At 68.2% G+C, this 53,524-nt stretch carries 65 protein-coding genes (2 of these 65 running past the window's edge); 32 read left to right on the plus strand and 33 right to left on the minus strand.

Going from position 1 to position 53,524, the window contains the following annotated elements; all coding sequences use genetic code 11:
• A protein-coding gene (locus tag AB0F43_RS21605; protein WP_360479425.1) for a hypothetical protein crosses the window boundary here: on the minus strand, positions 1-502 show its start. 623 nt of this gene lie to the left of the window's left edge; only the first 502 of its 1,125 coding nucleotides appear in the window; its start codon is at positions 500-502; its stop codon lies beyond the left edge, outside the window.
• A gap of 430 nt (positions 503-932) precedes the next feature.
• Here AB0F43_RS21605 and AB0F43_RS21610 point away from each other — a divergent pair, with 430 nt between their 5' ends.
• The 3 genes from AB0F43_RS21610 (at position 933) to AB0F43_RS21620 (ending at position 5,508) form a co-directional block, all read left to right on the plus strand.
• Complete coding sequence (locus AB0F43_RS21610) at positions 933-2,648, plus strand: S8 family serine peptidase (RefSeq protein WP_360479428.1); 1,716 nt, start codon at positions 933-935, stop codon at positions 2,646-2,648.
• Positions 2,649-2,903: 255 nt separating this feature from the next.
• Positions 2,904-3,263 carry a hypothetical protein gene (locus tag AB0F43_RS21615; protein ID WP_360479430.1) on the plus strand — a complete coding sequence of 120 codons (360 nt, stop codon included), beginning with the start codon at positions 2,904-2,906 and terminating at the stop codon, positions 3,261-3,263.
• A gap of 1 nt (position 3,264) precedes the next feature.
• A complete protein-coding gene (locus tag AB0F43_RS21620; protein ID WP_360479433.1) occupies positions 3,265-5,508 on the plus strand; it encodes a hypothetical protein in 2,244 nt (747 codons plus the stop codon).
• Positions 5,509-5,561: 53 nt separating this feature from the next.
• Here the strand turns inward: AB0F43_RS21620 and lhgO are convergent, their stop codons facing one another.
• The 3 genes from lhgO to AB0F43_RS21635 form a co-directional block, all read right to left on the minus strand.
• Entirely contained in the window at positions 5,562-6,755 is a 1,194-nt protein-coding gene (lhgO, locus tag AB0F43_RS21625) for an L-2-hydroxyglutarate oxidase (protein ID WP_360479436.1), read from the minus strand.
• Positions 6,756-6,873: 118 nt separating this feature from the next.
• On the minus strand, positions 6,874-7,911 hold the full coding sequence (locus tag AB0F43_RS21630; protein WP_360479439.1) for a DUF2332 domain-containing protein: 1,038 nt from the start codon (positions 7,909-7,911) through the stop codon (positions 6,874-6,876).
• Positions 7,912-8,012: 101 nt separating this feature from the next.
• Positions 8,013-8,942: a hypothetical protein gene (locus tag AB0F43_RS21635; RefSeq protein ID WP_360479442.1), complete on the minus strand. Its 930-nt coding sequence runs from the start codon at positions 8,940-8,942 to the stop codon at positions 8,013-8,015.
• Positions 8,943-9,122: 180 nt separating this feature from the next.
• Here AB0F43_RS21635 and AB0F43_RS21640 point away from each other — a divergent pair, with 180 nt between their 5' ends.
• Positions 9,123-9,470 carry a DUF6401 family natural product biosynthesis protein gene (locus AB0F43_RS21640; RefSeq protein ID WP_360479445.1) on the plus strand — a complete coding sequence of 116 codons (348 nt, stop codon included), beginning with the start codon at positions 9,123-9,125 and terminating at the stop codon, positions 9,468-9,470.
• Positions 9,471-9,537: 67 nt separating this feature from the next.
• Here the strand turns inward: AB0F43_RS21640 and AB0F43_RS21645 are convergent, their stop codons facing one another.
• Together AB0F43_RS21645 and AB0F43_RS21650 are read right to left on the minus strand one after the other, a co-directional pair.
• The gene (locus AB0F43_RS21645; RefSeq protein ID WP_360479448.1) at positions 9,538-10,383 is read right to left on the minus strand and encodes a hypothetical protein; all 846 of its coding nucleotides are present in this window, start codon (positions 10,381-10,383) and stop codon (positions 9,538-9,540) included.
• Between the two features lie 136 nt (positions 10,384-10,519).
• Entirely contained in the window at positions 10,520-10,732 is a 213-nt protein-coding gene (locus AB0F43_RS21650; RefSeq protein ID WP_360479451.1) for a DUF6458 family protein, read from the minus strand.
• A 186-nt stretch (positions 10,733-10,918) separates the two neighbouring features.
• On the opposite strand from AB0F43_RS21650, the gene AB0F43_RS21655 reads away from it, so the two are divergent.
• Positions 10,919-11,266, plus strand: coding sequence for a VOC family protein (locus AB0F43_RS21655; RefSeq protein WP_360479454.1), 348 nt, complete (start codon positions 10,919-10,921; stop codon positions 11,264-11,266).
• Positions 11,267-11,386: 120 nt separating this feature from the next.
• On the opposite strand, the gene AB0F43_RS21660 is transcribed toward AB0F43_RS21655, so the two are convergent.
• Complete coding sequence (locus AB0F43_RS21660; protein ID WP_360479457.1) at positions 11,387-11,725, minus strand: metalloregulator ArsR/SmtB family transcription factor; 339 nt, start codon at positions 11,723-11,725, stop codon at positions 11,387-11,389.
• A gap of 62 nt (positions 11,726-11,787) precedes the next feature.
• On the opposite strand from AB0F43_RS21660, the gene AB0F43_RS21665 reads away from it, so the two are divergent.
• Positions 11,788-12,837 carry an NAD(P)/FAD-dependent oxidoreductase gene (locus AB0F43_RS21665; protein ID WP_360479460.1) on the plus strand — a complete coding sequence of 350 codons (1,050 nt, stop codon included), beginning with the start codon at positions 11,788-11,790 and terminating at the stop codon, positions 12,835-12,837.
• Between the two features lie 55 nt (positions 12,838-12,892).
• On the opposite strand, the gene AB0F43_RS21670 is transcribed toward AB0F43_RS21665, so the two are convergent.
• A complete protein-coding gene (locus tag AB0F43_RS21670; RefSeq protein ID WP_360479463.1) occupies positions 12,893-13,453 on the minus strand; it encodes a helix-turn-helix domain-containing protein in 561 nt (186 codons plus the stop codon).
• Positions 13,454-13,526: 73 nt separating this feature from the next.
• Between AB0F43_RS21670 and AB0F43_RS21675 the strand changes: the two genes are divergently transcribed.
• The 3 genes from AB0F43_RS21675 to AB0F43_RS21685 are packed head-to-tail and all read left to right on the plus strand — an operon-like array spanning position 13,527 to position 15,402.
• The gene (locus AB0F43_RS21675; RefSeq protein ID WP_360479466.1) at positions 13,527-13,892 is read left to right on the plus strand and encodes a hypothetical protein; all 366 of its coding nucleotides are present in this window, start codon (positions 13,527-13,529) and stop codon (positions 13,890-13,892) included.
• Positions 13,889-14,605: an ATP-binding cassette domain-containing protein gene (locus tag AB0F43_RS21680; RefSeq protein WP_360479469.1), complete on the plus strand. Its 717-nt coding sequence runs from the start codon at positions 13,889-13,891 to the stop codon at positions 14,603-14,605. The genes AB0F43_RS21675 and AB0F43_RS21680 overlap by 4 nt, the downstream gene beginning before the upstream one ends.
• Positions 14,605-15,402: an ABC transporter permease subunit gene (locus tag AB0F43_RS21685; RefSeq protein ID WP_360479472.1), complete on the plus strand. Its 798-nt coding sequence runs from the start codon at positions 14,605-14,607 to the stop codon at positions 15,400-15,402. The genes AB0F43_RS21680 and AB0F43_RS21685 overlap by 1 nt, the downstream gene beginning before the upstream one ends.
• Before the next feature lie 126 nt (positions 15,403-15,528).
• Here AB0F43_RS21685 and AB0F43_RS21690 read toward each other — a convergent pair whose 3' ends face one another.
• Positions 15,529-15,834 carry a hypothetical protein gene (locus AB0F43_RS21690; RefSeq protein WP_360479475.1) on the minus strand — a complete coding sequence of 102 codons (306 nt, stop codon included), beginning with the start codon at positions 15,832-15,834 and terminating at the stop codon, positions 15,529-15,531.
• Positions 15,834-16,127 carry a hypothetical protein gene (locus AB0F43_RS21695; RefSeq protein WP_360479478.1) on the minus strand — a complete coding sequence of 98 codons (294 nt, stop codon included), beginning with the start codon at positions 16,125-16,127 and terminating at the stop codon, positions 15,834-15,836. The genes AB0F43_RS21690 and AB0F43_RS21695 overlap by 1 nt, the downstream gene beginning before the upstream one ends.
• Positions 16,128-16,687: 560 nt before the next feature.
• Here AB0F43_RS21695 and AB0F43_RS21700 point away from each other — a divergent pair.
• The 3 genes from AB0F43_RS21700 to AB0F43_RS21710 all read left to right on the plus strand — a co-directional run bounded on the left by AB0F43_RS21700 (position 16,688) and on the right by AB0F43_RS21710 (position 17,957).
• Entirely contained in the window at positions 16,688-17,050 is a 363-nt protein-coding gene (locus AB0F43_RS21700; RefSeq protein WP_360479481.1) for a hypothetical protein, read from the plus strand.
• A gap of 198 nt (positions 17,051-17,248) precedes the next feature.
• Positions 17,249-17,467 carry a hypothetical protein gene (locus AB0F43_RS21705; RefSeq protein WP_360479484.1) on the plus strand — a complete coding sequence of 73 codons (219 nt, stop codon included), beginning with the start codon at positions 17,249-17,251 and terminating at the stop codon, positions 17,465-17,467.
• A 142-nt stretch (positions 17,468-17,609) separates the two neighbouring features.
• Positions 17,610-17,957 carry an ATP-binding protein gene (locus AB0F43_RS21710; RefSeq protein WP_360479487.1) on the plus strand — a complete coding sequence of 116 codons (348 nt, stop codon included), beginning with the start codon at positions 17,610-17,612 and terminating at the stop codon, positions 17,955-17,957.
• Here AB0F43_RS21710 and AB0F43_RS21715 read toward each other — a convergent pair.
• Positions 17,943-19,421, minus strand: coding sequence for an MFS transporter (locus AB0F43_RS21715; RefSeq protein ID WP_360479490.1), 1,479 nt, complete (start codon positions 19,419-19,421; stop codon positions 17,943-17,945). The genes AB0F43_RS21710 and AB0F43_RS21715 overlap by 15 nt on opposite strands.
• Positions 19,422-19,513: 92 nt before the next feature.
• Here AB0F43_RS21715 and AB0F43_RS21720 point away from each other — a divergent pair, with 92 nt between their 5' ends.
• The 4 genes from AB0F43_RS21720 (at position 19,514) to AB0F43_RS21735 (ending at position 21,913) form a co-directional block, all read left to right on the plus strand.
• Entirely contained in the window at positions 19,514-20,014 is a 501-nt protein-coding gene (locus tag AB0F43_RS21720; RefSeq protein ID WP_360479493.1) for a MarR family transcriptional regulator, read from the plus strand.
• 121 nt (positions 20,015-20,135) lie between these two features.
• The gene (locus AB0F43_RS21725; protein ID WP_360479496.1) at positions 20,136-20,288 is read left to right on the plus strand and encodes a hypothetical protein; all 153 of its coding nucleotides are present in this window, start codon (positions 20,136-20,138) and stop codon (positions 20,286-20,288) included.
• A complete protein-coding gene (locus AB0F43_RS21730; RefSeq protein WP_360479499.1) occupies positions 20,285-21,346 on the plus strand; it encodes a polysaccharide deacetylase family protein in 1,062 nt (353 codons plus the stop codon). Before AB0F43_RS21725 ends, AB0F43_RS21730 begins: the two co-directional genes overlap by 4 nt.
• A gap of 66 nt (positions 21,347-21,412) precedes the next feature.
• Positions 21,413-21,913 carry a DinB family protein gene (locus AB0F43_RS21735; protein ID WP_360480490.1) on the plus strand — a complete coding sequence of 167 codons (501 nt, stop codon included), beginning with the start codon at positions 21,413-21,415 and terminating at the stop codon, positions 21,911-21,913.
• A 67-nt stretch (positions 21,914-21,980) separates the two neighbouring features.
• Here the strand turns inward: AB0F43_RS21735 and AB0F43_RS21740 are convergent, their stop codons facing one another.
• On the minus strand, positions 21,981-23,387 hold the full coding sequence (locus AB0F43_RS21740) for an FAD-dependent oxidoreductase (RefSeq protein WP_360479502.1): 1,407 nt from the start codon (positions 23,385-23,387) through the stop codon (positions 21,981-21,983).
• A gap of 117 nt (positions 23,388-23,504) precedes the next feature.
• On the opposite strand from AB0F43_RS21740, the gene AB0F43_RS21745 reads away from it, so the two are divergent.
• Complete coding sequence (locus tag AB0F43_RS21745; protein ID WP_360479505.1) at positions 23,505-23,864, plus strand: metalloregulator ArsR/SmtB family transcription factor; 360 nt, start codon at positions 23,505-23,507, stop codon at positions 23,862-23,864.
• An 8-nt stretch (positions 23,865-23,872) separates the two neighbouring features.
• Complete coding sequence (locus AB0F43_RS21750) at positions 23,873-24,928, plus strand: ArsO family NAD(P)H-dependent flavin-containing monooxygenase (RefSeq protein ID WP_360479508.1); 1,056 nt, start codon at positions 23,873-23,875, stop codon at positions 24,926-24,928.
• Positions 24,929-24,936: 8 nt separating this feature from the next.
• Here the strand turns inward: AB0F43_RS21750 and AB0F43_RS21755 are convergent, their stop codons facing one another.
• From AB0F43_RS21755 to AB0F43_RS21775, 5 genes are all read right to left on the minus strand, one after another.
• A complete protein-coding gene (locus AB0F43_RS21755; protein ID WP_360479511.1) occupies positions 24,937-25,338 on the minus strand; it encodes an arsenate reductase ArsC in 402 nt (133 codons plus the stop codon).
• On the minus strand, positions 25,335-26,066 hold the full coding sequence (locus AB0F43_RS21760) for an MIP/aquaporin family protein (RefSeq protein WP_360479514.1): 732 nt from the start codon (positions 26,064-26,066) through the stop codon (positions 25,335-25,337). The genes AB0F43_RS21755 and AB0F43_RS21760 overlap by 4 nt, the downstream gene beginning before the upstream one ends.
• Entirely contained in the window at positions 26,063-26,764 is a 702-nt protein-coding gene (locus AB0F43_RS21765; protein ID WP_360479517.1) for an ArsR family transcriptional regulator, read from the minus strand. The genes AB0F43_RS21760 and AB0F43_RS21765 overlap by 4 nt, the downstream gene beginning before the upstream one ends.
• A 63-nt stretch (positions 26,765-26,827) precedes the next feature.
• Complete coding sequence (locus AB0F43_RS21770; protein WP_360479520.1) at positions 26,828-27,487, minus strand: response regulator transcription factor; 660 nt, start codon at positions 27,485-27,487, stop codon at positions 26,828-26,830.
• 2 nt (positions 27,488-27,489) lie between these two features.
• Positions 27,490-28,446: a HAMP domain-containing sensor histidine kinase gene (locus AB0F43_RS21775; protein WP_360479523.1), complete on the minus strand. Its 957-nt coding sequence runs from the start codon at positions 28,444-28,446 to the stop codon at positions 27,490-27,492.
• 223 nt (positions 28,447-28,669) lie between these two features.
• Here AB0F43_RS21775 and AB0F43_RS21780 point away from each other — a divergent pair, with 223 nt between their 5' ends.
• The 3 genes from AB0F43_RS21780 (at position 28,670) to AB0F43_RS21790 (ending at position 30,586) form a co-directional block, all read left to right on the plus strand.
• Positions 28,670-28,984: a TraR/DksA C4-type zinc finger protein gene (locus tag AB0F43_RS21780; protein WP_360479526.1), complete on the plus strand. Its 315-nt coding sequence runs from the start codon at positions 28,670-28,672 to the stop codon at positions 28,982-28,984.
• Positions 28,985-29,042: 58 nt separating this feature from the next.
• Positions 29,043-29,396: a hypothetical protein gene (locus tag AB0F43_RS21785; protein WP_360479529.1), complete on the plus strand. Its 354-nt coding sequence runs from the start codon at positions 29,043-29,045 to the stop codon at positions 29,394-29,396.
• A 323-nt stretch (positions 29,397-29,719) separates the two neighbouring features.
• A complete protein-coding gene (locus AB0F43_RS21790; protein ID WP_360479532.1) occupies positions 29,720-30,586 on the plus strand; it encodes a universal stress protein in 867 nt (288 codons plus the stop codon).
• A gap of 22 nt (positions 30,587-30,608) precedes the next feature.
• On the opposite strand, the gene AB0F43_RS21795 is transcribed toward AB0F43_RS21790, so the two are convergent.
• Positions 30,609-31,598 carry an iron-containing redox enzyme family protein gene (locus AB0F43_RS21795; RefSeq protein WP_360479535.1) on the minus strand — a complete coding sequence of 330 codons (990 nt, stop codon included), beginning with the start codon at positions 31,596-31,598 and terminating at the stop codon, positions 30,609-30,611.
• 81 nt (positions 31,599-31,679) lie between these two features.
• Between AB0F43_RS21795 and AB0F43_RS21800 the strand changes: the two genes are divergently transcribed.
• Entirely contained in the window at positions 31,680-31,889 is a 210-nt protein-coding gene (locus AB0F43_RS21800) for a CDGSH iron-sulfur domain-containing protein (RefSeq protein WP_360479538.1), read from the plus strand.
• Positions 31,890-31,908: 19 nt separating this feature from the next.
• On the opposite strand, the gene AB0F43_RS21805 is transcribed toward AB0F43_RS21800, so the two are convergent.
• The 4 genes from AB0F43_RS21805 to AB0F43_RS21820 form a co-directional block, all read right to left on the minus strand.
• Positions 31,909-32,445 carry a hypothetical protein gene (locus tag AB0F43_RS21805; RefSeq protein ID WP_360479541.1) on the minus strand — a complete coding sequence of 179 codons (537 nt, stop codon included), beginning with the start codon at positions 32,443-32,445 and terminating at the stop codon, positions 31,909-31,911.
• A 115-nt stretch (positions 32,446-32,560) separates the two neighbouring features.
• Positions 32,561-33,214 (minus strand): HemK2/MTQ2 family protein methyltransferase, encoded by a 654-nt coding sequence (locus AB0F43_RS21810; protein ID WP_360479544.1) that lies wholly within the window; start codon positions 33,212-33,214, stop codon positions 32,561-32,563.
• Positions 33,211-34,422 (minus strand): YbdK family carboxylate-amine ligase, encoded by a 1,212-nt coding sequence (locus tag AB0F43_RS21815; protein ID WP_360479547.1) that lies wholly within the window; start codon positions 34,420-34,422, stop codon positions 33,211-33,213. The genes AB0F43_RS21810 and AB0F43_RS21815 overlap by 4 nt, the downstream gene beginning before the upstream one ends.
• 148 nt (positions 34,423-34,570) lie before the next feature.
• Positions 34,571-37,039, minus strand: a complete 2,469-nt coding sequence (locus AB0F43_RS21820; protein ID WP_360479550.1) for a X2-like carbohydrate binding domain-containing protein — start codon at positions 37,037-37,039, stop codon at positions 34,571-34,573.
• Positions 37,040-37,207: 168 nt separating this feature from the next.
• Here AB0F43_RS21820 and AB0F43_RS21825 point away from each other — a divergent pair, with 168 nt between their 5' ends.
• The gene (locus tag AB0F43_RS21825) at positions 37,208-38,173 is read left to right on the plus strand and encodes a phosphotransferase (RefSeq protein ID WP_360479553.1); all 966 of its coding nucleotides are present in this window, start codon (positions 37,208-37,210) and stop codon (positions 38,171-38,173) included.
• 1 nt (position 38,174) lies between these two features.
• Here AB0F43_RS21825 and AB0F43_RS21830 read toward each other — a convergent pair whose 3' ends face one another.
• A complete protein-coding gene (locus AB0F43_RS21830) occupies positions 38,175-39,056 on the minus strand; it encodes a helix-turn-helix transcriptional regulator (RefSeq protein ID WP_360479556.1) in 882 nt (293 codons plus the stop codon).
• A 340-nt stretch (positions 39,057-39,396) separates the two neighbouring features.
• On the opposite strand from AB0F43_RS21830, the gene AB0F43_RS21835 reads away from it, so the two are divergent.
• Complete coding sequence (locus tag AB0F43_RS21835; protein WP_360479559.1) at positions 39,397-40,317, plus strand: hypothetical protein; 921 nt, start codon at positions 39,397-39,399, stop codon at positions 40,315-40,317.
• A 146-nt stretch (positions 40,318-40,463) separates the two neighbouring features.
• On the opposite strand, the gene AB0F43_RS21840 is transcribed toward AB0F43_RS21835, so the two are convergent.
• Positions 40,464-41,798, minus strand: coding sequence for a protein kinase (locus tag AB0F43_RS21840; RefSeq protein ID WP_360479562.1), 1,335 nt, complete (start codon positions 41,796-41,798; stop codon positions 40,464-40,466).
• Positions 41,799-41,854: 56 nt separating this feature from the next.
• Between AB0F43_RS21840 and AB0F43_RS21845 the strand changes: the two genes are divergently transcribed.
• Together AB0F43_RS21845 and AB0F43_RS21850 are read left to right on the plus strand one after the other, a co-directional pair.
• Positions 41,855-42,499, plus strand: a complete 645-nt coding sequence (locus AB0F43_RS21845; RefSeq protein ID WP_360479565.1) for an HAD family hydrolase — start codon at positions 41,855-41,857, stop codon at positions 42,497-42,499.
• A gap of 73 nt (positions 42,500-42,572) precedes the next feature.
• Positions 42,573-42,962: a DUF6766 family protein gene (locus tag AB0F43_RS21850; protein WP_360479568.1), complete on the plus strand. Its 390-nt coding sequence runs from the start codon at positions 42,573-42,575 to the stop codon at positions 42,960-42,962.
• Positions 42,963-42,997: 35 nt separating this feature from the next.
• Here AB0F43_RS21850 and AB0F43_RS21855 read toward each other — a convergent pair whose 3' ends face one another.
• Entirely contained in the window at positions 42,998-43,366 is a 369-nt protein-coding gene (locus AB0F43_RS21855; protein WP_360479571.1) for a hypothetical protein, read from the minus strand.
• Positions 43,367-43,497: 131 nt separating this feature from the next.
• Here AB0F43_RS21855 and AB0F43_RS21860 point away from each other — a divergent pair, with 131 nt between their 5' ends.
• The 3 genes from AB0F43_RS21860 to AB0F43_RS21870 all read left to right on the plus strand — a co-directional run bounded on the left by AB0F43_RS21860 (position 43,498) and on the right by AB0F43_RS21870 (position 45,298).
• Positions 43,498-44,055 (plus strand): hemerythrin domain-containing protein, encoded by a 558-nt coding sequence (locus AB0F43_RS21860; RefSeq protein ID WP_360479574.1) that lies wholly within the window; start codon positions 43,498-43,500, stop codon positions 44,053-44,055.
• Between the two features lie 51 nt (positions 44,056-44,106).
• On the plus strand, positions 44,107-44,364 hold the full coding sequence (locus AB0F43_RS21865) for a hypothetical protein (protein ID WP_360479577.1): 258 nt from the start codon (positions 44,107-44,109) through the stop codon (positions 44,362-44,364).
• 130 nt (positions 44,365-44,494) lie between these two features.
• Complete coding sequence (locus AB0F43_RS21870) at positions 44,495-45,298, plus strand: sigma-70 family RNA polymerase sigma factor (RefSeq protein ID WP_360479580.1); 804 nt, start codon at positions 44,495-44,497, stop codon at positions 45,296-45,298.
• A gap of 64 nt (positions 45,299-45,362) precedes the next feature.
• Here the strand turns inward: AB0F43_RS21870 and AB0F43_RS21875 are convergent, their stop codons facing one another.
• The 5 genes from AB0F43_RS21875 to AB0F43_RS21895 form a co-directional block, all read right to left on the minus strand.
• Positions 45,363-46,313 carry a YihY/virulence factor BrkB family protein gene (locus tag AB0F43_RS21875; RefSeq protein ID WP_360479583.1) on the minus strand — a complete coding sequence of 317 codons (951 nt, stop codon included), beginning with the start codon at positions 46,311-46,313 and terminating at the stop codon, positions 45,363-45,365.
• The gene (locus tag AB0F43_RS21880) at positions 46,313-46,924 is read right to left on the minus strand and encodes a DUF3618 domain-containing protein (RefSeq protein ID WP_360479586.1); all 612 of its coding nucleotides are present in this window, start codon (positions 46,922-46,924) and stop codon (positions 46,313-46,315) included. The genes AB0F43_RS21875 and AB0F43_RS21880 overlap by 1 nt, the downstream gene beginning before the upstream one ends.
• Positions 46,900-47,325, minus strand: coding sequence for a phage holin family protein (locus tag AB0F43_RS21885; protein ID WP_360479589.1), 426 nt, complete (start codon positions 47,323-47,325; stop codon positions 46,900-46,902). Before AB0F43_RS21885 ends, AB0F43_RS21880 begins: the two co-directional genes overlap by 25 nt.
• Position 47,326: 1 nt before the next feature.
• Complete coding sequence (locus tag AB0F43_RS21890) at positions 47,327-48,040, minus strand: hypothetical protein (protein WP_360479592.1); 714 nt, start codon at positions 48,038-48,040, stop codon at positions 47,327-47,329.
• Between the two features lie 298 nt (positions 48,041-48,338).
• The gene (locus AB0F43_RS21895) at positions 48,339-48,851 is read right to left on the minus strand and encodes a DUF1360 domain-containing protein (RefSeq protein WP_360479595.1); all 513 of its coding nucleotides are present in this window, start codon (positions 48,849-48,851) and stop codon (positions 48,339-48,341) included.
• 133 nt (positions 48,852-48,984) lie between these two features.
• Here AB0F43_RS21895 and AB0F43_RS21900 point away from each other — a divergent pair, with 133 nt between their 5' ends.
• Positions 48,985-49,221, plus strand: a complete 237-nt coding sequence (locus tag AB0F43_RS21900; RefSeq protein WP_360479598.1) for a hypothetical protein — start codon at positions 48,985-48,987, stop codon at positions 49,219-49,221.
• Between the two features lie 18 nt (positions 49,222-49,239).
• Here AB0F43_RS21900 and AB0F43_RS21905 read toward each other — a convergent pair whose 3' ends face one another.
• From AB0F43_RS21905 to AB0F43_RS21915, 3 genes are all read right to left on the minus strand, one after another.
• Complete coding sequence (locus tag AB0F43_RS21905) at positions 49,240-50,025, minus strand: SDR family oxidoreductase (RefSeq protein WP_360479601.1); 786 nt, start codon at positions 50,023-50,025, stop codon at positions 49,240-49,242.
• A gap of 35 nt (positions 50,026-50,060) precedes the next feature.
• The gene (locus AB0F43_RS21910; protein ID WP_360479604.1) at positions 50,061-50,918 is read right to left on the minus strand and encodes an SDR family NAD(P)-dependent oxidoreductase; all 858 of its coding nucleotides are present in this window, start codon (positions 50,916-50,918) and stop codon (positions 50,061-50,063) included.
• A 524-nt stretch (positions 50,919-51,442) separates the two neighbouring features.
• Positions 51,443-52,108, minus strand: a complete 666-nt coding sequence (locus AB0F43_RS21915) for a hypothetical protein (protein WP_360479607.1) — start codon at positions 52,106-52,108, stop codon at positions 51,443-51,445.
• Positions 52,109-52,254: 146 nt separating this feature from the next.
• Here AB0F43_RS21915 and AB0F43_RS21920 point away from each other — a divergent pair, with 146 nt between their 5' ends.
• Positions 52,255-52,692 carry an Hsp20/alpha crystallin family protein gene (locus AB0F43_RS21920; RefSeq protein WP_360479610.1) on the plus strand — a complete coding sequence of 146 codons (438 nt, stop codon included), beginning with the start codon at positions 52,255-52,257 and terminating at the stop codon, positions 52,690-52,692.
• A gap of 544 nt (positions 52,693-53,236) precedes the next feature.
• A protein-coding gene (locus tag AB0F43_RS21925) for a J domain-containing protein (protein ID WP_360479613.1) crosses the window boundary here: on the plus strand, positions 53,237-53,524 show its 5' portion. It continues 135 nt past the right edge of the window; 288 of the gene's 423 nt are visible here — the first part of the coding sequence; it begins with the start codon at positions 53,237-53,239; its stop codon lies beyond the right edge, outside the window.

Below are 53,524 nucleotides of genomic sequence, written 5' to 3' on the forward strand. Positions count from 1 at the left end.
AGTAGTCCGACTGGAGTCCGTCTTCGGTCAGTGAAACCCGTTCGGTCCGTCCGGCCTCGAGGTCCCGGACGAAGACATCTCCGGTGCCGTTGGTATCGCCGGCCACCAGGTTCGTCGATCCCGAGGTGAACGCCACCTGGCGGCCATCGGCCGAGATCTCCGGCTGGTGCGCACCGGCGTCCGCCTGACCCTGGCGGCCTCCGGAGACCAGCGTCGTACGCCCGGTCAGCAGATCGCGAAGGAAGACATCCGGGCTGTTGTTGGTGTCACCAGGCAGCAGGTTCGAGGCGTCGGAGGTGAAGACGACGAACCGCCCGTCGGCCGAAATCGACCCTTGCCGGCTCTCCTGATTGCCCTGAGCCCCACCGGTCCCGACTGATACGAGGGTCGTACGGCCGGTAGTGGTGTCCCGGACGAAGACGTCCCGTCGGCCGTTGGTGTCATTGGCCACGAGATCGGTCGCGTAGGAGGAGAAGACGACGTAGCGCCCATCAGCCGACACTCCCACACCCTTCTCGGTTCCAGGGAACAAGCCGGCGTTGCCGCCACCTCCGCCCGCTCCGACCGACACGAGTCCGATCGTGCCCTGGGGTCGATCGCCGCCGGCGGAGGCCGGGCCGGCGATCGCTCCCACCGGTACTGCGGCTACTGCAAGTACTGCGAATGCGGTGCGAATCGGTCTGCGGACGTGGATGGTGTGAAGAAGTTTCACGATGCCCCCCTTAAGGACACCTGTTAGATGCACCCGCACAGCCGGAAGTTTCAGACCCAGCGAGAAGTACCTGGACGGCCCGATCTCGCAACCCGCGGATATTCATCTGTTTGAGCAAGAATCGGCAACGGAAATCGACGGGTCCGGACGGCGACAGCAGGCATTCCAGGTCGTAGCATCACGATGAAGGTGGGCGCGTTTCCAGGGGTGGTCGACGAACATGGATGGAAACCGGAACAACTCGAGATCCGCTGCCGACTATGACGGACCCATCTTCCAGGCGTTCAGCATCAAGACGACCAGGACCCGGGCGCGCCCGAAGGTGGACCGGGCGGTCAGCGACGTCCTCGGCCCCGGATGGCAGGTGGAGAGCTACGGCGGCCGCGCCGACTTCTTCGAGGTGTTCGCCGGCGAAGGCGCGCTGACTGCTCGCGAGGCGTGGGACCGGACCTACCTGCTCCGCGCGCACGCCGGCATCTCCAGCGCCGAGCCGCTCTTCAAGGCGTGGGTGACGGATCGTCCGGACTGGGATGTCAACGTCACAGCGGCAACCGGCGACGAGGTGCGCGGCCCTCAGGCCGCATTCGGGTTCCCTGGCTGGAGTTGCGGCAGTGGCGACGATCTCACCAAGGCGAAAGGGCACGAATGGAGCCTGGAGCTGGCCAACGTGCTGCGGGCCTGGAGCAACCACTTTCCGAGTCCGGGTCCCGGACCGGGTGACGGTGTCATCGTCGGCCATCCGGACACCGGCTACCGGAACCACCCAGAGATCGTGGCGAACCTGCTGGTTGCCAAGGGCTACGACCTCTTCCGTGACGACACGGACCCGCTGGACGAACTGAAGAAGACCTTTCCCTGGCAGAACCCCGGCCACGGCACGGGAACGGCGAGCGTCATCGTCAGCCCCGAAGGTCCACCGCACGGGGTGTCCGGCACAGCGCCGTACGCCAAGCTGATTCCCTTCCGGGTTTCCGACAGTGTGGTCGTCCTCGACACCGTCAACCTCGCCGGCGCGATCGAAAGAGCCACCGACCAAGGGGCCCACGTCATCTCGATCAGCATGGGCGGGCTCGGCAGTGATCGCCTGCATGACGCCGTGATCTATGCGACGAGCAGAGGGGTGATCGTGCTCGCCGCCGCGGGAAACTGCGTTCGGTTCGTGGTGTTCCCCGCCGCGTACGACGAAGTCGTGGCGGTCGCCGCCTGCGATGCCGACAGGGCACCGTGGGCGGGTTCTTCGAACGGACGCGCGGTGGACATCACCGCCCCCGGCGACCGGGTCTGGCGAGCCACAGCGAACGTCGACAACGCCGTCGCCAGCGTCGGTCAGGGATCCGGTACGTCGTACGCCGTTGCCACGGTCGCCGGAATTGCAGCCTTGTGGCTCGCGAAGCACGGGCGGAACACGATCATCCGCGCGTGCGGCGGCAAGGAACGGATCGCTCCGACGTTCCTGCAGCTGCTCCGGGCGACGGCGACCCCCATGCCTGGCTGGCCGCCGGGCCAGTTCGGCGGCGGGCTGGTGGATGCTGACGCGCTCCTGTCCGCGGCCTTGCCCAACGGCAGAACCATCCCCACCCTCGCACCGACAGCGAGCGAGCACGCGGTAGTCGGGCGCGGCGGCGTCGCCACGTTCAACCATCTGTTCGAGGGGTCGGCCGGTACCCGCCCCGGCCACCGATCCTTGAACGCGGACGCAGCACCTCCCGGATCCTCCGAGCTCGAAGACCGGCTGGCCGACCTCCTCAACACCACCGTGGACAAACTGCCGGCCGACCTCGGCCAAGTGGGCCAGGAACTCGCCTTCCATCTTGCCAGCGACCCCGTGCTCTACCGCCGCTTCGCCAGTACCGGACCCGTTCGCGATCTCCTGTTGGGGAAAGGCGTCTCGAACGCACTCGAGGTCAAACTCAGCCGTGATCGCCCAGACAAGTAAAGGCGGTTGTAGTGCGCGGGTCACGCTGCTCGGGCGGTCTTCTGCCCGAGCGCCCAGAACGGCCATTGCGTTCCGGACGAGTGAAGACACGCGAACGCGCCAATGTCAATAGCCGGGCATTTGTCTTCAGCGGGCGTGCAGAAACGTGCGTTTCAACTGGCTTTGAGTTGTGTATTGGCTTGACGTGGCGACGGTGGGTATCAATGCTGACAGCATCGGTTCTCGGATGCGCGCGGTGAATCCTCGGGGGGAATCATGTCGGCATCGGCCGACCGGAGTACCGGTCTGCCGCACCTGCAGGGACAGTGGCGACGACTGTCCACCGCCGAGTGCGCCCAGCGCTACCCGGTCGAGATCACGTTCGTCCTGGCGACGTACCGGGGAGCACGGGGGCCTGATCAGGGGATGATCTGGTGGGACGCCGGAACCTACCGACTGGCCGACGAGCGGACCCTGATCCTGAGTACGGCGACCGACGAGCTGGTGGAGTATCCCGTCCAGCTCACCTCACAGCGCTTCACGTTCACAGATCCGGAAGGGTGTGAGGTCACTTACGAGCGCACGACCTCTCCCCCGCCGTCGCCATCCGGGTCGATTCCCGAGGGGGGAGAATGACATGCCCGATGGTAACGACCCAAGAGATCTGTCCGATGCGGACGCATTCGGGTTGCCGGCCGTCCAGCCCGGTGTTCCGGTAGCCACGCCGATCGCCTTCGACGACCAGCAACCAGACGCCGACACGCCACAGCTTCCCGGCCCGGATCCGGCGCCGCCTGAGCTTCCGTCCTTTCCCGTCCCCCAGGCCCCGTTTCCTCCGCCACCGCCATTCAAGCCATGCAACCTCGGCTTCCGGGACGGTTGCTACGCCGTGACGTTCCGTCCGAAGGGTTCGCTCCGGCCGCTGGTCGGGACCCTCAGGATCGACCGCGGCGCCCCCGACGCCGGGCCGGACGGTGTGATCGTGAGTGGCGACCTCTACCTCGGCGCACCACCTTGGGTCGTGCACCCCGATGCGACCCGCGCCGCTGACACCGGCCAGGAGGGAGCATCCGCCTCCGGATCGGTCGCGGCAACGCTGAGTCGCGGTGGCCCGCCGTTCGAACTGCAACCGATACAGCGAATCCCCATCTACCCCCGGCACCGGTATCACTCCTACCTGAGCGGCACCCGGCTCGTCGTACCTGCGTTCACGATCGGGAATCGTCCGTGCCAGGTCACCATCGACGTCGACCAGTACGACTACACCCAGCCGCCCGCCGGGTCGTACGAAGGCTCCTTTCCGGCATCGCCGAGCCGCAGCCTGCGGTTCGTCCTGCACCGCGCCTCGGGGCCGTTCCCGCTGCCGTTCCTCGGTGGGCCTCGCTTCCAAGGTCGCGTGGTCGAGGGAACCGCGGACCGCGGATCGATCACGCTGACGTGGGTCTCGTCGCACCTGCGCCGTGCCGTCCTGGAGATCGACGTACTCACGGGAGCGGTCGCACCGGCTCCGGTCCCGCACCCTTCGGGGACTGGCACCGAGTACTTCGACACAGTCTTCGCCGGCGCCCGTTGGGACCTCACCGTCGTGACGGACCAGATCGACGTCGGGGCGCCGCCAGGCGTGGACCCGAACATCTGCTGGTCGAGCGCCGACCTGCACAACCTGATGACGACCGTGCGCAAGGCGACGACGGATCTGGACACCGAATGGCGAACCCACCTGGTCGTCGTACCGGCCACGATGGGGTGTTCCCGTGGCGTCATGTACGACCAGATCGACGTACCGCGGGAAGGATCGGCGAGCTTCTCCGACGACGGCTACCCGGCCTCGCACTCGAGCAATTTCGGGAACGCCGAGGACGAGATGCAGCGAGACGTGCCGCGAGCCTTCCTCAGATCGGCGAGCCACGAGGTCACCCACGCGTTCAACCAGATCCACCAGGAGAGCGAGACGACGGCCGACAACTCGATCATGACGACCACGCCGAGCGTGGCCGACGTTCTCGGCGGTCCCGCCACCGGCGCTCCTGGCGTGTTCCCGGATCAGATCAACCTCGGGTTCAACCCCACCGTCCGCAATCACCTGGCGCACATGCCCGATCCGGTGATCAGGCCAGGCGGCTGGCCGTTCGCCAGTTGGTTCCCCTCCGGCGCGCCCCAGGCCGGCGATCGGGAACTGTTCGACCCGTCCGAACTGTCGCTCGAGGTGACCGTCGACACCCCGCGAGCCGCTTTCGGCGCACCGGTCACAGTGACCTGGACGTTGACGAACACCTCGAACGCCGAGCTGATCGTCCCCAACGACGTTCGCTTGGAGGGCCTGTTCGCCACCATGACCGTCTCCGATGATCGCGGCACCGAGCTTCCCGTCCGGCCGTTCGTCATCGAGTGCGAGACCGTTCGGCTCGAACCACTCGCGCCCGGCGAACGACGGACAGCGAGCTATCGAGTGTTCTGGAGCTCAGCCGGGTTCGCGCTCGATCGGCCCGGCCGGCACGTGGTCACCGTGGCGGTGGCCTGGTCAGCCGGTGGCATCCCGGTCGGCGTCGTCGACGACGTCGACCTGTGGGTGGACCACCCGACCAACGACACGGAGAACCGGGACGCCTCGTTGACGATGAATCCAGAGGTAGGCAAATGGGTCGCCCTCGGCGGCGGCGCCTACCACCTCACCGAAGCAGTGGACCGCCTGTCCACGCTGGCCGGCGGAGGCGCGACACCCGGTACCCGAGCAGCCGACGCGCCGGAGCCGTCGCGAGTCGCCGAAGCATTCGCCGGCCTTCTGCCCAACCGCGACGCGGAGTCCATCGACTCGACAGCCAAGCGCACCCGGCGCGCGACAGCCAAGAAGTCAGCCGCGGCCAAGAAGTCCCGTCGATAGGAGCTGGCCGGCCACCGTGCCCAAGTTAACGGGCGCGGTGGCCAGGGTCGGTTCTAGGCGCGGTCGGCGGAGAGTTCCGCGGCGATGTGTTCGCCGATCAGGAGGCAGGCGGTTGCGGCCGGGGACGGGGCGTTGAGGACGTGCAACGTGCGGCCGTCGCGGAGAAACAGGAAGTCGTCGACGAGCTTGCCGTCACGCGTGACCGCCTGCGCGCGCACTCCCGCGCCCGAGCGCCGTACGTCCGACACTCGCAGCTCAGGCAGCATCCGCTGGGCCTCACGGACCAGGGCCCGGCCGGTGAGTGAGCGCAGTACCTCTTTCGCCCCTGTCTTGCCGTACCGCCGGGCGAGACGCCACGAGCCGCGGTAGGCGACGGACTCCCACAGGTCCCGGGCGACGATCTTCGACCAGGAATACCCCTCCCGGGCCAGGGCCGGTACGGCGTTCGGCCCGACGTGCACGCTGCCGTCGATGCCACGGGTGAGGTGGACGCCGAGGAACGGAAACTCGGGATCGGGCACTGGATAGACGAGACCTTTCACCAGATGGTCGCGCTCGGGGACGATCTCGCTGAACTCGCCGCGGAACGGCAGGATGCGGACACCGGGCTCGAGACCCGAGGCCCGCGCGAGCCGGTCACTGTGCAGCCCGGCACAGACCGCGACGCGGTCCGCCTCGATCACGTCCTCCGTCGTCCGTACCCGGACGACCGAGCCCGCGTTCTCGATCGACGTGACCGTCACGCCGGTGCGGATCTCACCTCCGGCCGCGCGAACGTCCTCGGCGAGCGCGCCGGCCACGAGCTTGAAGTCCACCCGCCCGGTGGAATCGACCGCCAGGGCTCCCTTCACGCGCAGGTGCGGCTCGCGCTCCGCGACCTCCTCGAGGGTGAGCCGACGGACCGGGACACCGTTCTCGCGGCCGATGCCGTACAGGCGGTCGAGCTGTGGGAACTCGGCCTCCGTCGTCGCGACGACGAGCTTCCCGGGGACGTCCACCGGGATGCCCTTCTCCTCGCAGTACTCCCTCAGCGCGGCTCCCCCGGCCACGGCCAACCGCGCTTTCAGCGATCCGGGCTTGTAGTACAGCCCGGAATGGATCACTCCCGAGTTGTGTCCGGTCTGGTGCGCTCCGACCGACGGTTCCTTCTCCAGTACGACGACCGGGGTACCGGGATCGAGCCGCTGCAACGCCCTGGCCACGGCCAGACCGACGATGCCGCCGCCCACCACAACCGCAGATGCCATCGACCTCTCCCTGTACTGACTCCAGCTTGTCTCAAAAGAGGCGGAATGGTGGCCAGAAATACAGTCTCGAAAGTCTCCGCGTCGAGCTCGCATGCAGACAGAGCCGGTCCGTCGCGCTCTAGGAGTCCGCTAGCCACGCCAGTAGGCGGCCCTGGGACCAGCAGCGGCCGACGGCTTCGGCGTACAAGGTCGACTGGTTGAGCACGGCCAGGCCGATGATGCTGTGGCCGGAGGCGCGGCGATCGCCGAGGGTCGGTATGGCCGGCGCGACTCCGACTCCCTCCGCTGACACCCATGCGACTGGCCGGCCGGTCGCCGCTCCGTCGAGGCGGTGCAGGAAGCGCAGGCGGCTCTCGAGCGAGAACTGCGACAGTGCCCACGTCGTGGTGACCACGGGCAGGGCGTCGGCGGGCACTCGGGCGAAGGCGTCGGGCAGCACCTCGACGGCGTCACCGTGCAGCAGCAGCGGAGGATCCGTCGCCGCCAACGCCAACTCCGCGTCGAGTCTCGCGATCTGCTCCCGCTGATCCGGCCACAGGCAGGCCCGCAACCATCGAGCCTCCTCAGCGTCGGTCACGTCGACGGGATCGAGGTCGACGCCGATCCGGGTGACGACGTCGGGCATCGCCCGCGTCGGAACGGGCCGGTCCCCCACGATTGAAGCCGACAGCTGCACGGGAGAGGACGGGTCGCCGAGCGATTGTCCGTTGCTGTACGTGATGCCAACACGATCGACATTGAGGTTGAACCCAGCCGAACAGCCCACGTCGATCAGACCCACCGCATTCGCGCCCACCCGGCGCGCCGCCTCGGCGATGGCCGGATACAGCACGGCACAGCGTCCGGCCTCGTTGGTTCGCGTCTGCCGACGTACGGCGATGGCCACGACCGAGTCGGTCATTCGCAGCAGCGTGTCGATCGCCGCTTCCGCGGCAGCGTCGCCGTCCCCAACGGCATAGGCCGCGGCAAGCGCCGGGGCGCGTCCGTCAAGCGCGAGGTCGTGCAGCGCGGCAAGGATCAGCGCGGGGTGCCGCTTGCGCGCCGGCGCCGCCTCGATGGCCCGCAGCGCCTCGTCGGACTCACTCAGAGCAATGGCGATTCGCTCGTACAGCGGCGATGCCTTGGCGGCGTCAACCTCACCGAAGTGTCGGTACACCTGAGCGAGCGTGCGTGCCCTACTCAACGGTTTTGCGCTTTCCTGCGGTGGGCTCCGGCATTCCGCCGATTCTAGCCACTGGGCCCTTGAGCACCGCGGGGTTATTCGTTGAAGGCGGCCAGGCGCTCATGCTGGGTGTCGCGGCGGCGCTTGGCGATTGCGGCGGCTCGTTCGGCGCGCGTGAAGGCGCGTTCCAGTTTCCTGGTGTGGCTTTGGGCTGTGCGCAACTCGCGGCGGGCTTCCTCGAGTTCGTTCGTGAGTCGCTCGATCGCGGTATGCATGTCGGCGATGTGGTGTTCGTTCGCGTCGAGCTCCGCCTCGGCGGCCCGGCGCTGGTTCTCGGCTTCGACGTACTCGGCCTCGACCTCCCGCAGTCGTTCCTGCAGCTCGGCTCGCTGCCGCCGGAGGGCCTCTTTCTGGGCATCCGCTTTCTGGCCACCCGCGCGAGCGTCCGCCGGTTTGGCCGGAGCCGCCTTCTTCGCCGGAGTCTTGGCTCGCGGCGTACGCGGAGCCTTCGCCACCTTCAGTGGGCGGACGGTCACCGGCTCACCGCGCTCGTCCACCACGCCGAAGCCGATGTGGCGCAACCCACTGGTCAACTGCCCGGTGCGGAGCAGTTTGGCCGCTCCGGGGTCGACCAGTGCGGCGTCCAGAGTCTCTGCCAGCCGCTCGGCGACGGTCGGCGTGACGGCCCGGCCCATCGCCGCCGCCTCTGTTCTCGCGGTCGCGACCAAGCGCTGGACCAAGTCGTGCCGGCGAGGAGTGAGTCTCCGCAACCGTGCCCCATCCCCGGCGAGAACGACCGCGCGAAGTTCATCGCCGAACTCCGTCAGTTCGGCGATCTGATCCGGCGCGACCCGGACCAGATGATTGGCCAACCAGGCCGCAATGGTCGGCTTCCGGAGCGCCTTGACCGCGGCGCCGCCGCCGCTGTCACCGGCCTCCTTCAGCGCGATGGCCAGCCGATTGCGCGCCGGAGTGAACTCATCCGGGGGCAACCCGTACAACTCCACCACCGCGTCAACGTCCACGACTCCACCCTGAGGCCGATCAGTTGCCTTAGGCAACTCGATGAGCGGCATCACTCGATGGAGCCCGCCGGCTACAGGCGCGGCGCCGCACTGACCGGATAGCGGGCAACGGGGGGCTCTTGGGGCTCTGTGGCGGACATGGCTTTCGGCCGGTGGGGTGGATCCGTACCCTACTGAGCCATGAGCTGGTTGCGGGCCTTGGACGAGGCGAGGGCAAGGCAGGAGCTAGCCGGCCTGCGGGACCGGATGATGCGGGATCTGCGCAGCTTCGAGCCGGCGCTTCTGGCTGCCGTCGATCAGCACGCCGCAGCCATCCGTGACATCCTCGGTCTCACCGCCGGGCGCTCAGGGCCTGTCGAGCTGGCCGCCTACGCGCGGGGTGTGCGGGATGCCGCCACCGAGTACGGGTGGCCGGGCGGCCGCATCAGCGCCGGTGCGGATTGGGTGACGATCCGACTGCTGGCCGCGGTCAGTCTGGCGTTCCCGACGTACCGAGTCCGTCATGACGTCGACCTGCCAACGCTCTGAGCTGACCCGAACCTGTGAAGGTCCCCGAGCGCTCCGCCCAGCGCTCGAGGACCGTCTTCAGCAGTGATTACATTCCGCGCGACGGCGGAGGCGGTGGTGGGCTCGTGGCCGGGCGGCTTCGTTCTTCCTCGAGTCCGACAGACATTCCAGTCGAAGCCTCGCTCGCTCCGGTCGAAGCCTCGCTCGGCTCCCGCTGCCATTGGCTGCGTTCGGCGTCCTCACGGCCGCGCTGGTAGGCCTCTTCGCGGGCGCGCGCGTTGGGGAAGTCCTCCTCAGCCCGGTTCAGCCAGCGCTCCCAGCGTGGCTGCATGGGACGAATCAGCGCACCGCCCATACCCACGACGATGACGCCACCGACGGTGGCCAGCACCGCGATCAGGACTGGGGTCGTCACGGCGGTGGCCACACCGATCTGGTTGAGGGCCGCAATGACGCCCAGTGCGATGACGAAGACCTGGACGACCTTCGCGATCACTTGCCCGTAGCTCAGTCCGGACAGAGCACTACCGACAAGGTCACGCAGGGCGTTGGCGATCGCGGCCGCGACCACCACGATCACAATCGCGACGACTGCTCTGGGCAGCCACTCGACAATCGATGCCAGGAGATCGCTGACCGGGTTCGGCCCGAAGACGCCGAAGGCGAACTGCAGTGCGATCAGCAGTACGGCGTAGTACACGAGCGCGGCGATCAGGCCGCTGGCGTCGTACTTCGACTGTTCGAGAGCCCTGCCGACGCCACCTCGTTCGACGGCGCGGTCGAAGCCGACGCGGCCGAGCACCACATCGACGACCTTGCGCAATGCCTTGGCCACAAGCCATCCGATCAACAGGATGACGAGGAAAAGCGCGAACTTCGGCAAGAAGTTGATCACCGCGCCGACCGCGTCGTTCCATGATTGGGTCAGATCCATCGTTCCGCTTCCCTTCGATCAACCCGGCATCGCCCCAGCCGACACGGGCAGCGGTACTTTTTCTTTCTGCTAGGAACACGCACCCAGCCAACGGCCCGCCGCGGCGCCGTCAACTGCAGTGCGTTGAGGACCACATTCAGTCATGGAGGTCCCGACGCTCGTGGACCGTTGTGTGACTCGTCCTCCTCGCCTGGTTCGCGAACAGCAGCGTGACCGCGAGGCCGAGTGCGCCTGCGCCCATCAGAATCCAGCCCACGGTGGTCAGGTCGACCCCGCTGAGGCGATCCGCCACGGCGAAGGCCAGTATCCCGCCGACGGCGAGCAGGAAAACGGATACGCCGATTCCCATGGCAACCTCCCTAAGATCCTGCCCCGTTCCGGAAATACGATATTCACGGGGTACCCAAGGAAATATCTGGGAAAACAACGTCAGTGCCGCATACTTTCCGCGAATGGCCGAACGCAGTACGCATCCGTGGGCCCGGACGGCCGAAGATCCTGACGCGCGAGCCGATTGCAAGGGAGAGGCGACAGTATGGCGATCACCGCAGTACTGGCTGTGATACCGGTGGCGGAGTTCGAGGAGACGTGTGACTGGTACGAGTCGTTCTTCGGACGGCCCGCGGATCAGCGCCCGATGGACTCCCTGGCCGAGTGGCACTTCGCCGCGGCGGGGGTCGTCCAGGTCTTCCACGATCCTGGCAAGTCAGGCCGGACGACAGTCAACTTCTTCATCGACGATCTCGACGATCGCGTTGCCGGACTGACCGCACGAGGCATCACGACGACCGATCCCGTCGTCGTGTCGAGCGGACGCCAACGTCTCGTGACCTGCGCCGATCCGGACGGAAACCAACTCGGCCTGATCGAACCCACCGGCTAGACGCGTCGCCACCACGAAGGACGCACGAGCCGGCCACACCGCCACGACCAGCACCATCACGCAGCCCGGAGCCGCGACAACCACATCCGCCCACTCCGGCAGGCTCCCCAGTTTCTGAGCTCAGCAGCAGTTCTGCAGATAGGTCTGGAGGTCGGCCAAGGCTGCCGAGGTCCCTTCTTTGTCGGCTCGGTAGAGGACTGTTTTGCCCTTTCTGCGGGACATGACCACTCCGCCCCGGCGGAGGAGGTCGAGTTGCTGGGAGGCGGTGGACTGGCCGATGCCGGCCTGTTCGGCGACCTCGTTGACGGAGAGTTCGGCGCCACGGGCGAAGAGGAGCATGATGCGCTGCCGGGTCGGGCTCGAGAGGGCCTTGAGGAAATCGTGGGTGGCGGCGCGGAGCTCGACCGGCTCGGCCGGGGCGCAGGTCGGCGATGCCTGCGACTCCGCCTGCTGCGCCATGTCTTCAGGGTAGCCAGTATCGTAGTTTCGTCATATCGCGATATGACGATATGTTAGCCCCCATGACTTCCACCTCTGACTCCGTCGTGATCATCGGGGCCGGCCAATCCGGGCTCGCCGGCGCGTTCGCGGTCCGCGCCGCGGGGATGCATCCGGTGCTGCTGGAGGCCGGCCATCGGACGGTCGGGTCCTGGCCGGACTACTACGACAGCCTCACGCTCTTCTCCCCCGCCCGGTTCAGCGGCTTCCCCGGCGCGCCGTTCCCAGGTGATCCCGATCGCTACCCGAGCAGGGACGAGGTCGTCGCCTACCTCGAGAAACTCGCCCTGGACCTCGACGCCGAGATCCACCTCAACACCCGCGCCACGGCGGTCGAGGCATCCGGTGACGGCTTCGTCGTACACACCGACAGCGGACAGGAGTTCCGATCCACTCGCGTCATCTCTGCCAGTGGATCCTTCACCAACCCGTTCGTTCCACCGATCCCGGGCCGATTCAGTGGCCAACTCCTGCACGTGGCGGACTACCGCAGTCCCAAGCAGTACGCCGGTCAGCGGGTCGTCGTCGTTGGAGCAGGCAACTCCGCGATCCAGGTCGGCTACGAGCTCGCCGAGGTCGCGACGGTCACTCTGGCGGTACGACGTCCGGTCCAATTCGTGCCCCAGGTCCGCGGCGGCCGCGACATGCACTACTGGCTGCACACCCTTCGCCTGGACCTCCTGCCCCCGTCAGTTCTGAGAAGGCTGTTCCGCAGCACACTCGTTTTCGACACTGGCATTTACAGCAACGCACTCACATCCGGCCTGCTCGACCAGCGACCGATGTTCACCGCCTTCGAAGATGACGAGGTCGTCTGGACCGACGGCAGCCACGAACACGTCGACACCGTGATCTTCGCGACCGGCTACCGGCCGAACCTGCCGTACCTGAAACACCTGGGTGCGCTCGACAGCACCGGAATGCCACTCCACCAGCGCGGCATCTCGCGCACCCACCAAGGCCTGGGCTACGTCGGAATCGAGTTCCAGCGATCCTTCTCGTCCAACACGCTGCGTGGCGTCTCACGCGACGCCCAGTACGTCGTCCGAGCGCTGAGCATCGCGAGAAAGTAGGGGCGCAAACTCCGACCGCTGAAGCCTGCGAGGGCCTCCAGCCCTGCGTCGAGCGCTATTCGAGGCTGCTGGCGGGCGGATCGGGTGACGATGGGTCCGGGATCAAGGCGGTTGCCAGGGATACACGCTGGCGCCCGTCGCCCTGGTCGGTCTGGTACGGCGCCAGCAGCTCCATGAGGGCGGCCTGGATTCGGGCGAGGTCTTCGCCGTTGACGTACAGGTTTGTCTGGCCGAAGCCGAGCAGGTCCCGCAGCGCGGGTTCACCCGCCGCGATGAACCGGTCGAAGTCGTCAGCGACATGGCCGAGGAACGTCAGGAAGGATCCCTGCAGCTGCGCGTCGCTCATGGCCTGCAACTCCTGCCGATCGACGTGCGCCACGCGCTCGCCGAGTGCGAACGTCCGCTCCACTGTCCCCCGGACGCGTCGCTCCGCCACGACGGTCAGGATGTCCGCCTCGACCAGAGCGGCCACATGCCGGTAGAGCGTCGCCTGGGTCACGTCAGGCAGTGCGTCTCGCAGCGCCGCGGTGGTCAGCTCCCGCCCACCGAGTTGCTGGATGATCCGCAACCGCACCGGGTGCATCACGACATCGGCAACTGACGACTTCTTGGGCATCTCACTCCGCTATTATTATCAGTCTGATAATGTTCTCACTGTCGAGTTCAAGACTACCTGGAGGAGGCGGCCCATGACCGCGGTGCGCGACAACGACAACGGGCTCCAACTGGACTTCGGCCGGTGGGAGCGCCGGCTGGTACGACGGTCGTCGCTGGAGGTCCCGTTCGCGACCATCGAACGGATCGAGGTGCTCCCGGGCTGGACGGCAGAGCCGCTGGGGTTGCGGTCGGGGCTCGTCATCTCCGGCTACTGGAAACTCGGCACCTTCCGCTACCCCGCCGGCCCGCGACGACTGGTGTCGATGCGGCGCGGGACACCCGTGCTGCGGATCACGCTCCGCGGTCGCCAGGCCGGCGACGTATTCGACGAGCTGCTGATCAGCAGTCAGGCGGCAGAAGAGATCGCCCACGTGGTCCGCGCGGGGAGTGCCCGATGACGGGTGTGGCGATCCAGGCGTGCGGTCTGACCAAGAGGTTCGGGCAGGTCGAGGCCGTCACCGACGTCACCTTCACCGCCGAGGCGGGACGCGTGACCGGACTGCTCGGTCCGAACGGCGCGGGGAAGTCGACCACGTTGCGGATGCTGCTCGGGCTGATTCGCCCCGACAGCGGCGTCGCAACGTTCGGCGGGTCTCCCTATCGTGAACTGCCCTCGCCGACGACGACGGTGGGCGCCGTCCTGGATATCGCCTCGGCGCATCCTGCCTCGACCGCTCGGGATCACCTGACGACGTTCTGCGAGCTGGGCGGCCAGCCGCGCGGCCGGGTCGACACGGTGATCGACGCGGCGGGACTCGACGGCTTCGCCGACCGACGGGTCAAAGGCTTCTCCACCGGCATGCGGCAGCGACTGGCCCTGGCCACCGCGCTGCTCGGCGACCCCGCCGTACTCGTCCTCGACGAACCGTCCAACGGATTGGACCCCGCCGGCATCCTCTGGCTGCGAACCTTCGTCCGCGAGTACGCCGCGTCCGGGAGAACCGTGCTGATCTCCAGCCATGTCCTCACCGACCTCCAGCACAGCATCGACGACATCGTCCTGCTCGACCGCGGCCGGACCGCGTGGACCGGAACACTGGCCGCCTTCACCGAACACGGATCGACGCTCGAGCAGGCGTTTCTCGCCCTGACCACCAAGGAACTCACCTGATGAACCACCTGATCCGCGGCGAGTTCACCCGGCTCGTCGCCACGCGCCTGCACCGCTGGGGAATCCTCGCGGCACTGATCTGTGGCGGCGGACCGACCGGCATGCTCGCCCTGGTCGGCCCTGAGAACGCCACCCCACCGATGCCGGGTATCGACACACCGGAAGGTGTCGGGATCGTGGTCGGCATCAGTGGTGTGCTGCTGTTCGTGCCGGCCCTGATCGGCACCATCGCCATCACCGGTGAGTACCGGCATCGAACCATCGCAGCGACGTTCCTGGCCGAACCCCGGCGAGGCCGGGTGCTCGCGGCGAAACTCGTCGTCTTCAGCGCCTTCGGGCTCGCGTACGGCGTCGTCGCGTCGCTCGCGTCGGCCACAGCGCTCGGCCTCTCCGCCCTGATCCGCGGCGTCGACCTCGGCGTCCCCGCCACCGAACTGGCCACTCTCCTCGCCCAGCTGTCCGTCGCCGCAGCTGTCTACATGGTCCTCGGCGTCGGCATCGGAGCGATCGCCAGGCACCAACTGGTTGCCGTCGGCATCGTCCTCGGCTACTTCTACTTCCTTGAATACGTCCTGCTGATCGTCCCAGGCATCAACACCATCTACCCCTTCCTGCCCGGCGGAGCGACCGCGGGCCTGACCAGCTTCACCTTCGTCACCAGCGCCGTCTCGGAACAGACAGCAAGCGACGGTCCAGCACTCCTGTCCGCACCCGCCGGCGCACTGGTCCTCATCGGGTACGCCTTGATCGCCGCCGGATTCGCGACCCTCGCCCCGCTGCGCCGCGACCTCACCTGACAGACACGATGTCGCTCCAGGACCCGGCGCGCGCCCGGCAAGTCCGCTCTTGTCGCCGTACGGCGGTTCAGGCCGCGGGGGCGAGCAGCTATCGGCCGGCTTCGGTCGTATCCAGTCGGGGCGTCGTCAGTGTCCGGTCGCCTCGAGATCGATGACGACTTTTACGTCGTCTGGCTGCCGAGTGAACGCTTCCGGATAACGATGCAGTGGAACAGTGCGGGTGATCAGCCGGCTCAACCAGTCGCGGTCGGCAGCGGCCAGTGCGCGGGTGGCCTGCTCGTAGTGGCGGCGGTTGGCGTTCACGCTCCCGAAGATGACCTCGTTGCCGAGCACCGCCTCACGGTTGAGGGCCCCGACATCGAGCGGCAACTGCGTGCCGACTCCGGAGACGCCGGTCAGACAGACGATTGCGTCCGGCGCGCCGTTCCTCATCACATCGACGACGACCTGCGGCAGGGCTGCCAGAAAGCTCGCTTCCCGATCCGCTCGACCTGCTCCCAGGCCTTCGCCACGATGGTCGTCGGTTCGAGCAGAACCCCGAGTCGTCCCAGGGAGGGGCTCAGCCGCACAACGGCGTCCGGCTCAGTCCGCCAGCGCTCACGGGCGAATCCGTGCAGCCCACGGATGCCGTGCTCGGTGTAGCGGCCATTACGGCACATGTCCCATTCACCGGCGGCGCAGGCCGGGCACGGCTCGGGATCGGGACGACGCACGATCCCGACCACGAGGTCACCGACCGACAAGCCGCTGCCCGACGGGGCATGAGGACGCGGCCCAGGTTCTCGTGACCGAGCACCAGGAAATCCTCGCCCGGAGGCGCCTCGCCGTACTCGCCGTTGATGATCTCGGAGTCGGTGCCGCACAGGCCGACCACCAGCGACTGGACCAACAACGAGCCTTCGCCGAGGTCCGGCTCAGCCAGCTCCCTCAGAGTCGACGAACGCCGATCACCAGGCCTCACCGTCAGAGCTCGCACACCGGGTACTCCTTGTCCGCATTGGCGGGTCGCGTACTCATCCAGTTTCGGGCACGCCGGATGAGAACGAGATGAGAGCGACCCGACGCTTGAACGACGCCCACAATCCCGTTGGAAAAGGGGTTGTAGTGTCATGACGTGCGCAGAATCGTGGTGATTCTTCTTCTGGCCGGTCTTGCTCTGGCGGCCTTCGGCGCCGCCGTCCATACGCTCCGGTTGCCACGTGCGCAGGCGGCCCACCGGTCTCGAGCGTCCGGAGCGCCAGCTCAGCCGAAGCCAGCGCCATCGACGAGTGCAACGAACCTCGTGATGACGAACGGTGTGCGGAGGCAGTTGATCGCGGCAGCGGCCAGCCTCAATGGAAATGTCCCGGTCTCGGAGTTCAAAGGGCTTGAGTCGGGCGAGATCCACTATGCGTACGACCCGGCGACCGACACGTACTGGGCAGCCGCTTCCCTTCTTCCCCGCGACGATTCCTCCGCCGCGGCGGTCGCGGTCCAAGACAACGGCTCCTACAACCTCTTCCGGCGAAGCTCCGGAGGAGCCTGGACGGCGTACGACGTGGGCCTGGCCGGTGTCGGTGGAACGAAATGCCCCACGACCGTGCCGCCAACGGTGTTGCGGCTGTGGGGCTGGCCAAGCAACAGCTGCAGGCCCGGCCCGCCATCCTGAGCACGACCGCTCCCGCCACGTCCTGGCGCTGCCTCCAGATTGCGAGACGGCGTACCGGCCAGCGGGTACGGCGGATTCCTGCTCGCCGGGCCGCAAGAAGGTCGCTGGCAGGGGCGTAGACCAGTCGGCCTGCACGGCAGCATGAGGTAACGGACCGTCGAACGAATGTGGGCTGATCGCCAGGAGGGCAGGGCCGGCATGGAGCGTGCAGACTGGCTGGACGGCGCCTTTGATTCAGCCCAGGCTCGATTCCTCATGATGACGGCGATCACGCACCACCGGGTCAGCTCGCCGATCTGGGGTGCGCAAGAGGTTCGCAAGCTCAGCGCCGAGCTCGCCGAGATCGAGCTCGCTTCGATGCGGCTGGTCGCGGGGCTCCGCTCCAGCGAGGAGCAGAGCGCACCGCCAGGAAGGTAGGCGCCCAGCGGGGTGGCGCCGCGAGCGGTCTGGTTCGCTCGTCGTACGCCGGGAGCCGGTCGACCTGCTCGACCTCGCCGCAGCCGAGTCGCGCCGCTTGGCGGCCGTCCTGCGACTCCGTGTCGAGGTCCTCGGAGATCCCGTGATCGTGCACGGAGACGCGGATCGGCTCCGGCAAGCACTGACGAACCTGCTGCAGAACTGCGCTGCCGCCGGAGCCCGGACCGCACGCGTGCGGGTGACCGGCCACGCGGCGACCGCGATGCTGGAAATCGCCGACGACGGCCCCGGCCTGCCAGCCACCATCGTCGACTCAGCCTTCGAACGCTTCGTCCGCGGCGACAACGCCCGCACCTCGGGATCGTCGGGTGCCGGACTGGGGCTGGCGATCGTCCGCGCCGTGGTCGCGGCGCACGGCGGGACAGTCGAAGCACGCAACGGCGAGCCCCTTGGCGGCGCAGTGATCACCGCCCGCCTACCGCTCGGCTGACCCCAACCGCCTGGTGCGGCAGCTCCGAGATGCCTTGGTGAACCGCGGTAGTGCGGCAGCGCCGAGGGCGAGCAGGGCGATGATGACCATCTGGACGGATTCGACGGTGGCGAAGGCGTTCGGCGTGTTGTGTTCGGCGCGTGCGAGGTAGAGCGTGCCGAGGGTCGCGACACCGAGAGCAAGACCGCTTTGCTGCAAAGTGATCAGTACGCCGCTGCCCACGCCGCCGAGGTGTGGCGGTACGTCGGCGAGCACGCTGCGGAACAGGCCCGCGAACAGCGCCGACTGTCCGGCCCCGGCCACCGCGAGCGGAACGGCGAGGTCCCAGAGCGCCACGTGCGGCCAGCGGTCGATGACGACGGCAACGAGTGCGGCCAGGCCGGCCAGCTGGACGACGGCTCCGGCTGACAGGGCGGCCCGGCCGAAGCGGGCGATCAGGCGGGGCGCGACGAGTGAACCGAGGAAGAACATCAACGCCATCGGCAGGATCGCCAGGCCACCGTGCAGCGCATCTTGATGCAGGCCGTCCTGGACGGTCAGGGCGAAGACGAACATGAACGCGCCGAAGCCGATGCTGAAGGCAAACACCATCACCAGACCGCGCGACATCGACGGCAGCCGCAACAACGACGGCGGCAGGAGTGGAATCTGACCACGTCGCTCAGCGCGCCGCTCCACCATGGCGGTGATGACTGCGAGAACGCCCGCGAGCCCGACCATCGCCCAGGTCCACCACGGCCAACCCAGTGAATGTCCCTCGGTGAGCGGGACCAGTACCGCGGTCAACGTGCCCGCGAACAACACGGTGCCTGGCAAGTCGACGCCGACTGGCCGCTCGGATCGCGTGTTGGGCACGATCCGGGCGGCCACACCGAAGACGATCAAGCCGATCGGCACGTTGACGAGGAAGATCGGCCGCCACGACATGCCGGCGATGTCCGCACTGACCAGCAAGCCGCCGACCAGCTGCCCGACCACTGCGGCGATACCGGACGTAGCGCCGTACAAGGCCAGAGCTCGGGCCTTCCGTTCGTGCTCGAGCGTGTGATGGAAGGTCGCCAGCACCTGCGGGACGAGCAGTGCGGCGGTCGCGCCCTGCACGATGCGAGCAGCGATCAGTACGCCGACGGTCGGAGCGAAGCCACAGACTGCCGAGGCCGCGATGAAACCGACGAGCGCGCCGAGGAAGACGCGGTGGCGGCCGAAGCGGTCGCCCAACCGGCCACCTAGTACTAGCAGAGCCGCATAGGCGACGCCGTAGCCGGCGATCACCAGCTCGAGCTCGGAGGCGGAGGCGTGCAGCGATGCGTCGATGCTGGGCAGAGCCACGTTGGTGATGAAGAAGTCCATGATCGGCAGGAACGCGCCCGCGAGCAGGAAGAACACGCCTGCAGGGTGCAGCCCGCCGGACCGCGCCACCGCCCGCGGCGAGGTACGTCCAGAGGCCGAAAGAGTGATGGCCATTGCGTCTCCGAACTGACTATGAGGAGATAACTATGTAGACAGAATCAGTATGCCGCCATAACTATGACTGGACAATCACCTATGCTGGCGGTGTGACGAAGAACCCATCAGCGCGGCGCAGGACAGCTTCCGCCGAAGAGGGCTGGGCCGAGCTCGCCGACCTGGCGTTGGTGATCAGCCGTGAACTCCAGTACCGCGGCTACACCGACACGCAGGCCGTCGGCCTGACCCAGTCCGAGGGCATGGTGATGCGCTACCTGCTCCGGGAGAACGCAGCCGCCGCCCCCAGCCAGATCGCCGCTGCCACCGGGCTCCAACGCACCAACCTGTCCACGACGCTGCGCGGCCTGGAGAACAAAAGCCTGATCAGCCGCCAGGCGAACCCGAACGACGGCCGCGGAGTCACCGTCAGCCCCACCGAACGCGGCCGCGCGAACTATGCCGAGGCCAGGCACGAGTGGGCGACCGCGGTCGGTGGGGCTGCCGGCGGCGACACCACCCACCTCGACGCGGCCCTCACCCTGCTCGCGGCGATCAAGAACGGCCTCGAGGAGGCCCGCCCACAGACTCCCTCCCGCCACCCACCGGCGTAGCTGGCCGACGCGCCGGGCTCCCCCCACCACCTTTCGTCACGCCGCCACTACACTATGTGTTTGCCTGGGTACAGGGACGTTGCCCTTGGACAACGCTCCACTCGGAAGCGAGGACCCTGGTATGCCGAAACGCCTTGCCTGCCTGGCCCTGGCGAAGGGGATCCGGACCGGCTTCAAGCTCTTCTACTCCGAGGACGCCCGCCACGGCACCCTGATGACGCGCGCCCAGGTCCTTGCGCTGCGGCCCCGGCCAGGGCTGGTGAGCTACGAATGAGGCGGCGCGACTTCCTCGGGCTCGCCGCGGCGATCGGCGTCGGTGCCGCGGTGACCGGCTGCACCGACACTGGCGCGGACGCCGAACCCGTCGTACTCGAACCGACAGCTACTCCTCATGACGAGCCTCCGGCTCAGCAGCAGACCGCCCCAGGCAAGCCCGACCCGGCCGCGATCCGCGCCAACGAGCTCGGCCTCATTCCCGTTCTGCTGCACCATCGCATCGTCGCGGACGCCACCGGTGAGTACGACATGACCCCGGCCTTCTTCCGCGCCGAACTCCAGCGGCTGCATCGCGAGAAGTACCACCCGATCCGCACGATCGACCTTGTCCGTCGCGATCTGAGCGCCGTACCCGCGGGCAAGACGCCCGTCGTACTCACGTTCGACGAGGGCTCGCCTGACCAGTTCGCGATCGACTCCGAGGGCCGGGTCATGCCGGACTGTGCGCTCGGCATCATGCTGGACTATCACGCCGAGCACCGCGACTTCCCGCCCGTGGGGTCCTTCTACGTCACCAGGAATCCGTTCGGCTACACCGGACGGCTCGCGGATCGCGCGCTGACCCGGCTGCATGAGCTCGGCTGTGAGATCGGCAATCACACGCTGGACCATCCGAACCTGAGCAGCTTGAGCGATGCGCAGGTGCGGGCGCAGATCGGCGGCCTCGCAGCCATGGTCGGCCGTGTCGCCCCGCCGCCGCGAACTCTCGCGCTGCCCCTGGGTGCTCACCCGCGCAACCGTTCCACAGTAGTAGCCGGAGGCAACGGCACGGCGACGTACCGCAACGAAGGAGTGCTCCTTGCCGGCGCCAACCCGTGCGTCTCACCCTTCCACCGGGAGTTCGATCCGATGGCCGTGCCCAGGATCAGGTGCAGCTCACACAACGGCGGACGAGGACCTCTCGGGCTCCACCACTGGCTCGATCGGCTCACCCGATCCGGTGTCCGTTATGTAGCCGCCGGCAACCCCGGCCACGTCACCGCACCCCGCACAGAGGCCGCCAATCTCAACCCCAAGTTCAGCGCCACAGCCAACTGGTACGACGCCGTGCGGTGAGAGTGAGCCTCGAGTGGTTGGCGTGAGGACCCTCGCGACTGACCATGAGATATGGATCGGGGTTTGGTGCATGAGGAGTGGGAGCGGGCTCGGCGGGAGTTTCACCAACTCGTGGAGCAGGCTGACGACGCCGCCTTGCGGAGGCCGTCGAACGGCACACGATGGAACAACCGGCAGTTGCTGTTCCACATGCTGCTCGGGTACCTGATCCTGCGGGCATTGCTCCGGCTGGTGCGGATGTTCGGGCACCTACCGCGCGGAGCCAGCCGGACGTACGCCCGGCTGCTGAACGCGGGGACCAAACCCTTCGACGTGGTGAACTTCCTGGGTTCGTACGCCGGCGGCAGCACGCTGAGCCCGGCTCGGATGGCGGTGATGTTCGACCACGTCATCGACAAACTGCACCGGCGGCTGGACGCCGAGGGTGAAGCGGAGCTCGCGCGCGGGATGTACTACCCCACGCGGTGGGATCCGTTCTTCGAGGAGTACATGACGCTCGCCGACGTGTACCGCTTCCCGACGCGACATTTCGACTTCCACCGTCGTCAGCTCACCCTGGACGAGTGACCTTCAGCCGCGACCATCCAGCCGTCGGAGCTGGTCGCCGTGGGACGGGCGACCAGCTCCTGGATCATCAGCCGCAGCAGCTGGACTGGCTGGTCGGCTTGCCCTCGACGACGGTCAGGAGACCGCCGCTGATGCCGGTGGCCAGGCCTCGGCCGGCCGGCGCCTCAATGGTGACCGACTGTGGCGCCGGGCCGCAGCAGCCGCCTGCGGTCTCGTCGGCCGAGTCGCCGTACGCGAGGTTCGACGAGCAGACGCCCGTTTCCGGCAGGTTCAACTGGACGTCACGCGCGGCCTCCCAGTCGCCGGCGAGTGCGGCGACCACCGAACGGGCCTGCTCATAGCCGGTGGCCAGCAGGAAGGTCGGTGCCCGGCCGTACGACTTCGCGCCGACAGCGTAGTAGCCGGGCTCCGGGTGCTGCAGCTCGTCGACGCCATGCGGTGGGACGGTCCCACAAGAGTGCTTGTTGGGGTCGATCAGCGGCGCCAAGGCGCGCGTCGATCCCAAAATCGGGTCGAGGTCCAGCCGCAGCTCCCCCACGATGTCGTGGTCGGGCCGGAAACCGGTCGAGTTGACCACCGTGTCCACGACAACCGTCCGGTCGCCCGCCGTGAGCTCAACGCGGCCGTCCGCCGTACGGGCCAAAGACTCGATGCGGAAGCTGCTCACCAGCTCGACCTGGCCGGACTGCACCAGCTTCTTCAGCCGCAGACCGAGGGCACCGCGCGCCGGGAGTTCGTCGTCGGCGCCACCACCGTAGGTGCGCGCCTGGTCGGCGCCGCGGACCACCCAGAGCACCTCGGTGCCGGGTTCCTGCGCGGCCAGCTCGCCGAGCTCGAGCAGGGTCGTCGCCGCCGAGTGACCTGCGCCGACTACCGCCGTACGACGACCTGCGAAGCGCTCACGGTCGCGCACCAGCACATCCGGCAGAGCAGGTGAGATCGCGTCGGCCACGTCGGCCTCACCCCGAGCGGGGATGCCGGAACCGCCGAGCACGTTCGGCCGGCGCCACGTCCCCGCCGCGTCGATCACGGCGCCGGCGAGCACCTCTTCGCCATCGGCGAGGCGCACCAGGAAGGGCGCGTCCTCACGACCCGCGGTGCGGACGCGGTCGAACCCGACCCGGGTCACCGCCACCACTTGAGCGCCGTACTTGATCCGGTCCCCGAGGTGGGGCGTCTTCGCCAACGGCGCCAGGTAGGCATCGATGAGGTCGCCACCCGTGGGCAGTTGGTCCAAGTCGGGCGCGATCCAGTCGGTCTGTTCCAGCAGGCGACGGGCCGCAGCGTCGATGTCGTAGCGCCACGGGCTGAACAGCTTCACGTGCCGCCACTCGTCGATTGCCGCGGCCACGCTCGGGCCTGCTTCGAGTACGACGAACTCCAGGCCGCGCTCGGCCAGTTGCGCGGCGGCGGCCAGGCCGACCGGTCCGGCGCCGATGACCACGACCGGCAGGTCCTTCGGTGAAACGCTCATGGGTCTGTCTCCAAGACTGTCAGATCAGCACGCCAGCACCCGGCCTGCTGAATTGATGATCATCTAATCAACGAGTCCCACCTTGCCTCCTGATTAGACGTAAGTCAAGATAGACGCATGTCAAAACAGCAGCTCCCCATCGAGCCCGTCGGCGGGTGCTGTGTCCCGATCATGGACGCGGCCCTCGACAACGCCGCGGCGGCCGAGGGTGCGACCGTGTTCAAGGCGCTCGCCGATCCGGTCCGCCTGCGACTGATGTCGATCATCGCCTCGGCGGGCGGCGAGATCTGCGTCTGTGACGTCACCCCGCAGTTCGATGTTTCCGGTCCGACGATCTCGCACCACCTGAAGGTTCTTCGCGAGGCGGGTCTGGTCGACTGCGAGCGCAGGGGCACCTGGGTCTACTACTGGCCGCTGCCCGAGCGCCTGACCTGGCTCTCGACGCTGCTGTCCGTGCCGACCCCGAGCGCGGTCTGACGTCCACGATGAAGCCCGCCGTGATGGTGATCGGCGGAGGGCAGGCTGGTTTGGCCACCGGGTTCTACCTGCGCCGCGCCGGGCTCGTTCCGGGCGAAGACTTCGTGATCCTCGACGCTGCCGATCGTCCCGGAGGCGCCTGGGCGCGGATGTGGCCGACGTTGCGCACCTTCTCACCCACCCAGTACTCGTCGCTTCCGGGTTGGATGATGCCACCGTGGACCCAGGACAGCGGCTACCCGTTGGCGGCTCATGTGGTCGACTACCTCACTCGCTACGAGCAGCGATACGAGCTCGCCGTACGACGCAATGTCTCAGTGCGATCGGTGACGCGAGGAGACCACGGCCTGCTCCGGGTCACCAGCGACCGTGGTGAGTGGCTGGCCGAGCAGGTGGTATCGGCGACCGGCACGTGGTCGAGGCCGTTCGTCCCGGCGTACCCGGGAACGTTCGGCGGACGTCAGTTGCACACGGCGCAGTACCGTCAGGCCTCCGATTTCACTGGCGAGCGAGTGCTGATCGTCGGCGGCGGGAACTCGGCCGCGCAGATCCTCGCCGAGGTGTCACGCGTCGCCGAGACGACCTGGGCGACGCTTCGTCCGCCGCGCTTTCTCCCTGATGACGTCGACGGTCGGGCGCTGTTCGAGATCGCGACCAGACGCCACCGCGCCCGGCAGCTCGGCGAGCCGGATAAGGGCGGCGTGTCCGGTCTCGGCGACATCGTGATGGTCGACAGCGTCCGCGAGGCCCGCGACCGCGACGTACTGCATGCCCGTAAGCCATTCGCGCAGCTGGTCGAGCGCGGAGTCCGTTGGGACGACGGCAGCGAGTCATCCTTCGACACGATCATCTGGTGCACCGGATTCCGCCCCGCACTCGGCCACCTGACGGCTCTCGGCCTGCGCGGACCAGAGGGCCGCATCCCGACCAACGGAACCCAGGCCGTCAAGGAATCCCGCCTGCACCTGATCGGGTACGGCGACTGGACCGGACCGGCCTCCGCCACCCTCATCGGCGCCGGACGTACCGCCCGCGAGCTGATCCGGAGCCTCAGCATCGAGTGACCGGACGGTCAGGCGACGCCGAGCTCGCCGACGAGTTTCTCCACCCGGCGGCGAATCTCGTCGCGGACCTGGCGGACGACCTCGATCGGCCGGCCGGCCGGGTCGGTGAGCTCCCAGTCCTCGTACCGCTTGCCGGGGAACACCGGGCAGGCGTCGCCGCAGCCCATCGTGATGATCACGTCGCTGCTCTTCGCGGTCTCGTACTCGAGCCGCTGCGGCACCGCCCCGCTGATGTCGATGCCGACCTCGCGCATCGCCTCCACCGCGACCGGGTTGATCTGATCGCGCGGCTCCGAACCCGCCGACCGGACCTCGACCGCGTCGCCGGCCAGCTGTCGCAGCCACCCCGCGGCCATCTGCGACCGGCCGGCGTTGTGCACACAGACGAACAGCACACTTGGCTTGCTCATTTGGATACTCCCGTTGCTCTCTTCACCACGTCATCGGCGGCCTGACCGGCCGCCGGGTACAGCACGGCCAACAGCGCGACGCCGACCGCGGCGCCGGCAACCTGCGCGAGCACGAAGCCAGGCAACGAGGCCGGCGCGATCCCCGCGAAGGTGTCGCTGAACGCCCGCCCGATCGTGACGGCCGGGTTCGCGAACGAGGTCGACGAGGTGAACCAGTACGCCGACCCGATGTACGCACCAACAGCGGCCGGCGCCATCGCGGCCCGCCCGGAGGAGGCGAGCGCGAAGATCAGCACGATCAGGCCGGCTGTCGCGACGACCTCGCCGAGCCACTGGTGCCCGGCGCCGCGTTCCGTCGTTGACCACGACACCGCGGCTTCGCCGTACATCAGATTCGCCAGTACGGCGCCCAGCACCGCACCCGAGACCTGCGCCGGAACGTAGGCACCAAGCTCGCGTGACGTCAGGCCGTTGCCCGTCTTACGCCCGAGCCACCAGTCGACGCCCGAGACCACCGGGTTGAAATGGGCGCCGGACACCGGCCCGAGCATCAGGATCAGTACGGCGAGACCTAGAGCTGTCGCGAACGCGTTCTCCAGCAGTTGCAGCCCCACGTCGTTCGGCGACAACCTCGACGCGGCGATCCCGGACCCGATCACGACGGTGACCAGCAACCCGGTCCCGATGCCCTCAGCAACTATCCGCCGCCACAGTGGGATCGTGTTCACCGGCCGCTCACCACAGGCACGGCGGTCTCGTCGAGCAAGGGCGCCAGGCGGTCGATGCGGGAGGCGATCTCGTCGTACGCGGCTTCGAAGGCTGCATCCGTGTTGATCGGCGCCGGATCCGGTACTGACCAGTGGACCCGGGGCCGCGCGTCGGGAGGCAGTTGCTCATACGCGATGTCGCACACCGCGATCACCAGGTCGTCCGGCTTCACCACGTCGCTCACCTGAGAAGTGCGCCACCGGTCCGGATCCAGCCCGCGCCGCCTGGCTACTTTCACCGCCCGCGGATGCACTCGCTGCGCAGGCCGAGTCCCGGCCGATGCCGCCGGCACCTGACTACGCCGCGACCAGATAGCCGCCGCCAACTGCGACCGAGCCGAGTTGTGCGTACACACGAACACCACCCGCGGCACCTCACCCAACGAAGGACCGCCGGCCATCGCCACCGTCTCGGGCACCAGACGCACGTACGTCCGGCGGTGATCGCCCTCAGACCTCCCGCGCACCACCAGCCCGGCCTCGTGCAGAACCTTCAGATGATGCGCCACCAAGTTCGTCGGCATCTCCAGCAACGCCCCCAACTCCCCCGGCGCCGCATCTCCCACCGCGAGAGCATCCACAATCGCCAGCCGCGCCGGATCCCCGAGCGCCGCATGCACCCGAGCCCGCTCCACCAGAGAATTCCGCTCAACGTTCATTGCCTCAATGCTTGCTGAGGCATCTTACCCTGTCAACAAGAGGCGCCCGGGTGACGAGCCCTCTCAAGGCTCGATCAGGCCGGCCCGGATGGCGTAGCGGGCGAGCTCCAGGCGGTCGCGGAGCCCGAGCTTCTGAAGCATGTTCGCCCGGTGTCGCTCGACCGTCTTGATGCTGATGAACAGCGTCTCGGCGATCTCCTTGGAGGAGTGCCCCTCGGCAACGAGTTTGAGCACCTCCTCCTCGCGGGCGGTGAGGATCTGCTCCGGGATGGCCTGGCCGAGCCGGACGCGATTCAGGTAGTTGCGGATCAATGCGTTGACCGCTCCCGGGTACAGGAACGGCTCGCCGCGCATCGCGGCGTGGCAGGCCTCCACCAGGTCACGGTCGGCCACGGACTTCAGCACGTATCCCGCCGCACCGGCCTTGAGTGCCTGGAAGAAGTACTGCTCGTTGTCGTACATCGTCAACATCAGGATCCGCAGGCCGGGATGGCGCGACGACAGCTCACGCGCGGCCTGCAGACCGGTCATCCGCGGCATCGCGATATCGAGAATGGCCAGGTCGACCTCGGTGGATCGCGCCAGGTCGACGGCCTCCTTTCCGTCCCCGGCCTCGGCGACCACCTCGAGACCCGGTGTGCCGTCCAGGATCAGCCGGATGCCTCGTCGTACCAGCGCATGGTCGTCGGCAAGCAGGATGCGGATCGCTCCTGATGCGGCCATTCTCAGCCTCCGTCCCGGTTGAGGGGCACCACGAGGTTCACCTCGGCACCACCTGTCGGCGCGGCACCGAGCTCGAGGGATGCGCCGACAAGCAGGGCACGCTCCCGCATGCCACGGATACCGGCTCCTTCGTGCGCCAGTCCGAGGCCCCGCCCGTCGTCACGGATCCGGAGGCTTACCACTGTGTCGTTGTGACGCAGTGAGATTTCGACGCGGGTGGCCTCGGCGTGGCGGGCGACGTTGGTCAGTCCTTCCTGGGCGACCCGGTAGATGACCAGCTCGGTCTGCTCGTCCAACGCGGGAAGACCGGGCTGGAATTGGTGAAGGATCGCGAGGCCGGTGTGCGTGGACAGGTCGGTGGCCAGCGCGGTCAGCGCAGGGATCAGCCCGAGATCCTCGAGCACACCCGGCCGCAGCCTGCGCGCCAGGCGGCGTACCTCGTCGAGGCTCTCCCGGGTCGTCTCCTGAGCATGGTGCAGGTCTGCACGAAGCTCGGGGTCGTCCACCCGGTCGGCCGCGCGGATGAGCTCCAGCAGGACGGCGGTGAGACTCTGGCCGACCTCATCGTGAAGCTCCTGCGCGATCCGGCGACGTTCCGCCTCCTGGGCGGACAGCGCTCGGGTGCTGCTGGCCGCACGTTCAGCCTCCAACCGCGCCAGCATGTCGTTGAAGGCGCTGATCAACTGCGAAACACCACCCTGCCCGGCGACCGGCAGGCGCTGCCCGGGCCGCAACAGGTCGACCGTCGCCATCCGGCGGCTCAACCGGTCCAACGGAGCCAGCCCCACATGCAGCAGTACGGCGTTCGCGACCAGCATCACCGCCAACCCACCCAGCAGCACCAAAGCCTCGGTGAACAGCACCGGAACGGACACCGTCACAGGCGCCCACAGCAACAACGCCGTCGCGGCCCCGAGCACAACCGCGTTCAGCGCGAAGATGCGCCAGAACAAAGGCACCGAAAGCACCCCTTCCTTCACCGGCTGCCCACCGCTGGCTACAGCTCTCATCGCCGCCGAAATGGGTGTCAGGCCCGATGGTCCACGATCGCAGCATCGCCGATGGTGGAGACAGAACCAAATCACGATCCTCACGACGGGCGACGCAGACCGCCGGCGTGCGCAATGCCTCCACGCGTACGTCGGCCACCCGTTGCCGTCCCCTGGAAAGGACCCGATGCAAGTGACCACCGACCTGGGTCGCACCCAGCAGCTCGCAGCGCACGAAGCCCGCCGGCGCCTGGAACATGAGCGCAACTCCCGCCTCGCCCAGCTCAGGGCGATCGAGGAGTCCGCTCCACATCCGGACCGAGACCTGCAGGAGGCGCAAACCGCCGCGATCCAGCGCGTGCTCGAAGAGATCGACGCTGCCGGAGTACGACTGGCGGACGGCACTTATGGCACGTGTGGACGCTGCCGAACGCCTATCCCCGTCGAGCGCCTCGAGATCCTGCCCTACGTGCGCTTCTGTGTTGGCTGCCAGCAACGCGCCAGTTGACCGCTCCTCGTCCTGCCTCACTCGAGCACTGCGTCCGACCAGCCGAGGAGTTGCCGTCGTGACCCATCAGATCTCTGCAGACAACCACCATCGCCTTGCCGCCGAAGAACTCATCGTTCTGCGGGCGCGTCTGCACGAAGATCGTCTGTTCCGACGTGAACAACTGCGAGAGATCGCCGCCGACGTCGTCGGAGGCGCTTGCTCTTCGGACCTCGCGGCGCACCGCGAGGTCCGCGAGAAACTCGCTGCCGCCGCCCGAACCGCACTGGCCGAAACCGAAGCCGCCCTGGCCCGAATGGACGCAGGGCGGTACGGCAACTGCGGCCGGTGTGGTCGCACGATCAGCCTCGACTGCCTGTCCGCCCATCCCCAGGCGCGCTACTGCCCGCAGTGCCTCGCGGGACAAGAATGAACCTGGAGGGCGCGGCGAAGCCTCGTTTGCAGCCGCGAGGACGTCGTACGTCGTCCTGATACCGCGGAAGACCGCCTGGCGGTGCGGCGCCGATGCTACGCACCGTGACGGGAGTACTCTGGCCCCAACCGTGCGTAGTTTGCCGCGATCGCCTCGGCACCGAAGCCGGACACCTCAATTCCATCGCTCCCAGGGCCGATAGTCCTCTTGCGTACAGCCGGCGACGGCGCGACAGGCCGTTGGTCCAGGATAGCGATGGCCTTCGGGTCTGCTGGATGCCAAGTCCGCCGGGGTTTACTGAGAGCACGACGGGAGGTGGCTTGATGTCCACACGGGTTCGCCCGACGATCGTGGTCGGGATCGACGGCTCGCGCGGCGGCTTGCTCGCTCTGGGCTGGGCGACGGACCTCGCCGCCCGGAGGCACTGGGCGATCCGCGCGGTGCATGTCGTCGACCACGACCGCCCGGCCCGCCCTCTGACCGCCGTACCGGACCTCGACGACGGCGACAAGGTCCTGGCGGACGCCGCGGACGAACTGGGCCGGCTCGGCTGCACCGAGGCGAGCCTCGAGGTCCAGCATGGTCATCCCGCTCAGGTCCTGCTCGACCTCTCCCGCACGGCCGCGCTGCTGGTGATCGGCCGTCGCGGCGGTGGCGGCTTCGCGGAACTGACGCTCGGTTCGACGTCGCAGCTGTGTACGGCGCTCGCCGGGACGTCGCTGGTCGTCGTACCGGACGACTGGGACCGTGACGAGGGCGAGCTCGGCATGATCGTCGTCGGCGTCGACGGGTCGCACGCCGGCCAGGCCGCGCTCGGGTTCGCCTTCGAGGCGGCCGCGGAGCGCGGCGCCGAACTCGTGATCGTGCACGTGCCCCGGCAACGCGAGGGCTTTCCACCGCCCGGTGTCTGGGTCAATTCGGCGGATCTGCCCTGGCAGGAGGCCGCTCGTGAGCTGGTCAGCGACGCGGTGGCGGGCTGGCCGGAAAAGTACCCCGACGTGGTTTTCCGCACCCACTACCGGCCCGGTCACCCCGTCCAGGTCTTGGCGCAGCATTCCAAGGCAGCCGACTTGGTCGTCGTCGGCGGCGTCGGTCGCTCGGAGTTCACTCCGCTGCGGCTGGGCTCGGTATCCCGCGGACTGCTCCACCACACCCAGTGCCCGGTCGCGATCATCCACACCGGATCGTGAATGACTCGCCCCTGGGACAGACTCAGCATGCGGCCGAGTCGGCCCTGCGCAGGTAGCGCGCGGATACCTTCCATTCGGTGAGCAGTTGCTCGGCGAAAAGGTTGTCCACGGCAAGCGAGCAGCGCGCACCGAACAGTACGTCGCCGATCGCGTCGGGGTGTTGTCGCACATAGCTCCCGCACAGGTCGTGCGCCGCGACCTGCTCATGGACCGCGTCCGCTTCGACATGCTCCGTGAAGTAGCGGGCCTGTGCTTGCGAGGCGCCCAGTCGGGTGGCTCCGGCAGCGTACTGACGATTGGGGAGAGTCGACGTCATCTCGAGTGCTGCCAGGTGACCGAGAAGGGCGGCAGTCCAGCGACGGTGGACCGCGAACAGCGACATCACGTTCGACACGGCCAAGGTGACAGCCGGTACCACCGGGACGTAAGAGCCGTAGCTGTCGTCGAGCCCGAGCCAGCGCATCGTCGTACGGAACAGCTCGGAGTGCATCCGCTCGGGGCGGCCGCCGCCGTACTCGTCGGCTTCGATCTCGACCAACGCCGCCTTGGCGGCGCCGTCCAGGCGCGGGATGCCGAAGCTGTGCGGGTCGGCCTCCTTGAGCTGGTAGACAGACCGGTTCAGAACGAACTGGCGGAACTGCTCGGTTGTGGCGTGCCGACGCAGGTACGGCGCGAGTCGTGGGCCGTCATCGGCGTCGACCAAGGCGCGCAACTGCGCCGCGACCGGTTGATCGGTGGGACGGACTCGGCAGGTGGCCTCCAGCCAGTCGATCCAGGGCCGCTCCAACTCGGCGCGAAAGGCAATGATGTCCGGATCCCATTGGTAGTCGGGATCCACCTCGTCGAAGCCGCGGTACTGCAGCTCGTAGGCCACCCAGAGGGCAAGCTGCAGGTCATCGTCGGCGAACGGCGGCCCGGAGGCCGCGACCTCGATGGTTCGCTCCCCGTCGCCGCCCGATAGCCGGTCGTTCAACCAGGCGCTGAGCGGCCCACGTGGCGGTGGTAGGTGCATGCAGGTCTCCTCGGGCATCGGGCGACGACCCGGTACCCGGCCGGAAAACCGTCGTGAATCATGGGTGGGTACTACCCGTTCATGACCACGCAGGATGACGACGCGACCCAGCTCCGCGCCTACCCGGACGGTCCGATCCTGGTCCGCGGAGACTTCGTGCTGCTGGACGAGGACGGCGATGCGATTCCGGCCCCGCGCCGTACCGTCGCGCTGTGCCGCTGCGGCCGGACCGCAATTCCTCCCTTCTGCGACGGCACGCACGTCCTGCCCCGCCACGGCACGGCCAGCTGAGCTCCCAGGCGCACCGCCTTCAGGCGGCGGACTGAGATTCCGCAGACGTGTTCACCACTGCCGGCGCCTCCACCAACGTGGGGCTGATCAGATCGACCAGCGTCGGCAACGGACGGTCGACACCCGTCGGGCCTACAGCGTGCTCCGCAGGAGTTACGGTCGGTCGCGCAGGCCCCCGTACGACGGACTCCGCGCCAACACCGACAAGCGCGGTGAGTACGACGGCCGCGAGGCTGACGCCGCAGCCGGCAAGCGCAATCTCGGGAAAGGAACGGCCAGCCCGAGCCAGCGCATCCGCAGTCATCACCAATGCCGTGTTCGCGATCACTACCGAGACGGCCAAGGTCAGGACGGATGCGGCACGCGGCAACTGCCGAACCAGATGGGTGCTCATGGCAAGCGCCGCGGCCACAACGATCACACCGGCGGTGTAGACGGTCGGCGGCAACCAGTCGTGGAAGAACAGGGCCCACACCACGTCGACCGCGGTCGCCGTGACCATCAACGGATACACCAAGAGCATCGCCATCCACCGCCGCGCTGCCCTGCCCTCCATGCGCCAGATCCCCTCCATCTCGTCCCGATGCGCTCCAGGCGTTGGCACTCGACCAGGGAGAGTGCCAAACGAGACTATGGATTACCGGCTACCCAGTTGCGAGTCAAGTCAGCGATCAACGTGGGCCCGGTGGGGCGCTCGCGCGGATGACCACCACGTCCTCCTCGTCGATGTCGGCGGGAATCGTCCCTGCGGCCTGCTGGGCTCGCATCAACGGGCCCAGCGGACCCCGCTCGCAGGCTCGCACCTCGACGTCCACCAGCCCGGCCCGTCGCAGTCGCTCGAAGCTGGCCTCGATCCCGATGAGTGACGACTGCACGAAAAGCAGCACCCCACCGGGGTGCAGGTGGGCAGGGGCCCCGTCGCACAGCGCGTCCAGGATGATCCGTCCGTCGCGGCCCGCTTCCCACGCCCGGCTCGCGCCACGGCGGGGCAGATCGGGCCTGGGTGACGGCACGTACGGCGGGTTGCTCACGATCAGGTCGAACCGCTCGCCGGCCACGGGTCCGAAGTTCTGGCCCCGAAGCGTCCGGACCCGCAGGCCGGCCCGGAGCGCGTTGAGCCGGACAGTGAGCAGCGCTCGGCGGGAGACGTCGATCGCGGTCGTGGTCGCGCCGCACTCCGCCGCGGTGAGGGCGAGGAGACCACTCCCGGTGCAGACGTCGAGCGCCTGCGAGCCCGGACCGATGGTCTCCTGGCGGATGGCGTCGGCCAGCATCCACGAGTCGGAGATCGGGGCGAAGACGCCTGGAAGCGTCAGCAGCTTCATGTGGTGAACACCTCCGCAAGCCATGGGACGACGCGCTCAGGACCGAGCGCTCGAAGGTGATCCACCGGTGGGTCCTCCACCATCGCTCGTACGTCGTCCAGGCCGCCCGGCGCGTAGGGCTCGGCGGCGTCGATGAGGTCGTGAAGGCAGCGGCGGGTGGATCGGGGCTCGCCGGTGCGGAGGTCGAGGAGCTCGCCCCTAACGCCGTCCCGGAGCGCGGCCCACCGGTTCTCCGCGATCCTCCACGTCGGAGCCGGCGGTAGGAGCTCGTTGAGGTGGTGCAGATCGGCAAGCCTGGCAGCGACCGCGTGGACGAGTCGGGCGATCGCGCTGGTCTGATCCACGGTCGCCTGTACGTCGAGGACCCGAAGCTCGAGCGTGCCGTAGCGGACATGCGGCCGGAGCTCCCACCACCACTCCGAAGCGTCGGTCACGGCACCCCCTCGGACCAGCCAGGCGAGGTCCTCGGCGAACTGCTCCCAAGAGGCGATGATCGGGGGCACCCCCTGGCGGGGCAGCTCGGAGGCGATCACCGGACGCACAGAACACAGGCCGGTGTCCCGTCCGGCAGCGAAGGGGGCCGACCCGGCCAGCGCGGCCAGCTCCGGGAGAAGGTCGCGCAACGCGTGGTAGACGCCCAGCGTGCAGTCCGCATCGCCAAAGGCCAGGTGCACCTGCAACGAGGAGACGAGCTGCCGGCCGATCACCTCGCGGTAACGCGCCCCGAGCCCGGCGGCCCGCTCAGTGCGCGACAGGGCGGTCGGTCCCTCGAGGAGGGGGTGAACGGGCGCCGCGATCGCGGCCAGGTCAGGGCCACAGGCGGCGGCTATCAGTGCTCGGCACGAGCGCAGCTCCTCGACGGCGTCCGCCACGTCCTCGTGAACGGAGGTCGCGATCTCGACCTGGCAGGCCGGCAGCTCCGGCTTCACCCGCGGGTCGCCGATGCCCGCCAGCACGGCGGCGGCGTCCGCGGGCAGCCAACTCCCCCGGTGCACCAGGAGTAGCTCCTCCTCGAACCCCACACTTCCGGCGACGGTGCCGGCAAACAGCGACCGCAGCTGCGCAGCGTCGAGCGTCGCGCCGGCCCACCCGCCGGGCGGCGGACCGCCTGGCGGCCAATGGGACCCGCTCCCATCAAGCACGGACGCACTCAGCGGATCACTCAGCCCCACTCCCACTCCGGGTTGGACGGACTCGGCCTTGGCCACACAAGCCTCCTGCCCGCGCCGGCGCACCGCGCACCGGCTTTCCCTGAGGCTCCCCTCTGAACCCCGCAGTCCTCCGGTACCCCCGGCGGACACGTCAACCCTCGCCAGTGGAGCCGACGGTCGGCCCCACTGGACGGCGTTGTCAGGGCTAGGGCTGCTTGGCGATCGTGTAGCGGATGGTGTCGTTGCGTAGTACTCCGCCTGAGACCTTGACGATGCGCAGAGTGTGTTGCCCGTTCTTCAGGCCGGAAGCGTTGAACACCTGCTGTGCCGTGACTCGTACCTCGTTGCTGAGGTTCACGCGACGTACGAGCTTGCCGTCGAGGTAGACGTCGGCTTCGCCCTGGTCCGGACCGAGCGCTGTCCACCACTCCATGCCGTTGCCCTGGAAGGTGAAGTCGATCGCGGCGCCGTCCGCTGTCGCGTAGTGCACGTCGTCGCGGTAGTCACCACGGAACCGTACGTCGAGCACCGCGTTGCCGACCGGCTGAGCCGCGAGGTACTCCTTCTTGATCGTCACGACGCGGCCGTCGACGGTGTAGTCGGTGCCCTGGACGAGGTCCCGGCCGCCCTTCGAGATCGCTACCAGCTCGCCCGGGTCGCGCCCGATCTGGACACTGACATCCGCCTGAGCGGACGGGTTCTTGTCGAAGGTCGCCGTGTCCGGGTTCAGCAGGCTCTCCTGCCGCACGTTCAACTTGTCGAGCAGCATGAACTGTCCCGATTTCTTCACCCCGCGGATCGTGTGGGTTCCGTTCGGGAGATCGGAGATGCTGTAGACCACCTGTTGGGCGCCACGTCCGTCCTCGCGGTAGGTGCTCACGGTCTGCTTGAGCTGTCCGTCGATGTAGATGTCGACATCACCTTGCGAGTTGTGTGTCTCCGTGACGTAGTCGACGCCGGTACCGACGAAGCTGTACGAGAAGGAGTCGCCGTTGGTCTCCGTGTACTGCACGTCGTCCTGGTAGTCACCGAGCCCGCGACCCGTGCTCCGGCTCCACGAACCCGTGTAGACGATCTGGCCGTTGTCGTTGTTGACCTCGATCGTCCGTACGGCGGCATCGGCCAGCTTCCCCGCCGTACCGGTCCTCGCTGCCGACGAATCCGACACCGTGACGGTCAGCGGCTCCGACACCGCCGGGACCTCGAAGTTGCCGTTGCGCTGCCACTCGCCGTCGTACGACACCCGCAGATCATCGTCGTTGACGCGGATCGCCGAGTTCTTCTGCGGCGTGACCTTGAGCAGCCGAACTCCATGGATCGGCACATTCTGCGCGGTGAAGCCGGACGCGAACTGCCCCAGGTCCTTGTGCGCCCACAGGTCACGTACCGTCGCGGCGCCATCCAGTCCGAGGTCAGCCCAGTTCACCGTCAGGTCGGCGTCGGTCTGGCCGAGGTTGAAAAGGGCAACGGTGTAGGTGCTGTCGGGGTTGAGCGAGAACCACACTTGCCGGTTCGTCTTCGTCGACACCGGCTGAGCGGGACGCCCGGCCTGGTTCACCGCGATCACCTCGCGGTTCGTGAGCAACTCCAGGCCGTACGAGTCCAGCCTGGTCATGTCGTTCCCGATGTACATCGGAGCGGCCGAGATCGCCCACAGCGTCGCCGCCGTACGTCGTTCGTCGCGAGTGAGCCCGTCCATCAGGCCGTTGCCCACATTCAGCGAGTCGAGATCGTTCCACCCACCCGGTCCGGCATGGCGCCACCAGTCGGCGAGCTTGGGGAACAGCCGCGCGACGTTCTGCCAGGTCGTGAGCGCCTGACCCGGGCAGTAGCACTCGACGTCCCAGTCGATACGCCAGCCGTTGGCGTACTGCTTCCAGTACTCGGCGTAGTTGATGTCGAGCGCCCAGGAGAGCTCGAGCCAGATGCCGTGGCGGGCCAGAGCGTGCGACCACGCCTTGACGTCGTCGCGGGCGTCGAGTGAAAGATCACTGATGCCCGACCCGGGAGTCACGCTGTCGAACTTCAGGAAGTCGACACCCCAGGAACCGTAGAGATCGGCGATCGAGTCGATGTACTTCTGCGCGCATGGCTTCGAGAAGTCGACCCGGTAGCCGAGACCCCAGTAGTCCGCCTTCTGCAGCGGTTGCACAGCCAGGTCACCGGTCCGGCACTCGGGGGCGCCATACACGGGAAGGTTGGCATCGATCAGCGACTTGCCGATGCCCGGGATGCCGTACAGGCCGACCTTCTGGCCGTTGCCGTGGATGTGGTCGATCACCGCCTGCAGACCGTCGGGGTACAACGTCGCGCTCGGCACCGGCCGGCCGTAGTCGTCGACGCCGCCGTTCCAGCCGGCGTCGATGTTGATGTACTCGTACCCGTACGGCTGAAGTTTCTCGTGCATCGCATCCGACTGGGCCTTTAGCCGGTCCGCCGAGATCCAGCTGCTGCCGTCCGACGAGTACACCTGCATGCTGTAACTGCTCCAGCCCATGTAGGGCTTCAGTGCCTTCTCCCCCGCCGGTCCGCCGGTGACGCTGGCCGTGGCGGTAGTCCCGCGTGGTGCCGGTACGGCGGAAGACGGAACAGTCAAGCCGGCCGGAAGCAGCGCGGCGACGGCGAGACCCACGAGCAGGCCTCGTAGTGCCTTGTTCCGTACGGATCTGGTCATGAGCGGTGACCTCTCTGATGATCTGACAACCGAGACCCCGGGTGTCCGCGGTCCTCGACGCACGTCTCCCAAAACCCGGATCCGATAGGATATTGGAGGCTTTACTTAACTCTGTCAAGATTTCGTGCATGAACCAGGCCCCGTGGTTCCATCTACGATGTGGATGGCGTGAGCGGTGCGCAGCGGGCGATTCTCGGCGTCCAGACGGCCCGGGAGGTCCGCGCTTGGCTGGCCCGGCACGTCCGCGATCACCTCGGTGCGGGTGTCGATTCGGTTCTGTTCACCGCCGGCGACATCGGCGCGGTCTTCGGGCTGCGCCTCACCGATGAACGCGAGGTTGTCCTCAAGGCGCTGCGTCCCGGCGCGAAGGCCGAACGACTGCGAACTGTCGTGCGGGCGCAGAACATCCTCGCGTCGGCTGGCTTCGGTTGCGCCCGCGTGATTGACGGCCCGTCGGAGACCGGCGGCGTACTCGCTGTCATCGAGGAACGATTGACGTGCACCTCGACCGGATCCCCTCACGACCCGGCGGCGCGGGCTGCGATGGCAACAGGGCTCGCGGCGCAGATCGACGTACTGCGCGGTTTTGACGGCACTGAGCTCGGGACAAGTCCGCCGGCCTGGTCGGTCTGGAATGCCGGCGCGTGGCCGACGCCGCACGACCCGATCTTCGACTTCTCCAGCCCTGTTCCGGGCTTCGAGTGGGTGGACGAGACCGCCGACGCCGCCGCCACGATCCTGCGCGCGACCGACCACGCGCCCGGGGTTGTCGGGCACAGCGACTGGGTCTGGCAGAACGTCTGCATTCAGTCCGGACGTTTCGTGGCCGGCTACGACTGGGACAGCCTCATCCACGCGCCGGAGCCGGTGGTTGTCGGCCTCTGCGCCGGCGCGTTCACGCAGGGCTCTCCGATCCCTCCGGATGCGCCCACGGCCCAGGAGGTGGCCGCGTTCCTCGACGACTACGAGCGGGTACGGGCGTTCTCCCCGGCCGAGCGGCGTACGGCCGAGGCCGCGGTCACCTGGGTGCGCTGCTACAACGCCCGGTGCCAGCTGGACAACCTGTACCGTCGCGAGATGGAACCACCGACCGGATCGTTCATCGAGGCCTTGACCGCCACCCGCGCCTCCTGACTCAGTGGCCGGCGACCTCGGTGGGGATGTTGGTGGCCGCCCAGGAGGCCAGGAGTTTGAGCGCGTCGGCGGTGGATGAGGCGGGATCGGCGGCGTAGATGGTGAGGGTGAGGCCGGGTTCGGAGATCAGGTCGACGCTCTCGTAGGCGAGCTCCAGGTCGCCGACGGCGTCGTGGTGGAAGTGTTTGGTGCCGGCGCCGTGCAGCCGGACGTTGTGCGCGCTCCAGCGCTGCCGGAACTGCGGGCTGCGGGTGGACAGTTCGCCGACGAGGTCGTGGAGCGCTTTGTCGTGGGGGTCCCGCCCGGCCTCGGTGCGCAGGATCGACACGCAGGTGTCGGCCGCGGTGTCCCAGTCGGGGTAGAACCGGTGCGAGTCGTCGTCGAGGAACGTGTAGCGGGCAAAGTTGGGGGGCTCGCCGGGCTCACGGTCGTACAACGACGAGTGCATTGCGCGGCCGAGGTGGTTGGCGGCGAGCAGGTCCATCCGGCCGTTCCGGACGATCGCCGGCCCTCCGGTGATGGTGTCGAGCGCCCATTGCAGGCTCGGCCTGGGTGTCCAGCGTTTCGCCGAACGGCGCCGGGGCTGAGCCAGGCGGCTGCTGCCGTTGGCTGCCTGGGCGAGATGGAACAGGTGGATCCGTTCCGCGTCGTCCAGCTGCAGGGCGCGGGCGACCGCGTCGAGGACCGAGGCGGAAACTCCGGCCAAAGAGCCGCGTTCGAGCTTGGCGTAGTACTCGATGCTCACCCCGGCCAGGGTGGCCACCTCGCCACGGCGCAGGCCCGGCACCCGGCGCCTTCCCACCGTGGGCAGGCCGACGTCCTGCGGCGTGACCTTGGCCCTCCGGGTGGTCAGGAACTCTCGCACCTCGGCACGGTTGTCCATGCCGCCCACGGTACGGGCACCAGCCTCCCGGTGGGATGCACTACCGGTACACCTCTCAACAGAAACTCCCCCGCCCCCGCTCCAAGCGGTTGTCTGGACGCGTCCCCACCAGTCATCAGCGGACCTGTCTCCGACCAGCGCGGCCGGCGCCGATTGTTGCTGCTGGCCACTGTCCTGATGACCGCCGCGTCGATCGTCTGCGCGGTGGCGCCCTCGATCACCGTCATGATGGCCGCCCGGCCATCGCCGGCCTCGAACGGAATTCGAACTTTTCTGGGGCTGCCGCTATCCAACCCGTCGACGAAGGCAGGGGCCTTCGCCCAAGGGGAGGAAGATCCAGATGATTCGTAAGGCCGCAGGTTTGGCGTCGGCCGGGGTGCTTGCGCTGACCCTCGGGGTGGCAGTGGGCTCGCCCGCGCAGGCCGAGACGTCGGCGACGAGCGCACCGTGTGCGCTCCGGCTCGGCTCGGTCACCGCCACCGGCGCACACACCAGCCGCATGGTCACCGCGACGTCGCCGATCACCATCGGCGGGGTGCGCGGGACGGCCGGAGTGTTCCAGCCGAACCAGGTCCAGCACACCACCACCTTCGTCGGGACGCCGCTGCTGAGCGGGGAGTCGCGGGCCGGCCTGACCGTGATCGGTGGCGCGTTGCACTCCAGCTCGTACGTCGTCGACGGGCAGAGCCAGATCGACCCGCACTACCCGCACAACAACCTCCGCATCGGCGGCGGCTGGGGCAACTACCGCTGGGTCGAGCAGTCGATCCACCGGCCGGCGAACGCCGGCGAACCGAGCCGGACCATGCTCTACGGCCAGCAGATCGACGGCACCATGCACCGCTGGGTCGCGGACGGCACCGGCTGGCGCAAGACCGGCGGCGTCGGTGGGCTCAGCACGGTGAAGTCGATGACGCTGATCAGCCGCACCGCGACGTACGAGACCTTCCTCACCAACACCCGGGCCGGCAAGCTGATGACGGTCCGGTGGCCCACCAGCTACCTGAGCGTGCCGACCGCCACGCCGGTTCGGGACACCACCTGGCAGGGATTCGAGCAGCTGATCGCGACGAAGTGCGGCGCGACCGGAACACTGCTGCTGGCCATCGACCGGGACACCAAGTCCGGGTACCTGTACGCGGTCGGGCACGCCAGCGGCAAGAGCACCGCGATCCGCAGCCTGGGCAAGGTCCCGATGACCTTCTCCGACCCGCAGTACTTCCGCTGGGCACCCAAGTACGACACGCTCAGCGGCGACTGATCGATCCTTTCCTGCGAACGGCGGCACAGACTGTGCCGCCGTTCGTTTGTCTGGCGCCTGAAGCCGTGCCCGCCGGTGCGGCGGGCACGCGCCGGCGTCAGAGACCTTCGAGCCAGGCGTGATCAGGCCGACCCGGACCTTCTCGCCTAGTCAGAGTCCGGTGTTCCGGTGACTTGCGCGGCTGGGGACGGCGTACCTGATGCCGGCGTGCTCGTCGTCGGGGTGGCGGATGGTGGCGTGCTCGATGGAGAGGTTCCCGTCGACGGCGTGCTCTGGGTGGGGACAGTGGGCGTGGGGGTGCTCCGGGTAGGCGTGGCCGACGGCGTCGTACTGGTGGGGGTGGGGGTGGCCGACGGCGTGGGCGACGCTGTTGGCTGAGAGGTGCTTTGCGACGGCTGGGCCGACGTGGTCCGACTCGTGGTGCCGGCCTGGGTCGGGCGGGTCGAGGTCTCCGTCGCGGCGGGCGTCGTACTCGAGCTCACGCTGGGCTGCGGACCGACGTCGGTCGTTGGAGGCACTCTGGTCTCGTTGCCGTTGAGCAGGATTGCGGTCATCACAGCCACTGCCGCCGCGAGGAGGGCGATCCCACCGGCCAGCAGGGTTGTCCTTCGCCCCTGATGAACCGGCACGAGCGGGGTGGTCGCAGCGATGATCCGCTCGGCACGCAAGGAACCGGCCGCGACCTCGGCGGCGGACGGACGGTAGGCAGGATCTTTGGCGAGCATCTGCAGCAGAACAGCCTCGAACGGTCCGCCGAGTTCGGGCCGGATCAGACTCGGCGGCGCCGGCTCGGCGTCGACGTGCTGATAGAGAATCGCCGTCGGGTGTTCTGCCGTGAACGGCGGCACGCCGGTGACCAGCTGGTAGAGCACACACCCCAGCGAGTACACATCCGCTGCCTTGCCGGCCTGCCCACCCGCCGCTCGCTCGGGCGCGAGGTACAGGGTGCTGCCGATGATCTCGCCGGCCGCCGTCAGCGTCGTCGTGCCTTCTCCCGGCAGGTGAGCGATACCGAAGTCCGCGACCTTGACGGTCCCGTCCGGCGTCAGCAGCAGGTTGCCCGGCTTCACGTCACGATGGACGACGTCCTCCCGATGCGCCGCGGCAAGGCCGGCAGCAGCCTGTTCGACGATGTCGATTGCCCGCTCTTTGGGCATGGGGCCGTGCTCGGCGAGCTCGTCGGCAACCGTCCGTCCTTCGACCAGCTCCATCACCAGGAAGAACCCGTCCCCGTGGTGCCCGAAGTCGTACACGGAAACCACGTGGGGATCGTTCAACCTCGCCGCGGCCCGCGCCTCGCGGTGAAATCGCTCCGCAGCTCTCGGATCACGATCCGGCGCCAGCAGCAACTTGACCGCCACCGGCCGCCCCAACTGCTCATCGGTGGCGCGGAACACTTCCCCCATCCCGCCCCGCCCGATCAACGGACCCAACCTGTATCGCTCAGCTACCAGCACTCTCACACCCGTACCCAACCCCACCCCGACCCAACCTGTTCCACGGGCCCTGCCCGAACGGCGGCGGCTAGAGTTGCCGGGTGATTTCGCATGTGGTGTGGGACTGGAACGGGACCCTGCTGAACGACAACGACGCCGTACTGGCCGCGGTCAACGCGGTGTGCGCCGACTTCGGGCGGCCGGGCCTCACCTGGGCGGAGTGGCAGGCGGTCTACGCGCGACCGATGCGGGGCTCGTACGAGCAGATTCTGCATCGCGTGCTCGACGACGAGGAGTGGGCCCGCGTCGACAAGCTCTACCACGAGCGGTACGACGCCATCCTGCACACCTGCGAGTTGGCGACCGGAGTGCCGGACGAGCTCCGGCGACTGGCCGAGACCGGCCGGACCCAGTCCCTGCTGTCGATGTGGTTCCACGCACGACTCGTACCGACGATCGAACAGTTCGGGCTCACCGAGTACTTCAGCCGCGTCGACGGACTGCCCGGTGACGTCGGGGGCGGTTCCAAGACGGAGAGCATGCGGCTGCACCTCGAGGCCCAGGCTCTGGACCCGGCCGACGTCGTACTGATCGGCGACGTGGTCGACGACGCGGTCGCCGCCCAGGCCGTCGGCACCGGCTGCATCCTGGTCACCACGGGTGCCATGACCCGCACCGCCCTGGAGACCACCGGCGTACCGGTCACCAACTCCGTCCAGGAAGCCCTCCGCCTCCTTGACAGCTGAACGGCCGTGATCACAGGTCGTGACCAGACCACACGGTCAGGATGATGAGCGCTACTCGGGGTACCGGTTCGTCATGGACCAAGAGAACGGCCTGGAGCCGGATCCGCGGCACAACTCCCGTCGCGACACGCACGTCCGACGCTGGGGAGCGGTGTACGTACTTCTTGTGTTGTTCATCGGTTCGTGGCTGGGACAGTTCTTCAGCCAGCTGAGCGAATTCCGCAGTGAGCAGGAGGAGCACAACCAGGCGTTCGCCTGGCCGGACTTCTTCACCGCCTTCTTCTCCAGCACGTTCGAGAACTGGCAGAGCGAGTGGCTGCAGCTCGTCTTCCAGGCCATCCTGCTGCTCGGCGCCAAGCACCTGATCTTCCGGGTCGACGCCGAGGACATGGAACGCATCGAGGCCAAGGTCGACAAGATCAACCGCCACCTCGAAGACCAGGCCCGGATTGCCAAGGGCTGAGCCGAAGGCAGGCCTGACCGGCCGCCTGTGAGGTTTCAGTCGCCGCCGGTTGGGCGCCCCGGAGGGGTGTCGGGGGCGACCGTGGGGTCGGCGGCCGCAACGGGATCCGTCTCTCCCGCCGCCACCGGGTGGACCAGTCGGTCGTCGCCCGTCCTGCGCACCCCGTCCGCGCGCTCGTTCGCCGTCATCCGCTCCTCGGCAGGCGCCGCTTCCGCGTCGCCCTCACTCTCCACCACGCTGCCCGGCACCTGGCCCTGCGCAAACATCTCGCCGGCGGCTCCGGCCGCCTTCCTGCGCAACACCCGATATCCGACCGCGCCGGCACCCGCTGCGCCCGCGCCCACCAGAACCCAGCCGGTCCGCCGCATGCCGCTCGCACGCGCTTTCTTCTTCGCCCGCATCATCAGAGCCCTCCTCCATCGCTAGCCGCTTCGGTAACCCGCCGCCACGGCATCCAAACCGCAACCGACGGACGTGCTTTCAAGCCTCTCGCCGGGGTACTGCGCCGGGATCATCACGACGTCAGGAGGAACTCATGGCTGCCACCGACCCCGATGTGATCGACGTCCTCACCGCGGACCACCGGGAAGTGGAGGATCTGACCGACCAGATCGCCGCAACCCTCGACCCCGAACAGCGCCGGGACCTGGCCGACCAGCTGATCGCCGAACTGGTGCGGCACTCGGTTGCCGAGGAGATGTACGTCTATCCCGCGATGCGCGACCACCTGCCGAACGGCGAGGAGGCCGTCGAGCACGACATCCAGGAGCACAAGGAACTCGAGAGGCTGATGAAACAACTCGAGGGCGCCGATGCCGGCAGCACCGAGTTCGACGATGCCCTGAGCAACCTGCGGCAGGTCCTCCTCGACCACGCGCAGGACGAGGAGACCGAGCAGTTCCCGCAACTGCGGGCGCAGGTCCCTGCCGCCACGCTGGTCGAGCTGAAGGACAAGGTCGAGACGGCGAAGAAGCTCGCGCCGACCCGGCCGCACCCGGCCGCGCCGAACGCCGAGCTCTTCCACAAGCTGGCCGGTCCCGGCGTGGGACTGGTCGACCGGCTCCGGGACCGGCTCACCGGCCGCTCGACGTAGCCCGAATCCGCCGCAGGGTATGGGGTTTCCGCCAGTCCCGCCGGGGCCCTGATGCCGTTCGCCGACGTCGGGCCGAGTCCGATCCCGGACTGGATGGACGACGAGGACGGCGTACTGCTGACGGATGCGGTCGCCACCGGCTACTTCGGCGCACAGCTCGGCGACATCGCCGAGGGTGACGTCGTGGTCGTGCCCCTGGACCCGGTGATCGTCGCCGGCCCCTGGATCAGCGCGAGCATCCTGGCCTACCGCACCGCCCGCCGCCTCCGCCGCTCCCTCCGCGTCAGTCGTCGGGCTGAGGCCGGCTGAGCCCGATCTCGCCCGCCGAAATCCCGTCGGCGAAGCGATTCAAGCCGCTGGACGTGGGTACGTGGGGGTGGTTCCGGCCCTGGTTCAACCCTAGCCACCTCCGCCGGACGTTGGCACTCAGGCGGCACCCATGTCGTTCGACAGCCGGCGGTCCCAGCCGACCGCAACCGTGACAGACACGGACATCCGCAACGATCAGGCGGCACTGGTGGAGCGGCTCCTTCGGGAGGCCGCGGCAGCCACAGGCCGGCAGCGCGAGGATCTTCTGGATCAAGCGATCGTTGCATCCGTTCCGCTCGCCCGCACACTGGCGAGCCGCTATTACCGGCGTGGCGTCGACGCCGAAGATCTGGACCAGGTGGCTTACGAGCACCTGGTGAAAGCAGCCCGCAGCTACCGGCCGGCCGACGGCTCCGACTTCCGGTCGTTCGCGATTCCCACCGTCCGCGGCGGGATCCGGCACCACTTCCGCGATCACGCCTGGGCCGTCAGGTTGCCTCGGCGCCTGCAGGAGATCCAGACCCGGATCAACGCGACCGAAGCGACCCTGGCCGCTGACCTCCAGCGCTGGCCCAGCTACCACGAACTGGCCGAAGCCCTCGGCCTCGACGTCGACGAGGTCATCGAGGCGCAACGAGCGCAGGGATGCTTCAACCCTTCCTCGCTCGACGTTCCCCTGCACGACGGTTCCTCGATAACGCGCGGTCAGCAGGTCGCCGATCCCGCCGACACGTACCAGCTCGTCGACCAGATCGAGTCGCTCCGCCCGGTCATCGACACCCTGTCGGACCGCGACCGGCTGATCTTCAAGAGACGCTTTCTGGACCACCAGACCCAGGCCGAGATCGGTCACGAGATCGGTGTGAGTCAGATGCAGGTCTCGCGACTCCTGGGACGGATCATGCTTCAGCTGCGCCTCGCGCTGTCGGTGTGACAGCACACCGTTCGTGGCGCACACCCCTCCCGAGTGCGCCACGAACGGCGGCTGGGCCTCTTCCCTACTGCGGGACCGAGTCGGCTTTGACTGCGTCGCGGCGGCCGAGGGGACGGGGGTCTCCCTTGGTGGTGTCGCGTGCTGTCTGCTGCTCGGCCTCGGCATTGATCTCGGCTCCCAGCAGTACGGCGTACGCCGTCAGCCACAGCCAGAGCATCAGGACCACGACCGCGGCCAGGCTCCCGTAGGTCTTGGCATAGTTGCCGAAGGTCTGGACGTAGACGGAGAAGCCGATCGACGCGAGCAGCCAGATGATCGTGGCGACGACGGCGCCCATCGACACCCAGCGGATCCGGGCCGCGTCGCGAGCGGGCGCCAGCCGGTAGACGACCCCCAGCGCGACCGTGATCAGCACTACGGCGACGACCAGCCGGAGCACTTCCAGCCCGATCCGGACCGGCGTCGCGAGATCGTCACCGATCGCAGCGCCGGCCGCGAAGAGACCGATCGCGAGCAGCACGAAGAGGATCGCCCCCAGCGTCATGCCCAACGCGAGCAGCTTGCGGCGGATGAACCCGCGCGTCTCGTCCTCGTCGTAGGCCAGATTCACAGCGGAGATGAGATACCCGACTCCCCCGGAGGCACTCCACAGCGCGATGACCAGGGCCACCGCGACGCCGATCCCCAAGCTCTGCCGCGGAGCCGACGTCAGGGTGTCGAGCTGCTCGAGCAGCAGCTCACGTCCCGACGCCGGCATCGCGGCCGTCAGTTCTCCAACCTGGTCGCGGATCTGTCCCGGGTCCGCAACCAGTCCGTACGTCAGCACCGCGGCGGCGATGGCGGGGAAGACGGAGAGGAAGCCGAAGAAGGCGACCCCCGCCGCGAGCAGGGGCACCTGATCGGCCTTGGCCTCGGTCCAGGATCGCTTGATCACCTGCCACCAGCCCGCGGCCGGAATCTCCGTCGGCTTGTCCGCATCCACTCCGGGAACGTCCGGGCGTCGTCCGTCGCTCATCAGCTGGCGGAACCCGCCTGCCGGACGTTGTCCGCCGAGCCCTTCGCGTCTCCGGCAACCTGCTGAGCCGCTGACCGGCCCTCGTCCGCCACCTCGCCGGCAGCCTGTGACGCGGATTGCCTGACCTGCTGAACGGCTTCCTGCGCCGGTTCCTGCAGGTTCTCCTTGACCTCTTGGGCCATCTGGGCCGCCTGCTCCTTCACCGGGCCGGCGGCGTCCATCGCGGTGTCCTTGGCACCCTGCGCCAGCTCACGTTCCTTGGTCGACGCGGGGAGTACGGCGGCCGCGACCCAGCCAGCCGCAAAGGCGATCACGCCGGCGGCCAACGGCGTACCGCGAGTCCTGGCCCGAGCCATGTCCGGTGCGGAACCGACAGTGTCACCGACCTTGCTTCCCGCGTCCTGCACTGATGACATCGCGGAACCGGCGGTGTCGCCGACCGAGCCCATCACTTGCTCCCTGAACCGGTGGACGCCGGAGCGGGCGCGATCCACCCGCCGGCCGACCACGCGGCTGGGACTGACTTTCTCCGTCAGGGCGTCGACGTCGCGGCCCACGTTGCGCCTGGTCTGCTCGATGTCCCGCTTCAGCTGTTCCGGGTCTTCAGCCATTTCGCGTCCTCCTTGAGTGATTCGACCGTCTGGTCGGGTTTCGGATTGACCTCCCGCAGTTCCTTGCGTCCCGTCATCGCCAGTACCGCGGCAACGACCGCCCAGACGGCGGCGACGATCAGCGCTGCCCAGACGAGATCCATGGCTTTGTCCAGCGCCCACATCACCGTCAAGGAAACGAACAGCGCGGCCATCCAGCCCGCGAAGGCCGCGCCGCCGAGCATGCCCGCCCCCTTGCCGGCCTTCTTCGCCTCGGCCTGGAACTCCGCCTTCGCGAGCTCCAGTTCCTGGCGCGTCAGCTGCCCCAGATCGGTGGTCAGCTGGGAGACCATCGCTCCGATCGACTCGTCCATCGACAGCCGGTTCGGCCCGCTGTCGGGTGGTGATCCGCTGACGGTCATGTCACATCCCCGATCCGGGCCCGAACCTGGGTGTCACGGGAGCTCCGGGGTCCGGGTTGGGCGCTATCGGGGTGGGGGCGGGAGGTGGCGCCGAGGTGGCGGCGACCGGCGGAGCACTCATCGGTGCGGACAGAGGCGGGGCGAGATAGTCGTCGGAGACCTCGACGGGATCCATCGACGCGCGCGGTTCGGTTGTGGTGCTGTCCGGCGTACCGGTACCTCCGCCGGCCAAGGCTCGCGTGAGACGACCGGCTACGACTCCGGCTGCCACGGCCGCCACCAGGAACATGCCGGGTTTGCGCCGAGCGAAGCCGCGCACCTCTTCGAGTAGGTCGCCAGGCTCGTGTTTCTGCAGGAAGTCCGCGGCCTGATCCGTGAACTCGGCGCCGCGCTGGGCCAGCTGAGTGCCCAGACCCGACCGGCCGTGCTCGGCCATCCCCCGCAGCTCCTCACCGACGGAACGAAGACTGTTCGCGGCGCGCTCCTGCTGGCGGCTCGCCTGCTGGGTCAGTTCGTCCCGGGTCTGCCCGGCCAGCCGCCTGGTCTGCTGGCCGAGATCCGACGACACGTCCGACGCCTTGTCCTTGACGGTCCCCGCGACCTGACGAGCGGCCTCGGCCGACGTCTCTTTCAGCTGCCCGGCTTCCTCCCGGGCCGCCCCGGCCATACCTTCGGTGGACGGGCCGTCGAGGTCCGTCCGATGATTCGTCGTCATGTGACGACTCCTTCCACAAAAGCACGATGGAGTGTTGCGAAACTCGTTCAGGCACGCGTCTGACCCCGCCGCGATGGCGGCGATGTGTGTTGGAGAGAATGACCCCAGGTTGGAGTCGGCACGGCATTCCGTACCTCGAACACGACGTCGCAAATGGCACTCTGTCGTACCACCCCTGAACTGCGGGGCTCAGTACCCACCGGCGAAGCCAACAACCCCCGGAACACTCGTCAATTCGAGGGATTCCCCTGCAATTCCTGGGGTTTGGCGGTGGTTGCGGCGGACAACCACACGTCGGCTACTCCTCGGCGGCCTGCTGGAGCCGGCCATAGATCAGCTGGAGGAAATCGGCTCCGGTGACGGCGGTGAGCATCGCGGCCACGGTCCGGGTGAAGCGGGGTGCGAACAGCAGGCCCACGGTGAAGCCACTCGCGACCCACAGCGCCAGGCAGAACGGGCAGGTCAGCAGCTCGCCGACAGCGTGACGCAGCGAACTGTCTCGCCGTACCTCTTCCATCACCTCACCGGGACCTCCGGAGCCGCGGTAACGCGTGAACGGAACCCGCAGCGGACTCGTCACAGAATCCTTCGTCAGCAGGCGAGCCAGCTTCTGAGTGCCGGCGATGACCAGGATCAGGTCGTACGGCGAGATCCTTCGTGCGCGAGTGCCCCGCAGGGCGGCGACCGCACCGGCGGCACCTGCCAGCAGCGAGAAGATCGCCATCAGCACCACGTAACCCCCGAGCGGGCGGTCGGCGCCCTGCCGATACTCGTCCGCCTCGGTCTCGACGGCATCCGCGATCTTGCTCACCGATCTCACCTCGCCTGGTGCACAGCAACTCCGACACACCAGCGGTACCCACCTGCCTGCCATCGACTCTCATGAGCCCGGTGAGAGCGGGTACCGGGGCACCCTGAGGTACCCGGCTGATCGAGGAGGAACGATGGCAGCGTGTGAGGTTTGTGGCAACTACTACGACGCGGCGTTCACCGTGATCACCGCCGACCAGCGCAAGCACGTCTTCGACAGCATCGAGTGTGCGGCGCACGCGCTCGCCCCGACGTGCGCCCATTGCGGCTGCCGGGTGCTCGGCCACGGAATTCAGCAGGACACCACGATCTACTGCTGCGCGAGCTGCGCCCAGATGTCGGGTGCCGCCGCGGCGCGCGACCGGCTGTAACCCGCCACGGCGCGGCGGTCAGGGACGGCGCCACGCGTCGTCGGACAGGTGGCTGCCCGCCATCGGGCCCATCTGCAGCATGCCGCCGTCCGCGACGATGCTCGTGCCGGTGACGTACGACGCCCTGGGCGAGGCGAGGAACGCGATCACGGCAGCGATCTCGCGGGCGTCGCCCGGCCGGCCGAGCGGTACGCCGGGACGGTCCTTGCCCTGTGGGTCCTCGTCGGTCTGGCCCGTCATCGGGGTGGCGATCTCGCCTGGCGCCACCGCGTTGGCGGTGATCCCGTACTCGCCCAACTCGAGCGCCAGCGTCTTCATCAGCAGTCCCAGTCCGCCCTTCGCGGCGTCGTACGGCGCGGACCCCACTCGCGGCTGATGCTCATGCACGCTGGTGACGGCGATCAGCCGCCCGCCCCGACCTTGGTCGATCATCCGCCGCGCCGCCAGTTGCAGGCACAGGAACGCGCCATCCAGGTCGACACTCAGCACCCGCCGCCACTCCTGGTAGTCGAGATCCACCGCGAGCTGGCTGCTACCAGTCCCGCTGTTGGCGACCAGAACGTCCACACCGCCCAGCTGATCGGCCAGTCGATCGATCGCCGCGACCGCATCAGGGAGCAGCTCGAGATCCAGTTGTTCGACCTCGGCCCGCCGGCCCAGGCCGCGGACCTCCTCGGCAGTCTTCTCGGCGCCCTCCTGGTCGCTGTGCCAGGTGATGCCGACATCGAAGCCGTCCTGGGCCAGCGCGACCGCGGTCGCCCGCCCGATCCCGCTGTCCGATCCCGTCACGATCGCTTGTGGCATGGGCCTGCGGTACCCGGCCCGCTGCCGGGAAAACCCTAGCTGGACTCGAAGACATTGCCGGAGGTCGGTGGCACCTGCTGGTTCCGCTGGACGCCGAAGCGACGTGTCACCGGGCCGGCCAGCCGGTCGAAGAGGCCGGGCAGGAGCCGGAACGTCCCGACGACCAAGTGATTGAGCCGGCCGACCGACCTCTCGCGGCGCGGACGAGCCACTGTCCGGACGACCTCCGCGGCAACCCGGTCCGGCTGATCCACCGGTGGAATCGGCCGCCCGTGCCAGCCCAGGTAGGTGGCGGCGCGGGCATAGATCGGAGTGTCGACGGACCCGGGCGACACCACCGAGACCTCGATTCCCGGGGAGGTTCGCAGTTCCTGCCGGAGGACCGCGGCCAGCCCGTGCACCGCCCACTTGCTGGTCACGTACGGGCTGAGGTACGGCAGCGCGACCTTGCCGAGCAGTGAGCTGACGAGCACCAGCCTCCCGCCGCCTTGCGTCCGGAACTGCCGCAGTCCCGCTCGCGCGACATTCGCCGTACCGCCGACATTCGTCCTGATCACCTGATCGAAGACCTCCGCTGGAATGTCGTCGAAACGGCCATAAGCCAGTACGGCGGCACAATGCACGATCGCGTCGATCCGGCCGTACGCCGCCACGATCTCACTCACCAGGTGGTCGACCGCGGCCGCATCCGTCACGTTCGCAGGGACGACCAGGACTTGCGTCGCTCCCGATTCCAGGCATTCGTGTTCGACCTGCGCCAAGTCGGCCGCGGACCGGGCCGCGAGTGCCAACCGGGCATGGCGAGCGGACAGTAGCCGAGCTGTCGCACGGCCGATCCCACTCGACGCACCGACAACGAGCACGATGGGTTCATCCATACGTTCGCTCGTCACGTCCCTCACCTCTCCGGTCGAGGCGCCGGTACCCACCGGGGGCCGCAACACTCGGATACGGCCGGTAACAGTCATGAGCGTGCGAATGGCGGGCGGCGGCCGGGGGTACTTGAAGAGTCGCTGGTCCCACCGGTTAGACAGCAGCCGGACACCGGTCCGGCGCTTGTGAGAAACCAGAGCGATCCATGATCCCGTCAGATTTCGTCAAGCCGGCTGCTCGATCGTGTTCGGAGCAGGCCACCCAACTGCTGATCGAGTGGTTCGGAGTGACAGCCCAGCAGGCCGATGCCCTGATTGCCACTTGGGCTCGTGACTGCCACAGATCACCCCAAGCCGTCGCCGAGGTGTTGGTGCATCAGGTCTGGCACGGTGACCACAGCTATTTCGACCCCGCTGTGGCCCGCACCCTCGAACACGCACTGCGCAACCTCCCTGAACTCGTTGCCGCCAGCCTGGATTCGGAGCCCGGCAGGTCAACCGGCTAGGGCGGCGTTCTCACCGCCACGATCGGGCGGACCGGGTGATCATTGCGCCCTGGTCGTCTGCTCGGTTCGCAGCTGATCCGTGGTCATGGTGATGTCGGCGATCTGTCCGGCCAGGGTGGGATGGCTGTTCTCGAGTCTCGCCCCTGCCTCGGCCAGTGGGGTCAGCAAGGCGGCGGTGTCGCTGTCACCGAGCGCGTGAAGGACCCGGTCGACGCTCTCCTGGGTGGCGGAGTCGAGGTCGTCGAGCGCGGTGATCTGGGCAGCGAGCCGGCGGAGCCCGGCCGCGTTCTCGCGGGCCCATTGGGCGACGGCGCGCTCACCGGCCCGCCGGTCACGTGCCGCCTGGACTCGCTGTTCGCCGGTCATGCCTTCCTGGTCTGTCGTGTGCGGGTTGAGGCGCAGGTAGCGGCGTTCGGCGGCCTGCCGGCTGGCCACGCCGATCGCGGGGGCGATCGCGGCCCAGCTCACCCCACGGTCGCGGGCCGCGCCGATGAGCAGCGGCTCCCAGGCCGCGAGCTGGTCCTGCACGTCCCGCAGCTCGGCCAGCGCGGCGAGGACGTCCAGCGAGCTGACCATGCCTGGCGCGACACGGCCGCCTGCCCGGAGCGTGAGCTGCCGGACGGTTTCCTCCACGGCCGCGATCGCGGCCGAGGCCGTGGTCTGCACCTCACCTGTCGCGGGGTCTGTGGTGTCGCTGGCCGGCACTGGTCACCTCCCTGGCGGTCATGTCCATGATGTCAGCGATTGGATGACGTGGAACTCTTGTCATCGATCCGTTGACATGATATATCGGAAGTGCGTATTGACACCAACCGTGGATAGACGCCTGAGGGGGTGCAACGACGATGTTGATGCGCACTGATCCGTTCCGGGAGTTCGACCGGCTCGCCCAGCAGGTCTTCGGCAGCCAGGCCCCGGGCACGTGGTCACGTCCGACCGCGATGCCGATGGACGCCTACCGGCAGGGCGACCAGTACGTCGTTTCGTTCGATCTGCCCGGTGTCTCGCCGGACGCGATCGACCTGGACGTGGAACGCAACGTGCTCACGGTGAAGGCCGAGCGTCGCCCGCTCGAGCTCGGTGAGGACGTGGAGATGCAGGTCGCCGAGCGTCCGCTCGGGGCGTTCTCCCGTCAGCTGTTCCTGGGTGAGACCCTGGACGCCGACCACATCGACGCCAGCTACGAGGCCGGCGTACTGACCCTCAAGATCCCGATCGCCGAGCAGGCCAAGCCGCGCAAGATCTCGATCTCGAGCACCGGCAGCGACCGCAAGGAGATCGACGCCTGAGCCCGCGACGCCGCTGCGATACGGACGTGATGTTGTCGATGGGGTGAGGTCGATGACGGCCACCGAGCAGCACAGAGTCGGCGAGCCAGAGGCTTTCCTCGACCTCCTGCTCGCCGACGACGAGCTGGTGCGGGCCGAGTTCGACGCCTTGATCGCTGCCTGCTGGGAGTCGCCGTGTAAGCCGCCCCGTGACAAGTTCTGTCCACCGGTCGGGGGGTGGACCGCACGGCCTCCGCCAGAGTTGCCGCGCGAACCGGGCGTCCGGTTCGGGCTCGCGCCGATCCGGCCGCTTCGCGGCCGCGGGCGCGGTCCTCCGCGGCCGGCGGGGTCCTGACCGCGATGCCTCGGGAGGTGAGCAGACCCGATATCGACGAACCATGACACTTGACCCGGTGATGCGGCCGCCCGCCAGTCACACCTCGACCCGGCGGCGACGTACCTCGGATTCCCGCCGCCTGTCCTTCCTAGGACGACAGCTCCGCGCGGGCCGCCGCATCACCTCGGTCCCACCGATTGCCGGTTGAACCCACTGGTGCACGAAACCATGAGCACTCCACCGCTCCCCGACGCCTACGCGACTCTTGGTGTGACCGCGGGGGCCTCGAGCGACGAACTGCTCCGCGCCTTTCGCGACCTCGTCCGGGAGCATCACCCCGATACGCGCCGACCCGCCTCGTCGGAATTCGACGACGACCTGCGCCTGCAGCAGATCCTCACGGCGTACGCGACGCTGCGTGATCCAGTCCGTCGCGCTGCCTACGACCGCGTCCGGCCGGCAACCGCGAGCACCCCGCCAACACCCCAGCCCCGATCCCCAGCCACACCGGTCTCC

Source organism: Kribbella sp. NPDC023972 (assembly GCF_040639075.1).
GTDB lineage: Bacteria > Actinomycetota > Actinomycetes > Propionibacteriales > Kribbellaceae > Kribbella.

Bases quoted from the DNA above. Each gene is read 5' to 3' on its own strand.
- AB0F43_RS21690 (WP_360479475.1), bottom strand. From the start codon at position 15,834: ATGAGGAACGGCGCGCCGGACGCAATCGTCTGTCTGACCGGCGTCTCC.
- lhgO (WP_360479436.1), bottom strand. From the start codon at position 6,755: ATGGCATCTGCGGTTGTGGTGGGCGGCGGCATCGTCGGTCTGGCCGTG.
- AB0F43_RS21665 (WP_360479460.1), top strand. From the start codon at position 11,788: ATGACTTCCACCTCTGACTCCGTCGTGATCATCGGGGCCGGCCAATCC.
- AB0F43_RS21640 (WP_360479445.1), top strand. From the start codon at position 9,123: ATGAGCTGGTTGCGGGCCTTGGACGAGGCGAGGGCAAGGCAGGAGCTA.
- AB0F43_RS21920 (WP_360479610.1), top strand. From the start codon at position 52,255: ATGCGCACTGATCCGTTCCGGGAGTTCGACCGGCTCGCCCAGCAGGTC.
- AB0F43_RS21680 (WP_360479469.1), top strand. From the start codon at position 13,889: ATGACGGGTGTGGCGATCCAGGCGTGCGGTCTGACCAAGAGGTTCGGG.
- AB0F43_RS21855 (WP_360479571.1), bottom strand. From the start codon at position 43,366: ATGATGCGGGCGAAGAAGAAAGCGCGTGCGAGCGGCATGCGGCGGACC.
- AB0F43_RS21645 (WP_360479448.1), bottom strand. From the start codon at position 10,383: ATGGATCTGACCCAATCATGGAACGACGCGGTCGGCGCGGTGATCAAC.
- AB0F43_RS21685 (WP_360479472.1), top strand. From the start codon at position 14,605: ATGAACCACCTGATCCGCGGCGAGTTCACCCGGCTCGTCGCCACGCGC.
- AB0F43_RS21610 (WP_360479428.1), top strand. From the start codon at position 933: ATGGATGGAAACCGGAACAACTCGAGATCCGCTGCCGACTATGACGGA.
- AB0F43_RS21805 (WP_360479541.1), bottom strand. From the start codon at position 32,445: ATGGAGGGCAGGGCAGCGCGGCGGTGGATGGCGATGCTCTTGGTGTAT.
- AB0F43_RS21705 (WP_360479484.1), top strand. From the start codon at position 17,249: ATGGAGCGTGCAGACTGGCTGGACGGCGCCTTTGATTCAGCCCAGGCT.
- AB0F43_RS21830 (WP_360479556.1), bottom strand. From the start codon at position 39,056: ATGGACAACCGTGCCGAGGTGCGAGAGTTCCTGACCACCCGGAGGGCC.
- AB0F43_RS21905 (WP_360479601.1), bottom strand. From the start codon at position 50,025: ATGCCACAAGCGATCGTGACGGGATCGGACAGCGGGATCGGGCGGGCG.
- AB0F43_RS21865 (WP_360479577.1), top strand. From the start codon at position 44,107: ATGCCGTTCGCCGACGTCGGGCCGAGTCCGATCCCGGACTGGATGGAC.
- AB0F43_RS21655 (WP_360479454.1), top strand. From the start codon at position 10,919: ATGGCGATCACCGCAGTACTGGCTGTGATACCGGTGGCGGAGTTCGAG.
- AB0F43_RS21790 (WP_360479532.1), top strand. From the start codon at position 29,720: ATGTCCACACGGGTTCGCCCGACGATCGTGGTCGGGATCGACGGCTCG.
- AB0F43_RS21835 (WP_360479559.1), top strand. From the start codon at position 39,397: ATGATTCGTAAGGCCGCAGGTTTGGCGTCGGCCGGGGTGCTTGCGCTG.
- AB0F43_RS21770 (WP_360479520.1), bottom strand. From the start codon at position 27,487: ATGGCCGCATCAGGAGCGATCCGCATCCTGCTTGCCGACGACCATGCG.
- AB0F43_RS21890 (WP_360479592.1), bottom strand. From the start codon at position 48,040: ATGACGACGAATCATCGGACGGACCTCGACGGCCCGTCCACCGAAGGT.
- AB0F43_RS21880 (WP_360479586.1), bottom strand. From the start codon at position 46,924: ATGGCTGAAGACCCGGAACAGCTGAAGCGGGACATCGAGCAGACCAGG.
- AB0F43_RS21745 (WP_360479505.1), top strand. From the start codon at position 23,505: ATGTCAAAACAGCAGCTCCCCATCGAGCCCGTCGGCGGGTGCTGTGTC.
- AB0F43_RS21740 (WP_360479502.1), bottom strand. From the start codon at position 23,387: ATGAGCGTTTCACCGAAGGACCTGCCGGTCGTGGTCATCGGCGCCGGA.
- AB0F43_RS21850 (WP_360479568.1), top strand. From the start codon at position 42,573: ATGGACCAAGAGAACGGCCTGGAGCCGGATCCGCGGCACAACTCCCGT.
- AB0F43_RS21875 (WP_360479583.1), bottom strand. From the start codon at position 46,313: ATGAGCGACGGACGACGCCCGGACGTTCCCGGAGTGGATGCGGACAAG.
- AB0F43_RS21725 (WP_360479496.1), top strand. From the start codon at position 20,136: ATGCCGAAACGCCTTGCCTGCCTGGCCCTGGCGAAGGGGATCCGGACC.
- AB0F43_RS21885 (WP_360479589.1), bottom strand. From the start codon at position 47,325: ATGACCGTCAGCGGATCACCACCCGACAGCGGGCCGAACCGGCTGTCG.
- AB0F43_RS21765 (WP_360479517.1), bottom strand. From the start codon at position 26,764: ATGAACGTTGAGCGGAATTCTCTGGTGGAGCGGGCTCGGGTGCATGCG.
- AB0F43_RS21700 (WP_360479481.1), top strand. From the start codon at position 16,688: ATGACGAACGGTGTGCGGAGGCAGTTGATCGCGGCAGCGGCCAGCCTC.
- AB0F43_RS21860 (WP_360479574.1), top strand. From the start codon at position 43,498: ATGGCTGCCACCGACCCCGATGTGATCGACGTCCTCACCGCGGACCAC.
- AB0F43_RS21820 (WP_360479550.1), bottom strand. From the start codon at position 37,039: ATGACCAGATCCGTACGGAACAAGGCACTACGAGGCCTGCTCGTGGGT.
- AB0F43_RS21900 (WP_360479598.1), top strand. From the start codon at position 48,985: ATGGCAGCGTGTGAGGTTTGTGGCAACTACTACGACGCGGCGTTCACC.
- AB0F43_RS21800 (WP_360479538.1), top strand. From the start codon at position 31,680: ATGACCACGCAGGATGACGACGCGACCCAGCTCCGCGCCTACCCGGAC.
- AB0F43_RS21755 (WP_360479511.1), bottom strand. From the start codon at position 25,338: ATGAGCAAGCCAAGTGTGCTGTTCGTCTGTGTGCACAACGCCGGCCGG.
- AB0F43_RS21675 (WP_360479466.1), top strand. From the start codon at position 13,527: ATGACCGCGGTGCGCGACAACGACAACGGGCTCCAACTGGACTTCGGC.
- AB0F43_RS21715 (WP_360479490.1), bottom strand. From the start codon at position 19,421: ATGGCCATCACTCTTTCGGCCTCTGGACGTACCTCGCCGCGGGCGGTG.
- AB0F43_RS21660 (WP_360479457.1), bottom strand. From the start codon at position 11,725: ATGGCGCAGCAGGCGGAGTCGCAGGCATCGCCGACCTGCGCCCCGGCC.
- AB0F43_RS21615 (WP_360479430.1), top strand. From the start codon at position 2,904: ATGTCGGCATCGGCCGACCGGAGTACCGGTCTGCCGCACCTGCAGGGA.
- AB0F43_RS21670 (WP_360479463.1), bottom strand. From the start codon at position 13,453: ATGCCCAAGAAGTCGTCAGTTGCCGATGTCGTGATGCACCCGGTGCGG.
- AB0F43_RS21870 (WP_360479580.1), top strand. From the start codon at position 44,495: ATGTCGTTCGACAGCCGGCGGTCCCAGCCGACCGCAACCGTGACAGAC.
- AB0F43_RS21795 (WP_360479535.1), bottom strand. From the start codon at position 31,598: ATGCACCTACCACCGCCACGTGGGCCGCTCAGCGCCTGGTTGAACGAC.
- AB0F43_RS21650 (WP_360479451.1), bottom strand. From the start codon at position 10,732: ATGGGAATCGGCGTATCCGTTTTCCTGCTCGCCGTCGGCGGGATACTG.
- AB0F43_RS21620 (WP_360479433.1), top strand. From the start codon at position 3,265: ATGCCCGATGGTAACGACCCAAGAGATCTGTCCGATGCGGACGCATTC.
- AB0F43_RS21750 (WP_360479508.1), top strand. From the start codon at position 23,873: ATGAAGCCCGCCGTGATGGTGATCGGCGGAGGGCAGGCTGGTTTGGCC.
- AB0F43_RS21810 (WP_360479544.1), bottom strand. From the start codon at position 33,214: ATGAAGCTGCTGACGCTTCCAGGCGTCTTCGCCCCGATCTCCGACTCG.
- AB0F43_RS21730 (WP_360479499.1), top strand. From the start codon at position 20,285: ATGAGGCGGCGCGACTTCCTCGGGCTCGCCGCGGCGATCGGCGTCGGT.